We start from the raw sequence: 47,464 nt of genomic DNA, 5'->3' as shown, positions 1-47,464 counted from the left end.
TCTCTGGTTGTGAAAGAGCATGCAGGTTAGACTTGGACATGGCGTATCATTCCTCTGTTGGTTGTGATCGTCGCGGTGATCAACCAACAGGATACGCCACCTCTTCAGCCTGCTTCCATACACCAGAAATCACCATAACTCTCTGTATTGTGCTTTCATTGTTTTTTTGTCTCTCGGTGCTTTCATATACTTTGTTATCGGTTCAAGTAATTACGAAGGATTTAGCTATTTTGTTTAAGTGATTTTATGAGATTTATCAATTAATGACTATAGATATAGTAACTGTAAACTGGAACGCAGGCACCCAGCTCCAGGATTGCCTGGAGTCCATCAACAGGAACGCCAAAGGCGAAGTCTCTCGGATCATTATTGTGGACAATGGCTCTACAGATGGCTCTGCTGATACAGTTGAGGGGTTGCCGAATGTGGAGGTAATCCGCACTGGAAAAAACCTGGGCTTCGGTGCAGCCTGTAATATTGGCGCGAAAGCGGGCCAATCTCCCTACATACTCTTTCTTAATCCAGATACCCGGCTGGAAGCCGATTCCATATCTGTGCCTTTGGCTTTTATGGAACGGCCAGAGAACGGGAAAGTCGGAATTTGCGGCATTCAACTGGTGGACGAGCAGGGCAGGGTCAGTCGAACTTGCGCACGCTACCCGACATTGGGGCGCCTGGTGTCCTCCGCGCTGGGATTGGATAAGTTGCCCGGTTTGACGGGCAGCGGCATTCATATGGCTGACTGGGGGCACGGCGAAACAACTCGTGTCGATCATGTTATGGGGGCGTTCTATCTTATTCGACGCCGGGCTTTTGAGGTAGTCGGTGGGTTTGATGAGCGTTTCTTCGTTTATCTGGAGGACGTTGATCTTTCAAAAGGTGCAAATGAAGCAGGCTGGCCCACGTGGTACTTAACCGAAGCCCAGGCCTTCCACGCCGGTGGCGGTACTTCCCGGCAGGTTAAGGCACATCGTCTTTTTTATTCATTGCGCAGCCGTTTGCTCTACGCGTTCAAGCACTTTCCCCGTTGGCAAGCCTGGTTGCTGCTGGTCGTTACCAATGTTATTGAGCCGTTTACCCGCTCGGCCTGGTGTCTGTTGCGCGGCGATGTTACCGGTGTTAAGCACACCTGGGCAGCGTATCGCATGCTTTGGCGCGCTATGGGCCACATTCTGCGAGGCGAGGGGCGCTATAACCCATGAAAGTCCTGCTGTTATCCCGCTACGGACCGTTGGGCGCCAGTTCCCGTGTTCGCTTCTTGCAGTATTTACCGTATTTCCAGTCAAAAGGCATCGAAGTCACTGTAAAGCCGTTGTTGTCGGATGCTTACGTAAAGGCACTGTACAAAGGCGGTTCCCGCTGGCGCGAAGTGTTGAAAGGCTACGTGGTTCGGATTCTGGCATTACTTTCTGCCCGACGGTTTGATGTCGTCATTATCGAGAAGGAGCTTTTTCCCTTTATGCCGGCTATTGCCGAACGTTTCCTGAAACTCATGCGCGTGCCCTATGTTGTGGATTACGACGATGCCCTGTTTCATCGTTACGATTGCCATACCTATCGTTGGGTGCGGAGGTTGTTGGGGCAAAAAATCGATTCCGTTATGCGCCATGCCAACTGCGTGACTGCCGGTAACCGGTACCTCGCAGATCGGGCCCGGAAGGCCGGCGCAAAAAGAGTCGAAATTATCCCGACGGCGGTAGATGCTGACCGTTACCGGCCCAGGCAAAAAGCGAACTCAGAAGTCCTGACAGTGGGGTGGATAGGCACACCGCAAACCAGTCATTATCTGGAAGTGCTGGTTCCTGTGTTTGAAACGCTCAAGCAAGTGCTGCCTGTGCGCTTTGTCGCCGTTGGGGCTAATCCGGCAGATTTTGAAGGTACCCCGGTGGAGACCTGGCCATGGACGGAAGCTTCTGAAGTGGACTCCGTGCAGCAATTTGATATCGGCGTCATGCCTTTGGTCGACTCGCTGTGGGAGAGAGGAAAGTGTGGCTATAAGTTGATTCAGTACATGGCGTGTGGAGTGCCCGTTGTGGCGTCACCTGTGGGCGTTAACTGCGAGATTGTCGAGGAAGGAAAAACGGGGTATCTCGCAAGTTCCCCGGATGAGTGGCGGAGCACCTTGTTTGATTTGTTGAACGAAGATCCCGCAGTAAGAGCCCGGATGGGAGGCAATGGCAGGGAGCGTGTGTGGCGATGCTATTCTACAGAGACTCAGGGACCACGAATTGTGGACGTTTTGAGGCGTGCCAAGGGAGCGGGCTGCGATGACGGAGTTTAAGAAAATACTCCCACGGCAGCCAAAGTCTTGGTTGATCACAGGCTTTGCCGGCTTTATCGGCTCCAACCTCATCACACTCGACCAAAAAGTAATCAGGAATTCTAATGTGTAAGGCGAGCAAACGTTGGCAGCCAATCCCAAAGTAATACTGTTCGTGGTCAATGCCCCTGAGTTTTTTCTGTCGCATCGGTTGCCGATAGCCGTTGCTGCCAAAGAAGCAGGGTACGTGGTGCATGTCGCCTCGGCTCCTGGGCCTGGCGTTGAGACCATTCGGGCGAAAGGTTTCCTCCATCACCCGATTGGTTTTGCGCGAAGCGGGCAGAATCCGTTAGTGGAACTCAGAACTCTGGTGAGTTTAGCCCGGCTTTTTCAGAAAGCTCAACCAGATCTTGTTCACCTTATAACTATTAAGCCGGTGCTCTATGGTGGCATTGCGGCGCGGTTGGGTCGGGTGCCTGGCGTTGTTTCTGCGGTTTCGGGGCTGGGTACGGTATTTCTGGCAGATTCCGTACTGGCAAAGCTGCGCCGATGGCTGATTGTCAAATTATACTCGGCAGCTTTCAAGCAGAAGCGTTTGGCGGTTATTTTTCAAAATCCGGATGATCGCGATACTTTGATCTCGCTGGGTGCTCTGCATGGTGGTGATGTCCGCTTGATACGAGGTTCCGGCATTTCGCTGGATGACTTTCCCTCTGTGCCTGAGCCGGAGGGGGGTAAGCCGGTGGTGGTGATGGCCGCGCGCCTGTTGAGAGATAAGGGGGTATTTGAGTTCGTTGAAGCGGCCAGACTCCTCTGGAATCGTGGTTTAGAGGTCCGGATGAGGTTGATTGGTTCCGCGGATCCGGGAAATCTTACAAGTGTAACTGAGGCGGAGCTTGATCAGTGGCGTAAGGAGGGAATAGTCGAATTATTGGGATTCCGCTCTGATATTGCAGCGCAGTACACTGCTGCGAATATCGTGTGCCTTCCGTCTCATCGCGAGGGGCTGCCCAAGAGCCTTGTGGAGGCTGCTGCCTGCGGGCGAGCCGTGGTGGCGACGGATGTGCCGGGTTGCCGAGATGCGATAACACCCGGTGAAACCGGGCTTCTGGTTCCTGTTAAGAATCCAGTTGCCTTGGCGAACGCAATTCAAAAGCTGATTGAAAATTCCGGGCTTCGGAAAAGAATGGGGAAAGCCGGTCGCATGCTGGCGGAAGATGCCTTTTCTATTGAGCACATTGTCGCCCAGCACTTGAAAATCTATGACGAGGTTTCGGGGCATGATTAACTACGGATGGTTTAGTTCATGAGAGTTTTACTAACTGGCGCCACTGGATTTATTGGAAGGCGCCTTGCGCACCAGCTTGACCAGTCGGACCGCGTTTCGTTGGCGTGTGCGGTCCGCCAATCTGGCACCGCAGTTTGTGGAAAAGAGTTTGTTGTTGGTGAGCTGAATACGAGCACAGATTGGGTGGCAGCGCTGAATACACAGGATCTGGTCATTCACGCAGCTGCCCGTGCTCATGTTATGCGGGATGAAACCGAAGATCCGCTGGCCGAATACCGCAAAGTTAACGTCGACGGCACGCTCAATCTTGCCCGCCAGGCCGCCAAAGCCGGTGTCCGACGGTTTATATTTATCAGTTCCATCAAGGTGAATGGTGAACACACCCCATTGAATCAACCTTTCAGGCCGGATGATAAACCTGCTCCCGAGGACGCCTACGGCATCTCCAAGATGGAGGCGGAGCAGGCATTGCAGGCTTTAGCTGAGGAAACCGGCATGGAGGTGGTTATCATCCGCCCGCCTCTGGTATATGGCCCCGGTGTAAAGGGTAACTTTGCCACCATGATCAAACTGCTTGAGAAAGGCCTTCCTCTCCCCCTGGGAGCCATCCACAACAAACGCTCTTTGGTGGCTCTGGATAATCTGGTGGACCTTATAATCACCTGCATTGATCACCCCAGGGCCGGTAATCAGGTGTTCCTGGCCGGAGATGGCGAGGACCTTTCTGCTACGGAGTTGTTGCGTGGAATCGGTAAGGCTATGGGTAAACCTGCCCGTTTGATTCCGGTACCTGCAGGGGTATTGATGTTCGGTGCGGGCCTGCTGGGTAAAACGGCAGTTGCGCAGCGCGTGCTGGGTTCTTTGCAGGTAGATATTTCGAAAGCCCGTAACCTACTGGGCTGGGAGCCGCCCTTTTCAGTTGAAGAAGGGCTGCGCCGCTGTTTCGATCCGGAGAATGTATGCTGATTCGTTTGTTTGATTTTTTCTTTTCCCTGCTTGGGCTGGTGTTGGGGGCTCCGATATTGCTGATTCTGCTGGTGGTGGGCCTTTTTGATACCGGCTCGCCGCTGTTCCGGCAACAGCGGGTGGGGCGGAACAAAAAACCGTTTACCCTGGTCAAGTTCCGCACCATGAGGAAAGGCACCGCTTCGGTGGCAAGTCATCTGGCCAGTGCCAACGCGATCACGCCTTTCGGCCGCTTTCTGCGTGGCACCAAGCTGGACGAGCTTCCCCAGCTGTGGAACGTGCTCAAAGGAGAAATGAGCCTCGTTGGCCCCCGGCCTTGTTTGTTCAATCAGGAGGAATTGATTGCCGAAAGGGAACGGCGAGGCGTACTTGGTGCCCGCCCCGGTATAACAGGCCTGGCGCAGGTCAATGATATCGATATGTCTACCCCTCGCCTGCTCGCGGAAACCGACCAGAAGATGCTTCAGAATCTCACCCTGCCTGCGTACTTCAAGTACATTTTCATGACCGTCGCCGGCAAAGGCGCGGGCGACCGTATACCGGGGGAAGGCGGGTAACCAGCCCACCTCGCGGTCCGGCTTTGCCTGAAATCTGGTTAAAATACATGCATTCTGAAAGCTTTAACAATTCTTTACCCGCCTAACTGCCTGAAACCCCGTGTGTCAGCCTTTTTTCCATTTTTCTGTTCCTGCGATTGCAGTAGAATCTGCGCGCATTCACCTAAGAGCATTCACGAACTGACAGGGACGCAGTCGGGAGTTTGTTGTCCCCGCCTTTATTTTGCCTGTCCTTAACTGATATCCATTCTATGACCTCAAAACACTGGGCCCTGGTCGGTGGGGCGGTAGCGTGCCTGATTCCTTTTGCCACCTTCTCGGCACCCTGGGTCAGTCCCGGAGATCTTCGGGCGCGGCACCAAATCCAGAGCCAGGCGGATTCCGGCCAGCTCAACCGGACAGTTACCACCTGGCCGATACAGAAGCAAGCCGTAGACCGCGAGACAAAGCGCGGAGCAAGCAGCCGTATCACTCTGGAAGGCGCCTCGGAGACACCCTTTCTGCGAAGCTTCGCCGGCGAACCCCGTGAACAAGGTGAGCTGGGCCTCGATATTGAGTACCAGGGAGCCTGGTGGGCAGCCGGTGTTAGTCCTTCCGTGGCTGTAAATCCCTCCGATGACGACACGCTCCGGCTGGATGGCTCTTTCATCACCCTCAGTGCCTTTAACTGGCAGTTCGGAGCCGGTGCTATTGACCGCTGGTGGGGCCCTGGCTGGCAATCCAGCCTGATCCTCTCAGACAACGCCAGGCCGGCCCCCGGGATCTGGTTTAACCGAGTGGACCAAGCTCCCTTCGAAACGCCGATCCTTTCCTGGATTGGCCCCTGGCAGTTAACCTTTGCAGCCAGCCAGCTCGAACAAGCGCGTGAAGTACCAGAGCCCTTGTGGGTTGGTGTCAGGGGGACGTTTCGCCCGGTTAAGGGCCTGGATATCGGGCTCACGCGGACCTTTCTGTTCGGCGGAGAGGGGCGTTCTTCAAGCCCGGGTACCTTCTGGGATGCCTTTACCGGCAATGATAACCCCCGGGACAGCTCACAAGACCCGAGCAACCAGCTCGGCGCCGTCGACGTTCGTTACGGGTTTGAGGTTGGAGGCGAGACTGCCGGGGTTTATGGCCAGATGATGGGAGAAGACGAAGCCGGAGGCTTTCCCTCCCGAAAATCCTGGCTCTTCGGTGCAGACGCCACCACGAGCCTCTGGGGCCGGCAACAGCGCTGGTTTGTTGAAGGCGCCGATACCCTTGCGGATAATCTGTTCGGGGATCCGATGCCCGATATCAGTTACGAGCACAGGGTCTACCGCACCGGGTACCGGTATAAGGGGCGGAACATGGCGGCATCGATAGATTCTGATAGTCAGTTGATCACTCTTGGTTATTACGACTTTTTCGAACGAGGCAGCACTCTGGGGGTCTCCCTCAGTTTGCTGGATCTTATGGGAAATCCCGATTCCCGCGTTAGCACACCGGATCCTGAGGTAGAATATACGGTTCCCGCACGCGATCAGCGTGTCTTTGTGGTTTCCGGGTACTACGAGATACCCGTGCGAACTGGCAAGCTGAGCCTTTTTGCACAATTGGCGGAAGACAAAATTGAAGTCCGCTCCGGTGAGCTGGATCAGTGGTCCTTGTCAGCCCGTTGGACCCATTCATTCTGATAAATCTTACTCATTCTGATACCCAAAACTCAGGCCCCGTGCACATGAAGTCAGTATCACCCAGAAAAATTCCCGGCAAATTGCTCCTGTCGTTGGTGTCTTCATTCCTGATGGCAGGCTGCGCCGCGACTGGAGGTGGGCATCAGGCTGCTTCTTCAAAAGGCTATACGTCAGATTGGATGTACACAGGGGACAGCATCACCTACCTTTCAGAAGCGCACTCAAACGAGGTGGAACAGGCTGGGCCCGGTGAAGTGGTGTCTCTGGCCAGGACGCCCTGGGGAGAAAACATCCGAATCGAAATGAAGGCCAGGTACTTCTCCGCTTCCGGAAAACCCTGCTTTTCAACCACCATCATAAGTCAGGGTGTTGCACCTGATGCCGTTAATCTTTGCAAGTACGGCTCGGGGCGCTGGGGTGCCACGCGGGCCTTCTCTCCTGCGGAAACAGACCGCCCGCAGCTGACCGTAGGAGACGCCAAATGAACGAGGTGTCTCTGAAAAAGCTCATCCAGGGGCTATTCTTGCTCCTGGCAGTTTCATTGGCCTTGCCACTCCAGGCCCAAAGCCTGGGCGACATTCCCGCCAGCCAGAGGGAAAGGCTATTACCGCAGCTTGAAGCGGCCACTCAGGCAAGCTCAGCATCCGAAGCGGATGCGGCCGCCAGTGAAGCGCAATCCAATACCAATCGCCAGACGGGCACCTATGGCCCGATTCTGACAGAAGATCAGAAAGCGGAACTGACACCCTTCGGCGCAGGCCTGTTTGAAGGCGGCTTCCGGGGGCTGCGTTCAGATGGCCTGAACCCGGATTACCGGGTACTCCCCGGCGACCAGATAACCCTGAGGCTGTGGGGTGCCATGGAACTGGACCGGGTGCTCCCGGTTGATGCCCAGGGCAATATCTTTATTCCCTCTGTAGGCCCCGTGCAGGTTGAGGGTGTCACTCACGCCCAGCTTGATGCGATTGTAAAATCCGCTGTGCGGAAGGTGTACCCGGATAACGTCAGCGTATACACCAACCTTCAGGGCGTTCAGCCGGTCGCCGTATTTGTAACCGGATTTGTGAACAAGCCTGGCCGTTATGTTGGCGTGCCCAGTGATTCTGTGCTTTACCTTCTGGATCAGGCCTCCGGTATCAACCCGGATCTGGGCAGCTACCGCAACATAACCCTCAGGCGAGATGGCAAGGTGATCGCCGAGCTGGATCTGTACGACTTTATCCTCAAGGGCGACTTGCAGCATCCGCAACTGCAGGATGGCGATACCGTTTTCGTAGAGCGCCGCGGCCCGGCGATCACCGTGCTGGGCGACGTAGGCCAATTCCATGTCTTCGAGCTGAAAGATGGCCCCTTGATGGGTGCCAGGCTCACTGAAATGGCGCCACTGCTGCCTGGGGTTTCCCATGCTTTGATACGCGGAAAACGTGGCGTAGAGCCCTATTCCGGGTACCTCCGGCTTGCGCAATTCAAGGCCACGGCACTGGCCGATGGCGACGAAGTGATTTTCCTGGCAGACCAGCGTGCCGACAGCCTGGTAGTGCAACTTGAAGGCGCCTACCTCGGCCGCTCCTATTACGTGGTTCCCAAAGGCACCTCCTTGCATGAACTGCTTAACGAAGTGGCGGTAAACCCTGAAGAAACCGCCTACGAGAGCATCTCCATCCGCCGGAAAAGCGTTGCCGAGCGCCAGAAAGAAGCGCTCGATGAAAGCCTGCGCCGCCTGGAAACCACCTACCTCGGCGCTTCCTCCTCTACGGCTGAAGAATCCGCCATCCGGGCCAGAGAAGCTGAATTGATCTCCCAGTTTGTGCGCGAAGCCCGCCAGGTAGAACCCAACGGCCGCCTGGTGGTGGCCCATCAGGGCAAACTGGTGGACATCCGCCTGCAGGATGGCGACGTGATCACCTTGCCCCAGCGCACGGATTCCATTCTGGTCAGCGGAGAAGTCTATATTCCGCAATCCCTGGTCTACGTACCGGGCCGAGCTGTCAGCGACTACATCGAAGCGGCAGGCGGATTCAGCCAGCACGCAGACGATGATCATATTCTCATCGCCCGCCAGAACGGCGAAGTTAGGGATGCCGGCGAAGTGCCATTGCGCCCGGGCGACCAGATTCTGGTCTTGCCAAAGGTTGAAACCAAGAATCTGCAGATCGCATCAACGGTCACCCAGATTCTATACCAGATTGCTGTTGCAACCAGGGTAGCCCTTGATCTCTGATGGCTGAAGCGATTGTTCGAAGCCCCTGGCGGGTAACCATCCACGTCTGGCATGCGCTGTTTATGCGTGAGGCACTGGCCCGCGTTACCGCGGACCGGGTTGCCTGGTTCTGGTTGATGGCAGAGCCGGTTGCTCATGTGTTGCTGCTGGTCTGGGTGCGGACGCTCATCGGGCATGCCCGAATCATTCCCGGTGCGGATTTCGTGCCCTGGCTGGTTGTTGGTGTAACAACCTTTATTCTGTTCCGCAATCAGATGAACCGTGGGATGAACGCCATTTCGGCTAACCGGGCACTGTTTGCATACCGGCAGGTCCATCCGGCAGACACCCTGTTTGTTCGTTCCGGCCTTGAGGGCGTGCTCAGCACCATTGTAATGCTGGTTCTGGTGCTCGTGTTTACCCTTCTGGGCCAGCACATGGTGCCGCATGACCCCTTATATGTAATCGGTATCTGGTGCCTGGTGTGGCTTTTCGGCCTCGGGGCTGGCCTTGTTTTCTCGGTAGTCATCACCGTACTTCCAGAACTGCAAAAATTTGTGACTATGATTATGTTCCCGTTGTATTTTCTCTCGGGCATCATCATTCCGGTACAGTATTTCCCCCAGGACATCCGTTATTATCTTCTATTCAACCCGGTACTCCACCTCATCGAGAATATCCGTTATGGATTTTTTGAGGGCTATCGGCTGATAGATGGAGTCAGCCTGCTGTATCCCGCCTGGTGGGTTCTCGGTGCCCTGTTACTGGGCTTGCTCTTGCAGGTGCGTTACAAGGTCAGGCTATTGGCCCAATGATCGAAGTGCGAGACGTATACAAACGCTACCACGGCCCTTTTGGCGGCGATTGGGTGCTCAAAGGTGTTGATTTCACGATCCCGAAAAACACCAGCGTGGGCATTGTCGGCCGCAACGGTGCAGGTAAGTCCACCCTGCTGCGTTTGATTGGTGGCATGGATGCGCCGGACAAAGGCAAAATCACCCACCACTGCCGGGTATCCTGGCCAATCGGTCTTGGCGGAGGGTTCCAGGGCTCTATGACCGGCCGCCAGAACGTCAAGTTTGTTGCCAGGATTCACGGCGGTAACAGCCGTATTCCGGAGCTGATCCAGAAAGTCCAGGATTTCGCGGAAATCGGCAAAGCCTTTGACCAACCCGTAAAAACCTACTCATCCGGTATGCGCAGCCGCCTCGCCTTTGGCCTGTCGCTGGCGTTCGATTTCGACGTGTACCTCTCAGACGAAGCCACAGCCGTAGGCGACAAAGCCTTCAAGGAAAAAGCCACCAAAGCCTTCCATGACAGGGTAGGGCAAGCAAGCATTATCATGGTTTCCCACCAGGAAGGCATGCTCAAAGATTTATGCCAGGCCGGCGTTCTTCTGGAAAAGGGCAATGCCACCTGGTTCGACAACATCCACGATGCCATCAAGCAATACCACGAGAGCCTCGGTAAATGACCCGATTTCTGAAGAAAAACCCGTTCTGGCTGCTGGCCCTGGTCGCTGTTCTGCTGGCGATAGTCTATTGGGGCCTGCTGGCAACAGACCGGTATGTATCGAGGGCCCACATAGTCCTGCAGTCCCCCGAGATCAACCCGGCCAGCCTGAACGTTTCTTCTCTGCTTTCCGGAACCAGCGGCTCCGGAGATCTGCTTTTGCTGAAAGACCACCTTGAGTCCGTCAACATGATTCGCAAGCTGGATGAAAAGCTGAAACTGCGAAGCCATTACACTCAGCCCAGCATTGACTGGTTGTCCAGACTTGAAAGCAAAGACGTACCCATCGAAACCTTCTACGAGTACATGCAAGGCATGATCAAGGTGCACTTTGACGATTATGCCCAGTTGCTGCAGGTTCAGGTTCAGGCCTACACCCCGGAGATGGCTCAGGCCATAACCCAGGCACTGCTTGAGGAAGGTGAACAGCACATGAACCTGATGGGCCAGCGCCTTGCGCAGGAGCAGGTTGAGTTTATTGACCAACAAGCCCAGCAGTTGGAGCAGAGGTTGTTCGAGGCGCGCGATGCCATCCTGAAATACCAGAATGAGAACGGACTGGTCGCCCCCACCCAAACCGTGGAAGCTATCTTTACAACCGTGTCTCATCTCCAGGCTGAGTTAGCCTTACTGGAAGCCCGGATCAAATCCCAGAAAAGCTTCCAGAGCGAAAGCTCTCCGGAGGTCCGTAAGTTGCGTAACGAAGCCCAGGCCCTTGAACAACAAATCGAAATCGAAAGAAACAAGCTGGCTCGCGAGAGTGGTGAATCCCTGAACCGGGTTTCTGCCGAATACGAAACCCTGGAAATGCGCGCCAAATTTGCCCTGGAGCTCTACTCCAATGCCCTTGTTGCGCTGGAATCAACCCGGGTGGAAGCCTCCAGAAAACTCAAGCAGATCTCCGTTCTGGAATACCCGACGCTTCCGGAATTTCCCACCCGGCCCGAACGGTTATACAACATCACCGTGTTCGCCATTATGGTGCTGTTGATCGCCGCCATTTTTCACCTGATTGCATCTGTCGTCAGGGACCATCGGGACTAACCAGATAGATGGCGCCGAACCGGCCTGACACTCCCAATAACTGGCAGCAGTTTGCCCACGAGCATGGCATCGAGGGGAGACCGGTTGTCGCTTTTGGTTTCAATCCCCACTGGCGGCCGGCGCTGGCGAGTTTTGTTCAGGGAGTGAAGATTCGCCACGTAAGACATCCGGGCAGGATCCCCGGGGGAGCCGTGGTGCTTGTCTGGGGAAGCCGGAAGATAGCGGGACTTCCCGACGGCAGCATAACCATCCGACTGGAAGATGGATTCCTCAGGTCCGTTGGCCTGGGCGCCGAATTTGCCCGGCCGCTGTCCTGGGTGGCAGACTTCGACCACCTTTATTTCGATGCCGAGGGGCCTTCCCGCCTTGAAAACCTCCTGAACACCCACGTGTTTAACGAACAGGAGCAAGAGCGGGCACAGAACCTGCTAGATAAAATTCAGGAAGCCGGCATCACCAAATACAACACCGGGTATTCCGGTTGGCAGCGTCCTGAGGGGAAAGAGCGAGTCATTTTGGTGCCAGGCCAGGTGGAGAGTGATGCCTCCATACGATTCGGGTCGCCGGAAATCAGAACGAATATGGCTCTTTTGAGCCAGGTCAGGGAAGCCAATCCCGACGCATGGATAATCTACAAACCCCACCCGGATGTGGTGGCCGGTGCCCGCAAAGCGGGAGAAAAGGAAGCAAGCGCACCGGCCTGGTGCGATGAAGTGGTCACCGAGGCGGCAATGGATGCACTCCTCGCCCAGGTGGACGAAGTGCATACCATGACCTCACTGACCGGGTTTGAAGCACTGATCCGTAACAAACGTGTCATCTGTTACGGGCTACCCTTTTATGCGGGTTGGGGCCTGACAACAGACAAACTGGCGTGCGAACGCCGGCAACGCGTTCTGAGCTTGACAGAACTGGCGCATGCAACCCTGATCCAGTACCCGTTTTATGTAAGCCGGCAAACGGGGAACTATGTATCGCCGGAACAGATCCTGGATGTACTGCAACAATGGCGAGGAAGTCCGTCCTCATGGCGAGCAGTGATAAAAAAACAGACACGCAAGGCAATCAACGTGGTCTGGGGCAAAACGTAGTAACACTAGGTGCCGAATCCCAAGGTTCCTCAGAGCACATCGCGATAGTCGGCACCCTGGTGGATACCATGTTGGGCTTCCGGGGTGAACTCATTCGAGACATGGTCGCAGCAGGCCATCAAGTCTATGCCTTCGCTACCGATTATTGCCCGGAAACCGAACAGGCCATTCGCGATATGGGGGCGCATCCGGTGCACTACCGCATGAGCCAGCTTGGCACCAACCCCGTCAGCGACCTGATGGCCGTCTGGCATTTGCGTAAACTGTTTGTCCGCCATCGGATTTCACTGAGCTATTGTTACTTTTCCAAACCGGCCATCTACGGCACCCTGGCCGCTCGTATGGCGGGTGTGCCCAGGCGAATCGCCAAGATTGAGGGCCTTGGCCGGATATTCACGGTGAGCCCGAGAGGAGACAGGCTGCGAAAGCGCCTGATTCGCAGAGTGATGGCAGGACTGTTCCGTTTCAGCTTGCCTATGGCCCACAAGCTGTATGTGCTGAACGAGGGCGACAAAGAAGACCTGCAAAGTTTTGGCGTAATCCGGCCGGAACCGGAAGTGTTGGGCGGTATTGGCGTTTGCCTTGAACGCTACTACTTCTGCCCGCCGGTCACCGAGACCATTCGCTTCATCTTTGTTGCCCGCCTGCTGCATGAAAAAGGCGTACGCTATTTTGTGGATGCCGCCAAAGCCCTTGGCAAGCGATACCCTCAGGCTGAATTCATTCTGTTGGGTGCGCCCGATGCCAAGCCGGGGGCGGTTGATAAAGCCGAGTTAAAAGAGCTGGTCAGCGAGGGCGTAGTCCGCTACCCGGGCGCAGTAAAGGATGTAACCCCCTGGCTTGCCGCGAGCAGTGTGTTTGTTCTGCCCAGCTACTATCGTGAGGGCGTACCGCGCAGCACCCAGGAAGCTCTCGCCATGGGCCGCCCGGTGATCACAACCGATGTACCGGGCTGCCGAAGAACTGTTAAAGATGGTGTGAATGGTTTCCTGGTGCCTCCTCACGATCAGGAGGCCCTGGAAGAAGCCATGCTGAAGTTCCTGAGGGAGCCCGAACTCGTTCGTTCCATGGGCCTGGCAAGTTTCAACTTCGCCCAGGACCACTTTGACGTACGCAAGATCAACCGCCGCATTCTCCGTGATATTGGCATTGCCATTCGCGAAGCGGGCGTTGAACACAGCGAACCAGAGCCTGTTAACGGGCGCCTCCAGGCAGACTCCTGGCGATAGAATCCAATCTCTTCACCACCAAGACTGACAACAGACCCATGCCTAAAACCTTCCTGATTACCGGCGGTGCCGGTTTCATCGGCTCTGCCGTTGTTCGTGAACTTCTCGAGAACACCGATCACAATGTAGTGAACGTGGACAAGCTCACCTATGCCGGCAACCTGGAATCTCTGGCCAGTGTTGCAGATAGCCCTCGCTACCACTTCATCCAGGCGGATATCTGTGATGCCGAGGCCATGGCAGGAGCGTTCAACCTCCATAAACCAGACATCGTGATGCACCTGGCTGCCGAAAGCCACGTAGACCGCTCCATCGATGGCCCCGCCGCCTTCATGGAAACCAACATCATCGGCACCTATACACTGCTGGAAGCTGCGCGCGGTTATTGGAAAGCCCTGCAAGAAACCAATCCGGAAAAATCTAAAAGCTTCCGTTTCCACCACATAAGCACCGATGAAGTTTACGGCGATCTCGAGAATACTGACGAGCTCTTTACTGAAACCACCTCGTACGCCCCAAGCAGCCCCTACAGCGCCAGCAAAGCCAGCTCTGATCACCTTGTAAGAGCCTGGCAGCGCACCTACGGCATGCCAACGCTGGTTACCAATTGCAGCAACAACTACGGCCCCTATCACTTCCCGGAAAAACTGATTCCCTTGGTGATCCTCAACGCCTTGGCGGGTAAACCACTCCCCGTATATGGCGATGGCAGCCAGATCCGAGACTGGCTCTACGTAGAGGACCACGCCCGCGCGTTGATACTGGTGGCCCAGCAAGGCGGAATTGGCGAGACCTACAACATTGGCGGCCACAACGAAAAGAAAAACCTGGAAGTGGTAGAAACCATCTGCGACATCCTCCAGGAACTGGTGCCCAAAGATACCAGCTACCGTGACCAGATCACCTTCGTAAAAGACCGCCCGGGCCACGACCTGCGCTACGCCATAGACGCGAGCAAAATCGAAAACGACCTGGGTTGGACGCCCCAGGAAACCTTCAAAACCGGCCTACGCAAAACCATCCAGTGGTATCTGGACAATGAAACCTGGTGGAAACGAGTGCAAGATGGCAGTTACCAGGGTGAGCGTCTGGGGGTAACTGCTTAAAGACGTTTTGGCCACCGACACTCACGGATGTTCACGGACGAAAGAGAGACAAATGATCAAGGAAGAAGACCTCACCTACAGGATACGTGGGGCGATTTTTGAAGTTAATAAAGTTCTGGGTCCTGGTTTTCTTGAGGGCGTATATCAGAGGGCACTCGAGCTTGAGTTACAGCAACGGGGGCTGGAGGTTCAAACTGAGGTGCCGGTCAACATAACTTATAAAGGCCAGCTGGTAGGCGAGCATCGGCTGGATTTGTTGGTGAATAACACGGTGATTCTCGAGCTAAAAGCACAACAACGGCTGCCCCTGTCGGCCGAGCCCCAGCTCATCAACTATTTGAGAGCAACCGGAAAATCCGTAGGCATACTTGTTAACTTCACATACCCGAAAGCGTTCATAAAAAGAATTGTTGTTTAGCCACGGACACTCTCGGACTTACACGGACAAAGACCAAGAAGGCTTTTGAAAAACATATCTATTCATTAATTCGTATTGTGTCCGTGTGAGTCCGTGTGAGTCCGTGAGCGTCCGTGGCCCCAAAAAAGGTGTTTTAGATTGAAAATCCTCCTCCTAGGCAAAACCGGCCAGGTGGGGTTCGAACTCCACCGAACCCTGGCCCCACTGGGCTCCATCACAGCACCGACAAGAGCGGAAGTGGACCTGATGAACCCGCAGGCAGTTGCCGATTACCTCGAGCAACATCAACCAGACCTCATCGTCAACGCCGCCGCCTGGACCGCAGTAGATGCCGCCGAAGAACATCAGGAAGAAGCTTACCGCCTAAATGCGGGCCTGCCCGAGCAGTTGGCCAGGTTTGCCGTTGAGCAGGGTGCTTTCCTGGTGCACTACAGCTCCGATTACGTCTACCCGGGCAACGGCACAGAACCCTGGCAGGAAACCAGCGAAACCGGACCCCTGAGCGTGTATGGCCAAACCAAACTTGAAGGGGATCAGGCCATCCAGCGTAGCGGCGCTGAACATTTCATCTTCCGCACCAGCTGGGTCTACAGTGCCCGCGGCAACAACTTTATGAAAACCATGTTGCGGCTGGCCAAGAGCAAAACCGAACTGACCATAGTGGCAGACCAGATCGGCGCGCCCACACCGGCAAGGCTGATTGCTCAGATAACTTCCATAGCTGTCCACAGCAACATACCAGCGGGGCTCTACCATCTTGCCCCGGCGGGTGAAACCAGCTGGCAAGGCTTCGCGCAAGAAATCTTCCACTTGGCCAAAGCGCACGGTGAACAACTCACCATGGGCCCGGAAAATGCGCGCGCGATCCCCACAAGCGACTACCCAACGCCGGCCAAACGCCCGCTGAACTCCAGAATGGAACTCTCTAAACTGGAAATCGCCCTCAACATCCAGATGCCAGACTGGCAGAGTCAGTTGCAGTTAACACTCGGCGAATATCTGGAAGAAGCGTAATCAAGTCTCGGAGTAACATCAGCATGACAGTAACATTAGGCGTAAGCCCGCACAGCAATTGGCAAACTCATGGACAAAGAGCTTAGAAAAGCAGAAGAACAGATACAACTCTTCATGGAGCTCATGGGAGAAGACGGTGTATCTTCGCCCTCAAAGTAGCCTAAAATGGGGATAGTCTAACTGAGACAGCCATTCAACGGTCCAGAAAGGCACCACGAGACTATGAAACAGCCTGGCCTTTCTCATATACCAGAGCCTGAAGCAGAGCGGTGGCAGCAAGATGCCCTGCAATTCTGGCGAGTACAGATCGAGCGCGATCCATTCTTTGCGCCGGTACTGACCAGTGCCGCATTTCAACGGCTGCAAGATATCTCATTCCTGGGCGCACTGGACTACGCTGCCCGCAGCCCAAAACAACGCACAGGCAGTAGGGCAGACCACTCGCTGAATGTCGCGGCACTGGCTAACTTCGTTGCGGTTAAGCGGGGATATAGCCGCGAGCTAAGCAGGCACCTGATCCTTGCCGGGCTGCTCCATGACATTGGGCACCCGCCACTGTCACACAGTGCCGAGCCATTTATCAAAAAACACATTGGCTACGGCCACCACCTGGCCGGAGAAAAAATTCTGAAAGGCCAGAATGAACTGGGCGAAACCTTACATAACTGGCTGGAAGTACATTCTGATATTCCTTTCTTGATTTCTCTGATCGACCAGCGGGCCCGATATGTAGATGGCGGCGATCTGTTTGCGAGCCCTATCAACATAGATACCATTGAGGGCATCACACGAACCTACCGCCTGATTGAGCCCGGCATCGCGGTTCATCTTAACCGCCAACGAGTTAGGTTAGCCGAAGCATCGTTTCTTTCAGGCATGAACACAGGCCTGAAAGACCTGGATTATTTCTGGACCATGAAGCATCGGGTTTATACCAACCTGATCACCAGCACCCAAGGCCTGCTGGCCGACAAACTCTCTCAGCTTTACTTTGAACAAGAGCGCGCAGAGTTTGCGGAAAAAGACATGTTCAGCTCAGAAAACCTCTGGCGAAAGCAGTATGCCGGGTTGTTTGAAAATCTAAAAAAAATTAACAGAAAATCGCTGAAAGTAAGTTGGCTGTCGGGCCGGCAAGTTCGGTACACCACACGCTCCTACTACCTCGATATCGAAAAGCGTGGCTTGGCAAGATACCGTTGTGCCAAGCAGGGAGCTTCCGTAACGCTGCCAGCAATACAAAAGCTCGAAGAATGGCCGATTCAGATTTCTCTCGTTGAATAACAAGCACGGACGCCAATGGCATACGAAAAAATCCTTACCGATTACCCAAAACTTAAAGCCGCCAGAGCTTATACCGCAGAACGGCTTGAATTAATCAGAAAAGCTCTGGCTGACAAGCTGGAGCCCAGTGACTACAAAGGCAAGATCACCATAGTAGCAGTGGGCTCTTATGGGCGAGGAGAGGCCTCCAGCGCTTCGGACCTGGACCTCTACATCCTCTTCGATTCTGATCGCGATGCGGAAGATGCCATACCGGCGGAACTCGTCGCAGTGGAGAAGGTGGTTGATCAATATGTACCAAACAGCACGGGCGAAACTGGCACTTTCGGCAGTAGGGCATGTGTAAGATTTGCAGATATTCTTAGCAAGATAGGCGGAACGGAAGACACCAATTACCACATTACCCGCAGGCTGCTGTTCCTGCTTGAGGGTACCTGGCTTTATGGTGAAGGGCGCTTTCAGCAGTACCGCAGGGAATTACTGAATTGCTACATCAAAGAAACGGATACAGACGGGCGGCTCTCGCGTTTTCTGTTAAACGACATCATCCGCTACTATCGCACCATAACCACAGATTTCGAGCACAAAGTCAGTGCCCAGCAGCAAGGGTGGGGGCTAAGGCAGGTAAAACTGAGATTCTCCCGCAAGATTCTCTATTTCGGCGGCATTGTCGCGGTAGCCGAAACCACCGGCCTGCCTATTACCGACAAACTGGAAAAAATCGGTGACTGGTTTGATTGCCAGGGCCTGGAACGGATCTATCAGGCTGCCCCAAACCAACCAGAAACCAGGCAAGTGTTGGAACTGTATGAGTACTTTCTTGCCGTAATATCAGAACCGCGAACCAGGGAACAGCTAAAAGTGCTGCAAAAAGAAAATCGGGCCCAGTGCCAAAGGTATAACGAGCTTCGTGAAAAGGGCATCGAACTTTCGGAAACCCTGGCGGGTTGGCTTAAATCAAAGTATACGGCCGACCACGAAATACACCACGCCCTGATTTTCTGAGGGCAGCGATCAAACCATGATCTACTTCTTGAGACATGGCGAAACGGACTACAACAGACATAGCCTTTGGATGGGGCGGCTGGATCAGCCCCTCAATGCCGCAGGAGTCGCCCAGGCACAACAAACCGCTGAAAGGCTTGCCCAAATGTCTCTGGGCCAAATTATCACCAGCCCGCTCAGCAGGGCACAGGATACAGCCACCATAATCGCCAACCGTCATCCAGACAACCCGCCCGTCAAGGTGGCGGATTGGCTGATAGAACGAGATTACGGCCGCTTCGAAGGCCTGAAAAAAACACCGGCGAATAGAGCTGCGATTGAAACCGACCTGACCACAGAGACCATGGCCGAACTCTTTACCCGATTAGCACCTATACGCCATATTGACGAAACGAAGAGTGACACGCTGATCATCTCCCACTCCGGCATATACCGGTGCTTGGTCAGCAGCTACGGCTACACCCCAGATCCGGACAAATCAACACTCAGCAACGCAGAATTCGTAACCATTACCCCCCCCCAACTGACCCAAAATCAGCAAAACCACTAAAAATCGCATCTTATTTCTTTTTTCGTGTCCTTTAGTGGATTTAGTGGCAAAAAAGGTATTAAACGAATGAAAGGCATCATCCTCGCCGGCGGCTCCGGCACCCGGCTGCACCCCATCACCCATGGCGTATCCAAGCAACTCCTGCCGATTTACGACAAGCCAATGATCTATTATCCCATTTCCGTGCTAATGCTTGCGGGAATCAGGGATATATTGATCATCACCACACCCGAAGAGCAACAGCTATACAAAACCCAATATGGCCAATACCTGATCGAGCTACTGGCGTGAGCTCTTCGATGCATCCTTACCACAAACCGGTCGATATAAACTTTAATCTCCCGACCCGGATATATGGCGGCATGCTGGCCATTTGGTTACTGCGCCCCAATCTTCAAAAAAAGTTTCCACTCCATAATAATCAGAGAACAGACTATCTCGCGTTCCTGGCCTGGTGCACCGCAATCGGGCGCCGAGAGTGTCGAATTCTGACAGAAATCGAAGAGTGGAACCGTGAGCTACAAAGGCCTGTCAGCCTGCCATCCAGCAAGGATGATAACTGGCAGGGAGCTTACACTGTGGGAATGTATCTGGCCGGTCTTCATAGGGGCAAATATTGGGATGCTCAAATCCAGGCGAACGGCAAGCTCAGACATCGCGCTGCCCGATGGTACTTCCGGGAGGGGCGCCAGCTTCTGAGCCTGGGAAATGTGCAGAACTGGCAGATCAAGGCGCTGGAATCCAATTTCGCGAATTTCGAGGCGTTTAAAGATCACATCAGCCTTCCTGATGACGATCAGCTAAGCCTCAAAACCATAGAGGAAAACTGCAAGGACATCGAAGCAGCCTGGGGGAACCACCAACCCGAAAGTTGCCCCGATTCGGTGGCGGTGGAAAAGCCCGGCATGCTTATTCAGTACCTGGCTTCTTTGTTGCCGGTAAGCAGTAACCGGTTGCTGAGTGTCATCCGGAAGAAGTCCGCACCACCGGGTACCGCACAGGTAACGAAAGTTGCAAAGAAGATTAATGAAAAGGCGGCGCAACACAAAAGTGTTAAATCAGTAACCGGGCCATTTGGCGTCAATCTTTATGGCTATGCAAAGGGCGAGCTGGGCATTGGCGAGGATGTGCGCATGCTTGCACTGGCGCTGCAATCCGCAGATATTCCGTTCTGTATCATTAACATCGAGCTGGGCAAAGATGTAAGTCAGAAAGATACCAGCGTTGATGGTTGGGTCGTTTCCGAGCCAAAGTACAGTTTTAATGTTTTCTGCATGACCGGCATCGAAATGTGCCGTTATATCTGTGAGAGGGGCAGCCACGTTCTTGCTCACCACTACACTATTGGCCTCTGGCCCTGGGAGCTGCCGGCATGGCCAGAGGCATGGCACCACACTTGGTCCCTGGTTGATGAACTTTGGGGCGTTAGCCATTACACCGCTGACGCATACGCTAAAGCGCCGGTGCCGGTTGTGCCGATTCGGCTCCCGGTCGTCGTTGGAGAAGTGGCGCAGTTACCCCGCAGCCATTGGGGCTTGCCGGATGATGCATATCTATTCGTCTTCTCATTCGATATGAACTCCCGCCCAACAAGAAAAAACCCGCACGCGGTTATCAAGGCCTTCAAGCTTGCTGCAGAAGGCAAAGATGCTGAAGAGGCAGGGCTCGTACTAAAAATCAGCCACCTCAAGCCCCAGAGCCCAGAGTGGGTAGAGCTGGGAGAGCTGATCGACAATGATCCACGCATCCATCTGGTGACCACCGAATTAAGGCGGCCTGAGGTATTGGCCTTATATCGGAACTGTGACTGCTATGTTTCGCTGCACCGCAGCGAAGGCTTTGGAAGAGGGCTGGCAGAAGCGCAGTTGCTGGGTTTACCGCTCATTGCCACGGGTTATTCCGGCAATATGGAGTTTTGTCAGCCACCGACTCAATGTGTCGATTTTTCGTTAATTGAGCTTGGCAAGAACGATTACTTCTACGGCGAAGGTCAGCACTGGGCTGAGCCAGACACAGAACAGGCTGCACAGTTAATGAAAAATCAATTAAGTAAGGGGCGGTCTGAAATACCTGTTCGATACGATACCGATCGCTTTTCTCCCGAGAGTTGCGGAGAAATATTTAAACAAAGGCTGCAGGCTATTGCGCAGCCAGTGCCAGAAAAAGGAGAGTTTTCTAAATGATCAACAGTTCTATTCATCCGGTGATCTTGTCAGGTGGGTCTGGTAGCCGTTTATGGCCAATGTCGCGTGCGGGGTTTCCCAAGCAATTCCTGGCGCTGCACGGTGACGACGGCATAACGATGCTCCAGGCTACCGCCAAGCGTGTTCAGCGGAAAAGTTTCTCGAATCCACTGTTGGTCTGTAACGAAGAGCACCGATTCATTCTTGCCGAACAGCTGCGGCAAGTTGCGATCGAGCCGGACGGCATCATTCTTGAACCGGTTGCGCGTAACACAGCGCCCGCGGTTGCAGCAGCAGCTCTCAGACTGAGCGAGAAGCAAGCGGATGCTTTGATGCTGGTTATGCCATCAGACCACGTTATTCTTGATGAGGTAAGCTTTCACGAGGCAGTTCAGGCAGCCGCAGAAGCAGCCGCTGGAGGCGCTCTGGTAACCTTTGGTATCACCCCGACCCAACCGGAAACCGGCTACGGCTATATCCAGAGAGGGCAGCCATGGTCAAGTGATGTAAACGGTGTTTTTGAGGTAACACGCTTTGTTGAAAAGCCGGACCTGAAAACAGCAGAGCAGTACCTTGAATCTGGCGACTATGCCTGGAACAGCGGCATATTCCTCTTCAGGGCAGACACCTACATCAATGCGCTGGAAGCGTTCCAGCCTGAAATGCTGGCTGCTGCACGCGCCGCTTTGGAAAACAGCCATGAGGATTTAAACTTTTGCCGCCTGGATGAAGCCGCCTTTTCCGCATCGCCATCGGACTCGATAGATTACGCGGTAATGGAGCAGACGGATAATGCAGCGGTGGTCCCCGTCGATATGGGCTGGAGCGATCTTGGTGCCTGGTCTGCGCTGTGGGATATCGAAGAGAAGGATGAGCAAGGCAACGTCGCCACTGGTGACGTGCTATTGCACAATACCCGTAACAGCTATGTGCATGCAGACCACGCCATGGTCGCCGTTTCCGGGCTTGATGATGTAATTGTGGTGGCTACCGATGACGCTGTCCTGGTGGTTGATCGTCATAATGCACAGGGGGTGAAAGATCTTGTTGATCAACTCAAGCGGGAAGGCCGTGGCGAACACCACCTGCATACCACCGTTCACCGTCCCTGGGGTTCTTACCGTGGCATCGACATGGGTGAGCGCCACCAGGTCAAGCGCATCACGGTAAAGCCGGGCGAGAAACTCTCATTGCAGATGCACTATCACCGTGCCGAGCACTGGATTGTCGCCAGCGGCACCGCGCTGGTTACGTGCGGTGAAAAAGAGTTTCTTCTCAGAGAGAATGAATCCACCTTCATCCCGATGGGAGAAACGCACCGTTTGGAGAACCCTGGCAAGGTGCCGCTGGATATCATTGAGGTGCAATCCGGGAGCTATCTCGGCGAGGATGACATTGTCCGATTTGAAGACGGGTATGGGCGAGCGAAATAAGCTCCAAACCAGCCAATATACTTTACGTTTCCTCCACTCTATGCATCACTTTTATCTACAGACCCGCTTATGACAACCCTCTGTATTACCGGTACCCCTGGGCGTGATTTCGAAAGTGCCAGCAAGCTCCTGTTTCAGGGAGGCCTTGCATCGGCAAAACCGATTGAGCGCGAGACAACCATCAGCCTGGAAGATTGGCATGCACGCGTCGGCCCTTTGCTGAGGAAGCAGCAAGCCCCTGGTCGCTTATGGGAGCAGTTGGCTGGTGACCTCCTGTTGGCTAATTTTCAGCAGCCGCAATGGGGCTGGTCAGATCCTGCGACTCTCGATGCGCTCGAGTTCTGGGCTGAACTCGAGTCCGGGATGTGTTTCCTGCTTCTGACCTCCGACCCCCAGGAATACCTTGCGCATCACCTGTTGGAGGGAAGCGGAGAGAGTGGTGAAGAGGTAGATGAGAAAGCCTGCCTCCAGGAATGGCGGTACCAGCATGAGCTTATGCTGACGTTCTATCTGGATAATCCGGAGCGATGCTTGCTGGTCAATGCCCGGCAAGCCCGCGCCAACCCTTCAGCCTTTGTGGAAAAGCTTGAGGAGCGGTGGGGATTAGAACTGAACTTGTCTTCAAGCTATGTTCCGGTGCTTGCCGGTCATTCCCGGCAAGAGGCTCCCATTACGCTCGCCCAATACATTGCCGAGAAAAGCCTGATCGACCATGGGAAAGGTCTCATGCCCCTGCGTGAAGAGCTACAGGCCGCCCAATTCCCACTGGCCGAGCCAGCAGCGCAATCCGATATAGACGGCAATATTCTGGGTTCTGCCAATCTCTCTCTCGTGTCCATCCTGAGGGACTACCAGCAACGCTGTGCCCGGGATCTTTCAGACAGCGATCGTAAGGCTCTTGAGACACTCCGGAGGGAGAATGAGCAGCTCCTGACCAAGCTTCGCTACGTACAGGAGCAGCTGGATGCAACAACTGAAAACCAGCTGCAACTGGAAAAACAGCTTGCGGAGGCCAAAGCGCTGCCATCTGTCACGCCTGAGGAGTTGGCGAACCTTGAGGAACAGCGACTTGCTGAGAACGAGATCCTCCTTCTCCAGCTTAACCAAGTACAGGAGGAGCTGGAAGCAACCTTCAACAAGCAAAAAGATAGTGAAGCAGCGAATGTGGCCAGTAATGAAGCCGCTGAACGGGCCCGTATCGATCGTGATAACTTGGCCCAAGAGCTCAAGCAGTTGACTCAACAGTCTGAAGAAACAAAGCAGGAAAACGAACTTCTTCTTCTGCAATTGAATCAGGTGCAGGATGAGCTGGAAGCCACTTTCAACAAGCACCAAGATAGTGAAGCAGCGAGCGTGGCCAGTAATGAAGCCGCTGAACGGGCCCGTGTCGAACGCGATAACTTGGCTCAAGAGCTCAAGCAGTTGAATCACCGGCTTGAAGAAGCAAAGCAAGAAAATGAGCTCTTGCTTTTGCAGCTACATCAGGTTCAGGAAGAGTTGGAATACTATTTCCACAACCATCAGGAGATCAGCGGCGAATTCGTAAATCTTAAAACGGAGAATCAACAGCTCAAGCAACGGTTACGGGAAGTATCTCAGCAAGCGGATGAGCGCCGGGGATGGCTTGCCAGGTTGGGTAGCAAACCTAAGCCAACCAACCACAAGCTCGCTTTCGAGGGAGTGAATTTGCGACACGAGCAGGTCAATCCGGATTACGAACATCTCTGGATAACGTTGAAGGACGTCAGTTTCGGTGGACGTTACGCGCCTGAATGGCAGTTCCGACTTTCCTGCGCAGGTGTTAAACCGAATGAGTTTGGTCTGCAGCCCAAGCTGGAAATTCCCGATCAACAGGAGCAGCTGCTCGAACACTGGTTTGCGGAAAGTGAGAGTGAGCACGGACAAAAGCTGGAGTTGCGTTTTTCGCTCCCGAACTCGATGGATTCCGGAGTATGGAAACAGATACCCGATCCAGACCAAGTATTGATTCGATCACTGATCCACCAACTCCCTGACATACTTGTGAACCTCAAGGATACGGGTAGGAGACTGTCGAGGGACTGGGATGAATGGCAAGAGTTGGCTGCCAATATGCTTCGCATTCACAAAGCCAAAGATAGAAAATAATCTATGAAGCCCCTGGTCTCCGTTGTGATGCCCTCTTTAAATCAGGCGCGCTTTATTGAGCGCGCAGTTAGCAGTGTGCTTTCGCAAAGCTGGCAAAGGGTTGAGTTGATCGTGCAAGACGGAATTTCAACTGATGGCACCCAAGCAATTCTGGAACGCATAAGCAACCGAGATGCTAGGTTGAGATGGCAGTCAACGCCAGATACCGGACCCGCTGAGGCTGTCAACAGCGCATTGCAGCGTGTACGAGGCACCTACATTGGCTGGCTCAATGCGGATGATGAGTACACGCCCGGTGCCATCGAGCGGGCGGTAACTTCGATGCAGCAGCACCCCCATTGGATATTGTGCTATGGTCAGGGGGAGCATATTGATGAGAAGGGAAAAGTCACCGGCTATTATCCAACGCTGCCAGAAGCAGGCGATCCAAATCCCAAAGTGCCAGACAGCTTGGCATTTCAGCAGGGGTGTTTCATTTGCCAACCCACCGTGTTCTTCAAAGGCGTAATGCCAAGATTGATTGGTTATCTTGATAAGACTCTCTGTGCCAGTTTTGACTTCGAGTATTGGTTACGCGTCTTTACCGCCTTCCCGGGGCGCGTGGGCTATGTTAATCACGTGCAGGCGCAAAGCAGATTGCATAGCAGTACCATTACATATCGGCAGCGACGCAGTGTCGCGATTGAAGGTATGCAGGTGCTGGCCCGCCATCACGGCAGTGCCCCGGGGCACTGGTTGCTGACCTATCTGGAAGAACAGCGCCAGAGTGACGTAAGTGAACAGGATATTCAGTCTGAGTTAACAGTGCTGTTACCAAAAGTTAAATCGCTCATGAGCCCTGGTGATTGGCAGACACTCAAGCGCTTGATATCGAATAACGAGTCCCGAGATGCCTGACGAAATGTTACCCACGAATTTCCACACGCTGATCCACCTTGGCTGTGGCGCTTCCCCCCATCTGGATGAGTACCAAGAACTAGCTGAACACGTTTGGCTAATTGATGCCGATACTGAAGTTATTTCAATCTTGAGGGAAATTACCCAAGAGTTGGAACATGTCCATACTCAACACGCTTTGGTCGATACGAAACAAACTTCTGGTATTTTTTACCGTTATAGTCAAGCTTGGGCCAATGGTTTGACCCCGCTTGACGAAGACCTTCATCGGATCTATCCCGGTCTGCATTGCATAGGCACCAGCAAGTACCAAACGACTCCGATCGATTCATTGCTCTCGCATTGCCTGCCCGAAGAAAAAGACGACACTCCGTATTTGCTCCTGCTGGATGTGGGTCGTGACAACGCCGAGTTGCTGCCGGCTCTGGAGCGCAGCGGTATACTTGGTCGAATGTCCACGGTAATTGTGCTGCCTGCGCACCGTCGTGCCCAGGCAGTGGCAGTTCCACCAAGCTTGCACGCAGTCAAAAGACCGCCAGAAGGGCTGACCTTACCCGAAAATTGCCAGGTACTAACATCTCATCCCCTGTTGAGTACTTTGCAGCAGCATAAAAAACAGATTGTCGAATTAGAAACGCTCCTGAATAAACGGACAACGCAGATTGATGAAATTACCCATGACTTGCGAAAGGTAGGAGTTCAACTTGAACAAAGTGAGCTAGAGCGCAACCGTTTGGAGAATCGAATCAACGACGAAGTTGAAATAAGAGATAAGGCTCAGCGAGACGTCAAGAAATTCGAGGAAAAAAAAGATGAGCTTACAAACCAGCTAGAGGCACTTACTAAAAAATATGAGCAGGCTCTAAAGCAAGCGGAGCAGCGATCTAAAGAGCTTGAAGAAAATCAATATAAATTAGCCGAAACAAGGCAAGGATTAGATTCACTGACTGCTGATTTTGAAAAACTCAAAATAGAACTGGCTAATGCAGAATTAAGCCTTAAAGAAACCAATGGTAAGCTTGAGCATGCGACAGTAGCGGAAGAATTGGCGCTACGAGACGCCATGAATTTAAGAAGAATGCTAGCAAAATATCATGAGTGACGAAGATAATAAGCCCACGATCAGAACAGTCCACCATTTTGCTTGCTCTGGCGGCACACTTATAAGCAAGTGTATTGCTTCGATGCCGAACGTCTTACTTTTAAGCGAGCTAGATCCGCTGAGCCCCCTAAGCCCGCTGCAAGAAAAGCATCAGAAACCAGAGTTCTCTCCAAGCGACCCAATAAGGTTATTAAAACATAACTTACAGGATCTTGGGGATGAAGTTCTCGTTAGCATGTTTGTAGCATCTATTCTGGATCTTAGTAAACATTGTAAGCGCCTATCCTACGATTTAGTGCTGCGCGATCATACTCATAGCCACTATTGTTGCGGCGCAGAATTGAGTGATCGAGCATCTTTTTTACGAATGCTTACTGCCGATTTCCGAGTGAAGTCGATTGTTACTGTAAGGCACCCCTTGGATTCCTATATATCTTTGTCGGATAATGGGTGGCTTCATTTTACGCCCACTTCATTAGATGAATACTCCAGGCGATATAATTTATTTCTTGACGAATATGAAGGGGTGGAGATCTTTAAATACGAAGATTTCACCAAAACTCCGGAGGCGGTGCTGTTAAACATTTGTGAGACTCTAAGTATTGAGTTTGATCCCGGTTTCCAAAAGTACATTTCGGCAATTAGACTTACTGGAGATAGTGGAAGATCTTCAAATGTGATTCAGGAGCGGCCACGAAAGCCGAAGACAGAAGAGTTAAGCAGGCAAATTGCTGAGTCGGAAAATTACCGAACTCTGTGTGCACGGTTGTTTTATGACGCTTAATCTTGAGAAATCATACTTAAGTTTGTTTGATTGGCGAGAATCTTTAACGCGACATGAGTATTTGCTGAGGCTAATCCCAATTTTTCTGGCGGACCAAGAAAACACATTTTTATTTAATGTGATAAGGAATGAGTTAAAAAAAAGCATAAAGCTCGAAGAAAATCGATTTGAAGTCTGGGTGCTAAAAAGGTTTGGCGTCAGCGAAATTTGGAAAACTCCGAAAAGAAAGCTGGCTTTTGTGGATCACTCTTTTCATTGTAAGACCGCGTCATCAATGTTCTTTGTCAGAGAGTTAGAGAAGTACTACGACGTCGATATTTTTTGGAGTTCCAGATGGAAGGGAATTCCTGATGATTATCTTAAAGATTTACACTTATATTATTCTAGGGCAATTTATTGGCAGGCTCTACCTGATCCGCATTGTTTCCAGCCTGCTCATACGGTAATCGTTCCAATGTGGGACGCCGTATGCAATGAGGATGAAGCTTTTTATAAAAGATATCAAGAGTTTCCTGTTTTATCATTTTCTCAAGCTCTGCATGACGTTTGTCGTAAAAACAATTTGAGTTCAAGATATATAAGAGTTAACCCCAAGATTTCAGGCAGAGTTTTGAGGAAATCAAAAAGGCGAGAGAGTAATAATAGTAATGAGCCTGTGATTTACTTTTGGCAAAGGACTAATAATTTTACGTGGCGTGAGCTCAAAAGAATAATTTCAAATAATGTCATAGGCAGTGTCTTGATATGCGATGCAGTAGATCCGGGAGCCAGCTTTGTTACACCATCTGCATCAGATATTTCTCAATATAATATTGAGATTGTCTCTTGGAGCGACAGCAAAAACGATATACTTGAGGTTCTCGAAAACGTCGATATTTACGTAGCGCCAAGGATGGAAGAGGGAATAGGTTTCTCGTTCCTTGAAGCAATTGAGTGCGGTTGTACGATAATATGTAACAATGCTAGCACCATGGATGAATATATTGATGACCGTAACGGCTATGTCATCGATTATAGGAACCTTATGCCCGTCGATCTCTCGGACTGGAAGGTGAAGAAAGAGAATATGCGTAATCGATATGCGGAAATGCCTGACGTAGGGGAAGGGTTTTCGGAAAATATAGCCAGCGCTTTGGAGGAAATGATTGGATGTTAAAGGTTGGAGTGGATTGCTGGGCGTTGAGAATAAACGGTGCAGGGGCGAGATATGTCTTTGAGTCTATCTTTTCTGTAATAGAAAAGAATGAAAAATACAAGTTTATACTGTTTTTGCACCCCGAGGCAGAGGTCTGTATACGCGAATTACAAAACCACGTTGGTGTTCTAAAAAACACCATCAAAATAAAAATTAAATCTCCTGGTGAGATTCTGAAATACGAGAAATTTGTCGATGTTTTTTATAGCCCCTTCAACAATATCTCCTTCCGATATTTCGGTAAGCCTGTAGTATCTGTGCTTCATGACGTTCAAGAGCGCCATCTTCCTGAAATGTTCTCTCCCGAAGAACTGGAGGGCCGACATGAAGACTACGACGACATTGTAAGGTCATCTACGAGAACAATTACAATCTCGAACTTTTGTAAGCAATCTATTATTGAGCATTGTGGTGCTGATCGAAATAAAATCGATGTTATATATAATGCACCTCAGCGATCCCTTCAGAAGTACGTGAATTCTGAAGAGATCAAGCAACAACGGGTATGGTCGGACATTCACGCGGGTCAGTTTATATTTTGTCCTGCAAACTTTTACCCGCACAAAAATCACATCAGGCTGCTCGAAGCTTATGCGCGGTGCCTAAAAGTCAATCACGATATGCCTCTGCTTGTCTTGATGGGCATGCTTTCCGAAGGCTCCGACATTGAGAGAAAGATTAATGCCCTTTCTCTCCAGGACAAGGTAAAAGTTGTCTCGCGAGTTCCTGGTGAGGCATTGGCTTGGCTCTACAGACATTGTCGTTATGTGGTTATTCCAACACTGTTTGAAGGCTTTTGTTTGCCTGCAGCTGAGGCGCTGATGTTCAATAAGCCCCTTTTGTGTTCGGATCTCGACATCTTGAGGGAGGTGACTATTGGGAACGCGTCCTTCTTTAGGCCTGACGATATTCAGGAAATGTCCGAGAAAATGCTTTTGGGCTTAAAGGCAGAGCAAGCTCAACCAGTTTCGATAGAAGATCATTACAACTGGGAAAAGGCGGGGCACAATACCCTAAAGGCCATTGACAGAGCATTTTCGGAGTATTACCGAGAACCTGTCACATTGAAAAAGCTTTCAGAAAGCAGCTTTTGTATTTATCTTGATGGCGACCTTGCATCGTTGTCTGATATTGAGAACACGATAAGCTCGATCGAAACGGCGGCGCGTAACTCTGCTGCTGTCGATGTTTGGCTTTCAATCAAAGAGAGTAGTAAGCAAGAAATTTTTGATCAGATTTTATCTGGCCGGCGCTTTTCTCAAGCGGTGACCTTGAATCTTGTAAAAGAGGATACCGCCTTTCATCGGCTCAAGAATGATTATTTTTCCTATGTAGTGGCCGGAAATAAGGTATCGACAAATTATTTTCTGGATATAGTAAAAAGTTCGGGAGACGATAGTTCTGACCTAATCGTTGGAGAGCTCCATCAGATTCATGAGGACGTTGCCGGGACTTTTGAAACATCCGTATATTTTAGGTTGAATAGGGGTAACCTGATTCTGAACGGTTCTTTCTATCCGGAAATGTTTGTCTCTCGTTCTCCAAGCTACATCCAGTCTTTAAGAAAAGATAAGAGCAGCTTGGCTACCTATGTAAAACCAATTATTGCATCCGGAAAATCAAAAGTTGCGAGGATAAATCTTGGAGCAGTTCTTTTTAAAAACTCTACATCCTTCGAGAGAATTGTTAAGAGGCACTCAAGGCTCGGATTTACGCCGGTAGATTTCCTTGCAAACCCCGAGTCAGTGAATGTGAACAAGCTACTTCAAGATCAGGAATTTATTGATTTTGTGCACCACGATGTTGCGAAAAAGTTAGGCAAGGAACTTCCACCGGTTGTTGAAGAAGCGAAAAGGCAGATTAAGCTTGCGGAGAATTCAGAGGAGTTAGTATGACCAAGCTGCCCGCCATATGGTGCGTTGTTCCGTGTTTCAATCGTTCTGCAAACACATTGAGATTTCTTTCCAATTTTTTTCGCCAGGATTACCCGAACAAGCATGTCGTTATCGTGGACGATAAGTGCTCTGATAATACCGGGTTTAATGTCGAGATAAATTATCCTGACGCCCATGTTGTCTATGGTGAAGGTGACCTCTGGTGGTCCGGTGGTACCAATCTCGCCATCCACTATGCGCTTGAAAAGGGGGCCGATTATATCCTGACGATCAATGATGACTCTCAATTTTCGGATAATCTGATGTCAACTCTTTATGAAGCTGCTAGGAAGAATCCGAAGTATATTGTGGGTTCTGTCTTGGTAGAAGAGGGCAATGAGGACATTATCTGGTCTGTTGGTTCTTGCCATGATTTTACCGAGCAGCGAATGATGCGGTTGAACTTTGCCGGCGAGGATATTTCGATTTTATCTGAACTTCAAGATCCGTACCCCGTTGAAATGATGCCCGGAAATGGCGATTTAATTCCTCGTGAAGTTTTTGAGAAAGTTGGTTATTACGACGAGGTTTGTTTTCCACAATATCACGCTGACAGTGAGTTTATTAAGCGTGCTGCCAGTGCAGGCTTTGAACCGGTGATAGCATTGAATGCCAAGGTCGTGAACCAAATTTTAAGAGTTCCGTTGGTGAATAATGTGAAAGATCTTCTGTTCTTCAAGAAGTCTGATCTTTACTGGCCTGCCATGGCTACGTTTTTTCTGCGGTTTTATCCGGAAAAAGATGTTAAGGAGATTTTTGATAGAATATATTCCGATTTTTTGCCGGCTAGTCATTAAGGGTATAGTGTATGATTTTGAAATCATCTTTTAACTATGACACCGATGTTTTGGTTTTTACGCATATTCCAAAATGCGGTGGTACATCAGTTCATGGCATGTTGTCAGATTTGCTGGGAGGGCTATATGTCCATTTTTTTCCGGGCTCATGGGAGAATCTGAAGTTAGAAAAGTATTTGGGCGGGGGAGGTCATCAGAAATTCGGATCCAACCCTCTTTGTAGGACTGGTAGAAATGTTGTTAATGTCACCGTTTTGAGGGATCCTGTTTCCCGCTTTTTTTCGTTCTATAGTCATGTTGCAAATCATCCGGAACATCATTTGCATAATACCGTGTTGCAGACCGATAGTCCTTACGAGTTTGCACTTGAATGTTACGAGAATAACAATTTCGAAATATCGAATATTCAAACTAAAATGCTCGCCGGGCGCGATGATGCCTCTTGGCAGAATGCGGCGGCTGTTTTAGAAACTGAATTCTCTGTTGTTGGGTGCGTAGAGGATTTAGAGTCCTTTGCGCATGAGGTTGCTTCTTTGCTTAGGTCAAAATTCACTGGAATGAAAACGTTGAATAAAGGTTTTCATAAAAGTGTTAATGATGTCCAAAGAAACGCTGCTATTGATTTTGTATTAAAGATAAATCAAGAAGACATGAAACTCTACAATCACTTTTTTGGTTAAATTTTTATGAAAAAGGCTTTGATTACCGGCGTTACTGGCCAAGATGGTTCTTATCTTGCCGAATTGCTCCTTGAAAAAGGATATCAGGTCCACGGTATAAAACGTCGTGGTTCACTTTTTAACACTCAAAGAATAGATCACATTTATGAAGACCCACATGTTGAGAATCAACATTTTGTTCTTCATTACGGGGATTTGTCAGACTCCACGAACCTGATCCGGATCATTCAGGAGGTTCAGCCAGATGAGGTGTATAATTTGGGGGCTCAATCGCACGTAGCGGTTTCATTTGAGTCACCAGAATATACCGCAGATGTAGATGCGATGGGCACACTCCGAATTCTGGAAGCAATTCGCATATGCGGTCTGGAGCAGAAGACTCGTTTTTATCAGGCTTCCACATCCGAATTGTACGGCCTTGTGCAAGAGATTCCTCAGAAGGAAACGACGCCGTTTTATCCGCGCTCGCCTTATGCTGTGGCGAAGCTCTATGCCTACTGGATCACGGTGAATTACCGTGAGGCCTATGGCATGTACGCCTGTAATGGCGTCCTTTTCAATCATGAAAGTCCCCGGCGTGGCGAGACTTTTGTTACTCGTAAGATCACCCGTGGGTTGGCAAATATTGCTCAGGGGCTACAGGATTGCCTCTACATGGGCAATATGGATGCCCTGAGGGATTGGGGCCATGCCAAAGACTACGTTCGAATGCAATGGATGATGCTGCAGCAAGAAAAGCCGCAGGATTTTGTGATTGCGACAGGCAAACAGTATTCAGTTCGTCAATTTATCGAATGGTCTGCTGCAGAGCTGGGTATTAATCTTCGCTTTGAGGGTAAAGGTGTAGACGAAATTGCGATTGTAGCCTCAGTGGTGGGTGATAATGCTCCCGGTGTGAAAGTTGGCGATATTCTGGTGCGCGTTGATCCGAGGTACTTCCGCCCCGCTGAAGTGGAAACGCTGTTGGGTGATCCTTCTTACGCCAAGGAGCAGCTGGGTTGGGAACCGGAAATAACGACGCAAGAGATGTGTGCCGAAATGGTTGCGGAAGATTTGAAGGTGGCTAAGCGTCATGCCTTTCTGAAGGCTCATGGTCATCATGTTTCGCTTTCCGTGGAGAATTGATATGCCAACGAAGCGAATTTTTGTGGCGGGCCATCGTGGGATGGTTGGCTCGGCTATTGTGCGCCAGCTTGAAACCCTGCCGGATGTTGAGCTGATAACCGCAAGCAGGCATGAGCTTGATCTCAAAGATCAATCGGCGGTGCTTGCGTGGTTTCAGGACCAAGAAGTGGATCAGGTTTACCTTGCGGCCGCAAAGGTAGGTGGTATTCATGCCAATAATGAGTACCCAGCCGAATTTATTTACGAAAACCTGATGATTGAAGCAAATATCATCCATGCAGCGCACAAGTCTGGTGTGCAAAAGCTGTTATTCCTCGGCTCGTCTTGCATTTACCCCAAACTTGCTACGCAACCTATGCGGGAAGACGCACTTCTGACCGGTACCCTGGAACCGACTAATGAACCCTATGCGATTGCCAAAATCGCCGGTATTAAGCTCTGTGAAAGTTACAATCGGCAATACGGTCGGGACTTTCGCTCTGTAATGCCCACCAACCTTTATGGTCCGAACGATAACTTCCATCCGGAGAACAGCCACGTTATTCCGGCGCTCTTGCGGCGGTTTCACGAGGCCAAGGAAGCGGGCGCAGGCGAGGTGGTTGCCTGGGGGACTGGCTCTCCAATGCGGGAGTTTTTGCATGTAGACGACATGGCTGCCGCCAGTGTGCATGTTATGCAACTTGATGAAGCCGTTTATCACGCGAATACTCAGCCAATGCTCAGTCATATAAATGTTGGCACGGGTATTGACTGCACCATTAAGGAACTGACGGAAACGGTGGCTAAAGTAGTGGGATTTGGTGGAGATATCGTATGGGATACCAGTAAACCCGACGGCACCCCACGAAAGCTTATGGATGTTTCCAGGCTCAGGGCATTAGGTTGGGAGGCGTCAATATCTCTGGAGGAAGGGCTGCGTAATGCTTATCAGTGGTTCCTCGCGCATCAGAATGACTTTCGTGGATAGGTCACGGAGGTCGTTGCACCTTATTTCTGAGATAGGTAAGAGAGCTGCTCGTGGTAAATCGTAGTTCCCGAGAATTAATGCAAGAAAGCGGGGTCGTTTTTGGCACAAGCGGTGCCCGGGGTTTGGTGGAACAATTCACTGATGAGGTCTGTGCTGCCTTTTCCTTCGCCTTTCTGAGCGTAATGCAGGAGCATGGCGGCGTCGCTCAGGTAGCGATAGGCATGGACCGCCGGCCCAGCAGCCCCGCTATGGCTTCGGCTTGCAGTTCAGCGGCTCGAGCCATGGGCATCAAGGTGGTCGATTATGGCATTCTTCCCACCCCAGCGCTGGCTTTACAGGCCATGACGGACGGGGTTCCGGCCATTATGGTTACCGGCAGCCATATTCCTTTTGATCGCAATGGCATCAAGTTTTATCGGCCGGATGGGGAGATCTCCAAGGCGGATGAGAAAGCAATCATGAGCGTGGATGCGCCGGTGCCAGAGCTCGGCGCTATTCAGCGGGAGCCGGAAAGTATGGCCGCGAACCAGCGGTACCTGGCCCGGTACGCGGAGTGGTTTCCCGGCCAACCATTAAGTGGAAAACGGGTCGGTCTCTACCTGCACTCTGCCGCGGGGCGTGATCTCAACGTCCAGGTGTTGGAAGCGCTGGGCGCTGAGGTGGTGGCCCTGGGCCGAAGCGAGCAGTTTGTTCCGGTCGATACCGAAGCCGTGAGCGATGAGGATCGTGCGCTCGGCCGCAAGTGGGTGGTTGAGCATCGGCTTGATGCGCTTTTGACCACGGACGGGGATGGTGATCGCCCGTTGCTGGCCGATGAACATGGTGAGTGGCTGCGTGGTGATATCGTGGGATTGCTCTGTGCCCGTGAGCTGGGCATTCAGGGCCTCGCGGTTCCGGTTAGCTGCAATACAGCCATTGAAGCCTGTGGTGCATTCGAGAGAGTCCAGCGAACTCGCATTGGCTCCCCTTATGTATTAGAAGCGATGGCGGAGCTTGCCCAGCGATATGAGCGTGTTGCGGGGTTTGAGGCGAACGGTGGCTTTATGTTGGGCACGGCTATTGAGTGGAATGGCCGCTACCTGGCTGCCTTGCCCACGCGAGATGCCTTGCTGCCGGCATTAACATTGATGGTGGCGGCCGCAAAGCGCAATGGGCCCCTGTCGTCCCTGGTTAATGGTTTGCCTGGCCGGTTTACGGCCAGTGATCGCCTGAAAGACATTCCAACCGAGACCAGCCGGGCCTATCTTGCTCGGTGGGAAGCAACGCCCGCCAGGCTTCAGGAAGATTTGAGTATGCCAGCGAGTATTGCTGTAACAGACACTACCGATGGCTTACGGGCCACACTGGCTAATGGGGATATTGTGCACCTTCGGCCCTCCGGTAATGCACCCGAACTGCGCTGCTACGTAGAGTCCTCAACGGCTGAGGGTGCTGAGCGGCTTTTAAAGAATTCCATGAGGGCTCTGCAGAAGCTATGAGCCGCCGGTTTCGTTTTATCTTGCATATCGGCACTGAAAAAACTGGTACCACAACCTTGCAGGGCTACCTCCACGGCGCACAGAGCGAACTGAATGAGCAGGGTGTAGCCTACTACGCATCACCGGGGCGAGTGGAATCCAGGGCGCTGGCGGCCTCGGCCGTTGGCGACCAGGCGCCGGACGATTTTTTGAAGCAATTGAGCGTTCAGTCACCAGAGCAGCGCCACGTGTTTCGGGAACAGACAAAACAGCATTTTCACGCTGCCATGACGGCCCTGGATGAACGCATTCACACTGTGGTTATCTCCAGTGAACATTTCCATTCCCGGCTTCGCCATCCCTGGCAGGTAAAATGGCTGCATGATCTGATCACGCCCTGGGCGAATGACGTCCAGGTGGTGGTATACCTTCGGCCACAAACCGATGTGTTGTCATCTTTTTACTCAACCGCCTTGAAAAATGGCGAAGTGCGTAACTTGGAAGCGCTGGGCAGGAAGATATGCCATGCGGGTAACCATTTTTATAACTACCAGAGCCTGCTGGAGTTGTGGGCAAAGATATTTGGTAAAAAGGCCTTAATACCGAGACTTTTTACTGCCGATGAGTTGAAACAGGGGGATATTGTTGCGGACTTTGCGGAAGTAATCGGATTGTCTCCGTCTCACGCAACTTCTGCGAACCTGCCTCGGCAAAATGAATCCATCAACCCGGTTGGTCAGGCATTACTGAGGGGCCTTAACAGAGCGCGTAAACGGGAAGAGTGCGCGTTGACAAAGGTTGAATATCAACCTCTTGCGAGAAGAGTCATGAACGTGTTTTCTGGCTCGGGAGAGAGATTGTCGTCTGCTGTCGAAGTGGAATTGCAGTCTTTGTTCGAGGTATCCAATCGCTGGGTTTGCGATCAGTTCTTCAATGAGCGAGAGGCTTTGTTTCCATCGGCTAAGAATCAACCCCATAAAGGGCCATTGGTGCTTTCGAAGGAGCAACTGGCCCTGGTGCAAATGGTGATGTCGCGTCTGGAGCGATCTAACGTTAATGGGCTGCCGGAAATTGATAGTTGTGCCTGCTACCTCCGGGATAGGGCTGTCGCACTCGAATCAAAGGATATTGTTATGGCCCGAAAAATGATGGCTATGGCTCACCATATTCGCCCTCACGGCCCGTTTATCGCTAAGAAACTGAAGGAATACGAGGCCAGGAGTGGCCTTTGGAACAGAGCGATTAATTGGCTTGCACAGCGCCGGCCATGACGATGCGGAACAGGATCTCTTGATGATAAAAGTTAAGAGGTTGGATTGCTCTCCGGGCGGCTGGTACCAATGTTTGGCTCGGGTTCCCAATTGTTCGCGTTATGCGGTGCTTGAGATCATCCCAGAGAGCGCTTCTGGTGATGTGGTTGGTGAGTCAGCGCACATTCCGATCAGGCCGGGTAGAACCGGCCAGCGCGTTGTCCATACACCCGAAGATTGTGAAAGCCTTCGCATTCGCTGGTTGACCCCTGAAGATCAGGGGCACCCTGAGACAGATGTCGATGTAAGCTTGATGCCGTTGGCTCGATGGCGAGCAGTTTGGCGAATGCTCAGGCGTGTGAAGCAATTCTCTGATATTCATTTGCTGCGTATCGGGGAGGAATTTCTGAGGGCACTGCTTGTATCCCCAATTAAGCTTTATGCGCGCTATGAGGAAACCCTGCACTACCGGCCACGATCGTCACTGCAGCCGCAGCCCGTTCGTGAGGCATCTGAAATTGTATGGCCAGCTCTGCGCTGGTTAACGATAGATGAACTTCGGGTTGCACCCTTATTTGATGCAGAAAGCTGGGTGGTGATTCGCAGCCGGGCCGACCAATGGCTGGTTGGGGGAGTGGAGGCACTCAGGGATTGGCAAGCGTCGCATCCTGAAGCGAAGGTGATCACGTTCGATGAGCAGCGGGTTGACGAGGAAAGTGGGGCGATCGAGCCCTGGCTAAAGCCTCAGTGGAATTTGGATCTCTTCCTGTCCTGTGCCTATGTGGGGCACGGTGTTGCCATCCGTGGCGACGTTTTTACTGAATCCCTTGCCGGGCTTCCCCTGCATTGTTTCGATTCAGTCGATCAATTAGCTGATGCATTGTTGTTGGCTGTGGTGGCAAACAATCCACGGAATTGCCTGAAATGGGTTACCCATTGTCCTGCACTGGCGTTGCAGGTAACGACTTCGCTGACGGATGAAGCTTTGCGCGAGCGCTGGTTTAAATCTCGCCAGCAACGGCTTTTGAAACTGCTGGAGGGGGATTCAACACCCTGCACCTTTGAGCGTGGTCGGTTGCCTCTTAGTTGGCGGGTGCGTTGGCACCTGCCTGAACCTTCGCCATTGGTTAGCCTCTGCATTCCCACTCGCAACGGCTTGCCCGTTCTGAAACCGTGTTTAGACACCATTTTGCAGCGTACGAAGTATCCGAATTTCGAAGTGCTGGTGGTCGATAACCAGAGCGACTGTTCCGCTACCCTGGCTTACCTCGCGCAATTGCAAAAACGGGACACTCGGGTAAGAGTGCTTCGTTACAATGCTCCGTTCAATTTTTCAGCTATTAATAATTTCGCAGTTGCCCATGCACGAGGGCAGGTTATAGGTCTGATCAATAATGATGTAGAGCCCCGCCAACCTGAATGGCTCGAGGAAATGGTAGCTCAGGCCATGCGCCCGGACATCGGCTGTGTCGGTGCGAAGCTGTTTTATCCGGATGGTTCTATTCAGCATGCTGGTGTCGTGTTGGGCATAGGCGGGGTCGCAGGTCACGCATTCCGGTTCGATCCTGGCTCTGCAGAAGGCTATCAGGGGCGCCTCCAGCTAGTGCAGAACTACTCAGCGGTTACAGCTGCCTGCCTTTTGGTGCGCAAATCGGTTTATCTGGATGCCGGAGGGCTGGATGAGCATCTTGCGGTTAACTACAACGATGTCGACTTTTGCCTGAAAGTGCGGGCGCTAGGGTACCGTAATCTGTGGACCCCCTACGCAGAGCTTATACACCATGAGTCCGCCACTCGGGGTGGAAGTCAGAGTCGCCGACAGCGCAGACAGGCCGCGAAGGAGTTCCAATTGATGCGGAGAAGGTGGGGGCAAATGCTGGATGCTGATCCAGCTTATCATCCCGCGCTCACGCGGGTGCACGAGGACTTTTCGTTGGCTTCGGAGCCTGAACGAGGATTGGTATGAAATATACAAAACTCGGCATCCCGGATCTTGTGCTGATGGCCCCAACAGTTTTCGGGGATGAACGAGGTTTTTTTATGGAAACCTTCCGCCAGGGAGAATTTGAGACGCATTGCGGCAATTACACGTTCGTTCAGGACAATCACAGCAAATCCGCCAAAGGTACTTTGCGCGGTCTGCACTACCAGCTGGAAAATCCGCAAGGCAAGCTGGTTCGGGTTACCCGTGGCGAGGTGTTTGATGTGGCTGTGGATCTGCGCAAGGGGTCTCCCACCTTTGGGCAGTGGGCAGGGGCTATGCTCAGCGAAGAGAACAAGCAGATGCTGTGGGTTCCACCCGGTTTTGCACATGCGTTCTACGTAACCAGCGATGAAGCGGAATTCCAGTACAAATGCACGGATTACTATGCGCCCGGAGACGAGTACTCCATTCGCTGGGATGACCCTGATCTGGCCATTGACTGGCCTCTGAAGGGCGAGGCGCCCAGGGTGTCTGAGAAGGATGGTAATGGGTTGTTGTTTCGGGATGCGCCGGTATTTGAATGATTTCTTGCAGCGCTCAGCTTGTTTATATTGGATAGTCCTGTATCCTTTTTTGATAAAATATCTGCGTAATGGATATGGGGACATCTAATGATTGAGCTTGTGTCGGGGTGGGATGTTCAGGCAGCCTTGGCAGGCTATGTGCAACAGCGCCGGAAGGCCCTTAAATGGTCTCGGGCGGCGTTGGCTGAGCGTAGCACGGTGCCAGCGCCGACAATCAAGAGATTTGAAACCACTGGGGAGATCTCACTCAGGCAGTTTTTGTTGTTGTGGCAGTGCGTAGATGATCTTCGGCGCGTTCAAAGCCTGACCGAGGGCCCCGAAAAGCCGCTGCCACGTACACTGGATGAGGTGCTCGCTCAGTGAATTTTACGCCTGTTCGCAAGCTTACAGTCTGGCGTACGTTCAGTGATGGCCGGCAAGCCCGGGTAGGTGGGCTGGCACAGAACCGGCAGGGTGTGTTTTTTCAGTACGATGCAGACTACCTTACGCAATTCAGCCCGCTTTCGCCTTTTACTCTGAAGTGGGATACGAGTGTGCAGCAGGCCCCGCGAGACCCGCACGGCGGTTTGCCCGGGGTTTTCGCAGACTCCCTGCCGGATGGCTGGGGGGTGTTGCTGATGGACAGGGTGTTTCGCCAGGAGGGCGTGTTACCGGCACAGGTAACGCCGATGGACCGGCTGGCATTTGTGGGTTCCAGCGGCAGTGGCTCGTTGAGTTATGCGCCGGTGGCCGATTTTGCGCCTGCAACAGACGATAAGCCGGTCAACATAGCTGAGTTGGGGCTCCACGCGCAGGCTATGTTTGATGGGCAAACCACCGACGTGCTCGCGGAACTGGTTGCTGCGGGCAGTTCGGCGGGCGCCCGGCCAAAGGCGCAGTTGTATTTTTCCGCAGGTAGTTATGGGGTTTGCCGTACCCGTGCAAAGCCCGGTGATGAGGCCTGGTTGGTGAAGTTTACTTCGGCCAACTTGCCCCTGGGGCACGAAGAAGGGTTGTGTGAAGCGGTTTACTTGTCGCTGGCGGAGCGTGCGGGTTTGCAGCCTCCTCGTTGGCAGTTGCTCTCCGCTCCGGGTGAATCCGGCGCCAAAGCCTGGCTGGCGGTTGAGCGGTTTGACCGGGTATGGCGCGCCGATGATGTGCCGGGTTGCGTGCATTTGCACAGCGCCTGTGGCTTGCTGGATGCCGATTTCCGCATGCCCAGTCTGGATTATGAGGACTTGATCAAAGCCAGCGGCCAGTTGTGCCGTGGCGCCAGGGCTGCACAGTTACAGTTTTTACGGGCAGTGTTTAATCTGTTTGCCTTGAACCAGGATGATCACAGCAAAAACTGGGCGTTTTTGCAGAGTGATGATGGCAACTGGCAGCCTGCGCCGTTTTACGATGTCACTTTCAGCCCGGGCCGTTTTGGTGAGCACGCCACGGCTTTTGGGGGTTATGGTAAAAATCCCCCACTAAAAGCGTTACAGAAGCTGGCCGCTGAAGCGGGTTATGCCAATTGGCCGCAGGCTCGCCAGGAAATGCAGCGCGTGCTGGATGCTCTGGCCGGGTTCTCTGCAATGGCAACAGAGTTTGGGGTGAGCGCCGAGACCACCCGGTTAATACAGCAACAGCTTGACCAAACCTATCAGCAAAACAGTGGGCTTTTGGTTTCCTCCCCAGAATGACAAATTCGGCAGCGCAACATCACAGTGGTTTTAGTGGCCAAAAAATTACTTAAGTAACAGGCGGCCTATGCCCCGAATAAAGATCGTTCACCAAAACCCTAACCCCTCTACGGAGTTTTTTATCCGGCCTTTTTGGGCAGAGGCACGCGCGGCGGTAGACTATTACAGGTTTGATGAGCTGCCGGCGCCCTCTGAGTTGTCTGGGGCTGTGGTGGTGTTCGTGCGGTATGTGCCGCCGGCCTGGAAGGCCGTGTTAAAACGTCATCCGGCTCAGCAGGTGGTGTTCTTTATGGACGACGATCTGTTCGACTGGCGGGCATTTCAGGGCATGCCCTGGCATTATCAGCGCAAGTTGTTTGGTCTCGCGTGGCGGCATCAGCGCTGGTTAAGGGAGATTGGCGCCGAGCTTTGGGTATCGTCGCTCTGGCTTGCGGATAAGTACGCCAGCTGGAACCCGGAGATTCTGGAACCCGGAAACCCCCATGGTGCGGCTGCAGAGTTTTCAGACCCGGCGATAAAAACCATTTTTTACCACGGCTCTGCCTCGCACCGTGGTGAACTGGAGTGGCTGATGCCGGTGGTGGAGCAGGTGTTGGCCGCCCGTGCCGATGTATGCTTTGAGGTCATTGGCGATAGAAAAGTGCGCGACCGCTTTGCGCATTTGCATGGGGTGCACGTAGTTCACCCAATGAGCTGGCCGGCCTATAAAGCCTTTATCCAGCGGCCCGGCCGAACCATTGGCCTGGCGCCTTTGCGAGACACCGCTTTCAACGCCGCCCGGGCGCCCACCAAATTTTACGACATCACTGCCGCGGGCGCGGTGGGCCTCTATGCGGACACGCCGGTTTACCGGCGGCTGGTGGCGCATGGGAAGAACGGGTTATTGCTGCCGATGGACTCGCCGCAGGTCTGGGTGGAGGCGGCACTGGATTTGCTGGATGATCGTGAAAAGAGGAAAGCGCTTGTTTGCCACGAAATCCATGAAACCCGCTAAAAGACACTAAAAAACTAATTGGCCACGGATACTCACAGCCTCTCACGGACAAGAGAATAAAGTAGTTGTCCGTGTATTTCCGTGAGTGTCCGTAGCAAAATCATTAAAACCAACGCAGACCACTGTGCCAGATAACGCTTGCCACCTGACAACATCCCCCGCCTTGCACGCTCTTAAGCACCTGGAGGCGATCACTGGTGCTCCGGTGAAGCGCCACCGCCGGGGCCTGTCCGCAAAGGGAGCGAAGGCCATGTTGGCCTGGGGCCGTAAGCCCTCGGCTGCGAAGGCAGAGGCGGTTGCACGGAAATTGGGGTTGCCCGTGGTGCGCCTGGAAGATGGCTTTTTGCGTTCGGTGGAGCCCGGTGCGGAGCCGCCGGTGTCGTTGGTGTGGGACGACCAGGGTATTTATTACGATGCCAGCCTACCCTGCCGGCTGGATACGTTGCTGGCTCAGCCTTCGGATCTGGATGAAAAGGCTCGGGCTCGTGAGTTGATTCGCCGTTGGCGCGCGGGGCGGGTTTCCAAGTACAACCATGCCCGCGAGCTAAATTATCAGCACCTGAAGCCCTATGTTCTGGTGGTGGACCAAACTTTTGGCGATGCATCGGTGAAGTATGGCCAGGCTGATCCGAGTAGCTTCGAGGCCATGCTGAAGGCCGCGCTGGAACGGTTTCCGAGGCATCGCATTGTGCTTAAAACCCATCCGGATGTGGTCGCTGGCAGGAAGCAGGGGTACTTCAGCCAATCCGCAGAGGCGCAGTCTGAGCGGGTAGAGTGGCTGGGCGAAAATGTTCATGCCCCGGCGTTGCTGGAGCATGCCGATGCGGTGTTTTGCGTAACCTCGCAAATGGGGTTTGAGGCACTGCTGTGGGGCAAGGAAACGCACGTGTTTGGCATGCCCTTCTACGCCGGCCGCGGGCTGACGGAAGATGCTTTGCCGGCGCCGGAATTTCGCGAGCCGGTGAGCCTGGAGGCTCTTGTTTATGCTGCGCTTGTAGACTACCCGCGGTATGTAGATCCGGAGACAGGCCTTCGCTGTGAGCCGGAGCGGATTCTCGATTGGCTGGCCCTGCAGAGGGAACAGCGTGAACGCTTTCCGGCACAGCTTTATTCACCCCGTGTGCCGCTGTGGAAGCGCAAGGCGTTGTCCCGTTTTCTTGCCGGCAGTGATGTGATGGATGAGCGTAAGCAGCCTGCGCCAGATGGTTCTACTCGGGTTGTGTGGGGGTTGGCAGAATCTTGCGTGCCGGTGATTCGGGTGGAAGACGGCTTTATCCGTTCGGTGGGCCTTGGTGCAGACCTTGTTCAGCCCCAGTCCTGGGTGATGGATGATATCGGCATGTATTACGACGCTACGCGGCCATCCCGCCTGGAGCAGCTGCTTGAGGAGGCAGAGTTTAAACCAGGCCTGTTGAAGCGGGCTGCCGGTTTGATTGAAAGCCTGAAGGTATCGGGTACCACCAAGTACAACACGGGTGCCCGGGACTGGCAGCGTCCCCCTGGCACTGAGCGAGTGCTGCTGGTGTCGGGGCAGGTGGAAAGTGATGCGTCGATCAAATTTGGGTCACCGGTTGTTAAAACCAACCTGGAGCTGCTGAAAGCAGTACGTGAGCAGAACCCGAGTGCCTGGGTGGTTTATAAGCCCCACCCGGATGTGGTGGCTGGCTTGCGAACACGCGGGGGGGGCGAAGAGCAGGGCGAACGCTGGTGTGATGAGCTCATACTTGATCAGGATATGGGCCATTTGCTGGGCCAGGTAGATGAAGTGCATACGATCACCTCGCTGACTGGTTTCGAGGCCTTGGTCCGGGGCCTGAAGGTTACCTGCTACGGGCAGCCGTTTTACAGCGGATGGGGGCTGGCCACGGATATTCACCCTTGCCCGCGCCGAACCCGAAAACGCACCCTGGAGGAACTGGTGGCGGCTGCGCTCATTCTGTACCCCACCTACATCAGCCAGGTAACCGAGAAGTTCACCACGGTTGAAACGGTACTCCGCGAGATTGAAGTGCAAAGGAAGAGCTCAGCGCCGGAAGTTGGTACACTCCTCCGCGTTTCACGGGCCCTGCGGCGGGCGTGGCGATTTTAACCTTTGGTTGTGAGCAGTATTTATTTTGCCACTAAATCCACGAAACCCAATAAATTTAGCAAATAACGCTACTTGTTCCTCAAGTGATTCACCTTTGTTCGTGGATTTGGTGGATTTCGTGGCAAAAATTTCCCGGATCTTCAAAGAGAACCTATGCAAACCTACGACATATTCAACGGTGATGCAGATGGCATCTGCGCCCTGATTCAGCTTCGCCTGGCCCGGCCCTGCGATTCCACGCTGATTACCGGTGTGAAGCGCGATATTGCGCTTGCCCGGAATGTGCCGGTTGATTCGCCAGCCCGGGTCAACATTCTGGACATCAGTCTCGACAAAAACCGCGAAGCCGTAGATGGCCTGCTGGCCGCGGGCTGTTCCGTGTTTTATGTGGACCACCATTTCCCCGGTGATACGCTTCCGGACCACCCCGGGTTTACCGCGCTGATTGATACCCAGCCCACCACTTGTACCAGCCTGCTGGTGGACCAGCACCTGAATGGTCAGTTCCATAACTGGGCCATTGCGGCCGCGTTCGGGGATAACCTGAATGCGGTGGCTTACGAACTGGCGGGAAAGGCTGGCCTGAGTGATGAACAGGCGGATGCGCTAAAAACTCTGGGTGTTTGTATCAATTACAATGGCTACGGCGCCACGGTGGAGGACTTGCACTTTCACCCGGCGGATGTATACCGGGCGTTTGTGAAGTTTGAAGACCCGTTGGATTTAATTGCTTCGGAGCCGGCTGAATGGCAGCAGCTTCGGGATGGTTATGCTGAGGATATGGCCAAAGGCCTGGCTGCGCCGGTACTGAGTGAGACTGCAACGTCGCTGGTTGTGAAGTTGCCCGATGAAGCCTGGGCCCGGCGAGTGAGCGGCGTGCTCGGCAACGAACTGGCCAACCGCCATCCGGACAAAGCCTGTGCGATTGTGACCGATACGACCACCGATAGTTATCTGGTGAGTATTCGTGCACCGCTGAACAACCGCACCGGGGCTGATGAAGTGGCGCGGCAGTTTCCGACTGGTGGCGGCCGGAAGGCAGCGGCCGGGATTAATGATTTGCCGGCAGAGCAGCTGGATGCGTTTGTTGGCGTGATGGCCAGCTTTTGGGATCAGTGATTTTTTTGCCACGGACACTCACGGGCGCTCACGGACAAAGAAATGAATAGTTTTTGTTTTTCGTCCGTGTGGGTCCGTGAGTGTCCGTGGCCAAACAAATAAATGGAAGAGTAATGACTTTAACTCCCCCGAAGAAAACCCACCTCAAGCAGCTTGAGGCAGAGTCGATTCACATCATCCGTGAAGTGGCGGCTGAGTTTGATAACCCGGTGATGCTGTATTCCATCGGTAAAGATTCTGCCGTCATGCTGCACCTGGCCATGAAGGCCTTTGCGCCTGGCAAGCCACCGTTTCCGCTGATGCACGTGGACACCACCTGGAAGTTCCGCGAGATGATCAAATTCCGGGACGAACTGACACAGCGCCTGGGGCTGAGGCTGATTGTGCACACCAATCAGGAAGGTGTGGCCCAGGGCATCGGACCCTTCACCCATGGCAGTGCCAAGCATACCGATGTGATGAAAACCCAGGCCCTCAAGCAGGCGCTGGACCAGTACGGCTTTGATGCCGCCTTCGGCGGGGCCCGCCGGGATGAGGAGAAATCCCGCGCCAAGGAGCGGGTGTACTCGTTCCGCGACAAGTTCCACCGTTGGGACCCGAAAAACCAGCGCCCGGAACTTTGGAACCTCTATAACGGTAAGGTGAATAAAGGCGAAAGCATTCGTGTATTCCCGCTTTCCAACTGGACGGAGCTGGATATCTGGCAATACATCTACCTGGAAAACATCGACATTGTGCCACTGTATTACGCCGCCGAACGTCCGGTGGTTGAGCGCGATGGCACCCTGATTATGGTGGATGATGATCGCATGCCGCTGGAGCCCGGCGAAAAGCCGGAAATGAAGATGGTGCGCTTCCGTACTTTGGGGTGTTATCCACTGACCGGTGCCGTGGAGTCTGAGGCCGCCACATTGCCGGAGATTATCCAGGAGATGCTGTTGACCAAGACATCCGAAAGGCAGGGGCGGGTTATTGATCATGATTCTGCTGCTTCTATGGAGCAGAAGAAGCGTGAAGGGTATTTCTGAAATTGGGGTCAGATGAAAGCGTTCATCTGACCCCGTAAATGCCATGAAGTTGGGGTCAGAAGAAAACTTCTTCTGACCCCGTGTTCACTCCAGACTCTCAAGTTGAATTTACAATGTCTCACGCATCTACATTGATTGAATCCGATATCCTCGCGTACCTGGACCAGCATGAGAACAAGGACCTGCTGCGCTTTCTGACCTGTGGCAGCGTTGATGATGGCAAATCCACCCTGATTGGCCGCCTGCTGTTTGATTCCAAGCTGATTTTTGAGGATCATCTGGCGGCCCTGCACAAAGACAGTGAGCGACAGGGCAATGCCGGTGAGTCGCTGGATCTGGCTTTGCTGGTGGACGGCCTGGCATCCGAACGGGAGCAGGGCATTACCATTGATGTGGCTTACCGGTATTTCTCCACGGATAAGCGCAAGTTCATCATTGCCGACTGCCCGGGCCATGAGCAATACACTCGCAACATGGCCACCGGTGCCTCTACCTGTGATCTGGCGGTGGTGATGATTGATGCCCGCAAAGGCGTGCTCACCCAGTCCCGCCGGCACAGCTTTATTGTTAGCCTTCTGGGCCTGAAGCATGTGGTGGTGGCGATCAACAAGATGGATCTGGTGGACTTCTCGGAGGAGGTGTTCAACAACATCCGCGAGGAATACCAGAAACTGGCGACCCAGCTTGGCCTGGAAGATGTTTACTACGTGCCGATCTCCGCTCTGGATGGCGATAACGTGGTGAACCGCAGCGAACAGACGCCCTGGTACCATGGTGAAACCCTGATGAACATTCTGGAGCAGGTGGAGGTTCTGGAAGACCAGAACGTGACCGACCTGCGTTTTCCGGTGCAGTATGTAAACCGGCCCAACCTGGACTTCCGGGGCTATTGCGGTACGCTGGCCAGTGGCGTGGTGCACAAGGGCGATGAGGTGGCGGTGCTGCCTTCTGGAAA

Annotated in this window: 42 protein-coding genes and 1 pseudogene (1 of these 43 running past the window's edge); all 43 read left to right on the top strand. The window is 52.9% G+C overall.

Annotated features, from left to right (window positions below; genetic code table 11):
* Nucleotides 1-242: hypothetical protein (locus AC13C0_RS12905; protein WP_482954516.1), on the top strand; the 242-nt coding region annotated here is incomplete at its 5' end.
* Between the two features lie 21 nt (nt 243-263).
* Complete coding sequence (locus AC13C0_RS12900; protein ID WP_482954515.1) at nt 264-1,202, top strand: glycosyltransferase family 2 protein; 939 nt, start codon at nt 264-266, stop codon at nt 1,200-1,202.
* Complete coding sequence (locus tag AC13C0_RS12895; protein ID WP_341582331.1) at nt 1,199-2,281, top strand: glycosyltransferase family 4 protein; 1,083 nt, start codon at nt 1,199-1,201, stop codon at nt 2,279-2,281. Before AC13C0_RS12900 ends, AC13C0_RS12895 begins: the two co-directional genes overlap by 4 nt.
* A 124-nt stretch (nt 2,282-2,405) precedes the next feature.
* Complete coding sequence (locus AC13C0_RS12890; protein ID WP_482954514.1) at nt 2,406-3,548, top strand: glycosyltransferase family 4 protein; 1,143 nt, start codon at nt 2,406-2,408, stop codon at nt 3,546-3,548.
* 18 nt (nt 3,549-3,566) lie between these two features.
* The gene (locus tag AC13C0_RS12885; protein ID WP_341582329.1) at nt 3,567-4,514 is read left to right on the top strand and encodes a UDP-glucose 4-epimerase family protein; all 948 of its coding nucleotides are present in this window, start codon (nt 3,567-3,569) and stop codon (nt 4,512-4,514) included.
* Nucleotides 4,511-5,071 carry a sugar transferase gene (locus AC13C0_RS12880; RefSeq protein ID WP_341582774.1) on the top strand — a complete coding sequence of 187 codons (561 nt, stop codon included), beginning with the start codon at nt 4,511-4,513 and terminating at the stop codon, nt 5,069-5,071. The genes AC13C0_RS12885 and AC13C0_RS12880 overlap by 4 nt, the downstream gene beginning before the upstream one ends.
* A 251-nt stretch (nt 5,072-5,322) precedes the next feature.
* The gene (locus tag AC13C0_RS12875; RefSeq protein WP_341582328.1) at nt 5,323-6,726 is read left to right on the top strand and encodes a capsule assembly Wzi family protein; all 1,404 of its coding nucleotides are present in this window, start codon (nt 5,323-5,325) and stop codon (nt 6,724-6,726) included.
* 179 nt (nt 6,727-6,905) lie between these two features.
* Nucleotides 6,906-7,211, top strand: a complete 306-nt coding sequence (locus AC13C0_RS12870; protein WP_341582327.1) for a DVU3141 family protein — start codon at nt 6,906-6,908, stop codon at nt 7,209-7,211.
* Entirely contained in the window at nt 7,208-8,947 is a 1,740-nt protein-coding gene (locus tag AC13C0_RS12865) for a polysaccharide biosynthesis/export family protein (protein WP_341582326.1), read from the top strand. The genes AC13C0_RS12870 and AC13C0_RS12865 overlap by 4 nt, the downstream gene beginning before the upstream one ends.
* Nucleotides 8,947-9,741: an ABC transporter permease gene (locus AC13C0_RS12860; protein WP_341582325.1), complete on the top strand. Its 795-nt coding sequence runs from the start codon at nt 8,947-8,949 to the stop codon at nt 9,739-9,741. The genes AC13C0_RS12865 and AC13C0_RS12860 overlap by 1 nt, the downstream gene beginning before the upstream one ends.
* On the top strand, nt 9,738-10,400 hold the full coding sequence (locus AC13C0_RS12855; RefSeq protein ID WP_341582324.1) for an ABC transporter ATP-binding protein: 663 nt from the start codon (nt 9,738-9,740) through the stop codon (nt 10,398-10,400). The genes AC13C0_RS12860 and AC13C0_RS12855 overlap by 4 nt, the downstream gene beginning before the upstream one ends.
* Nucleotides 10,397-11,482: a KpsE/RkpR family capsule polysaccharide export protein gene (locus tag AC13C0_RS12850; RefSeq protein ID WP_482954513.1), complete on the top strand. Its 1,086-nt coding sequence runs from the start codon at nt 10,397-10,399 to the stop codon at nt 11,480-11,482. The genes AC13C0_RS12855 and AC13C0_RS12850 overlap by 4 nt, the downstream gene beginning before the upstream one ends.
* 8 nt (nt 11,483-11,490) lie before the next feature.
* Nucleotides 11,491-12,573 carry a capsular polysaccharide export protein, LipB/KpsS family gene (locus tag AC13C0_RS12845; RefSeq protein WP_482954512.1) on the top strand — a complete coding sequence of 361 codons (1,083 nt, stop codon included), beginning with the start codon at nt 11,491-11,493 and terminating at the stop codon, nt 12,571-12,573.
* On the top strand, nt 12,510-13,802 hold the full coding sequence (locus AC13C0_RS12840; protein ID WP_341582321.1) for a glycosyltransferase family 4 protein: 1,293 nt from the start codon (nt 12,510-12,512) through the stop codon (nt 13,800-13,802). Before AC13C0_RS12845 ends, AC13C0_RS12840 begins: the two co-directional genes overlap by 64 nt.
* A gap of 38 nt (nt 13,803-13,840) precedes the next feature.
* On the top strand, nt 13,841-14,908 hold the full coding sequence (rfbB, locus tag AC13C0_RS12835; RefSeq protein ID WP_482954511.1) for a dTDP-glucose 4,6-dehydratase: 1,068 nt from the start codon (nt 13,841-13,843) through the stop codon (nt 14,906-14,908).
* A gap of 52 nt (nt 14,909-14,960) precedes the next feature.
* Complete coding sequence (locus AC13C0_RS12830) at nt 14,961-15,326, top strand: GxxExxY protein (protein WP_341582319.1); 366 nt, start codon at nt 14,961-14,963, stop codon at nt 15,324-15,326.
* Between the two features lie 138 nt (nt 15,327-15,464).
* Nucleotides 15,465-16,340, top strand: a complete 876-nt coding sequence (gene rfbD, locus AC13C0_RS12825; RefSeq protein ID WP_482954510.1) for a dTDP-4-dehydrorhamnose reductase — start codon at nt 15,465-15,467, stop codon at nt 16,338-16,340.
* Nucleotides 16,341-16,562: 222 nt separating this feature from the next.
* Complete coding sequence (locus AC13C0_RS12820) at nt 16,563-17,621, top strand: HD domain-containing protein (RefSeq protein ID WP_341582317.1); 1,059 nt, start codon at nt 16,563-16,565, stop codon at nt 17,619-17,621.
* Nucleotides 17,622-17,636: 15 nt separating this feature from the next.
* Entirely contained in the window at nt 17,637-18,626 is a 990-nt protein-coding gene (locus AC13C0_RS12815; protein ID WP_341582316.1) for a nucleotidyltransferase domain-containing protein, read from the top strand.
* A gap of 16 nt (nt 18,627-18,642) precedes the next feature.
* Nucleotides 18,643-19,176, top strand: coding sequence for a histidine phosphatase family protein (locus AC13C0_RS12810; RefSeq protein WP_482954509.1), 534 nt, complete (start codon nt 18,643-18,645; stop codon nt 19,174-19,176).
* Between the two features lie 66 nt (nt 19,177-19,242).
* Nucleotides 19,243-19,440 (top strand): annotated as a pseudogene (locus AC13C0_RS12805) (sugar phosphate nucleotidyltransferase); the annotation flags it as partial.
* Nucleotides 19,441-19,538: 98 nt separating this feature from the next.
* A complete protein-coding gene (locus tag AC13C0_RS12800; protein WP_482954508.1) occupies nt 19,539-21,359 on the top strand; it encodes a glycosyltransferase in 1,821 nt (606 codons plus the stop codon).
* On the top strand, nt 21,356-22,792 hold the full coding sequence (locus AC13C0_RS12795) for a mannose-1-phosphate guanylyltransferase/mannose-6-phosphate isomerase (RefSeq protein WP_482954507.1): 1,437 nt from the start codon (nt 21,356-21,358) through the stop codon (nt 22,790-22,792). The genes AC13C0_RS12800 and AC13C0_RS12795 overlap by 4 nt, the downstream gene beginning before the upstream one ends.
* A 69-nt stretch (nt 22,793-22,861) precedes the next feature.
* Nucleotides 22,862-24,919: a hypothetical protein gene (locus tag AC13C0_RS12790; protein ID WP_482954506.1), complete on the top strand. Its 2,058-nt coding sequence runs from the start codon at nt 22,862-22,864 to the stop codon at nt 24,917-24,919.
* Nucleotides 24,920-24,922: 3 nt separating this feature from the next.
* Nucleotides 24,923-25,816, top strand: a complete 894-nt coding sequence (locus AC13C0_RS12785) for a glycosyltransferase (protein WP_482954505.1) — start codon at nt 24,923-24,925, stop codon at nt 25,814-25,816.
* On the top strand, nt 25,809-26,918 hold the full coding sequence (locus AC13C0_RS12780) for a hypothetical protein (RefSeq protein ID WP_482954504.1): 1,110 nt from the start codon (nt 25,809-25,811) through the stop codon (nt 26,916-26,918). Before AC13C0_RS12785 ends, AC13C0_RS12780 begins: the two co-directional genes overlap by 8 nt.
* A complete protein-coding gene (locus tag AC13C0_RS12775; RefSeq protein ID WP_482954503.1) occupies nt 26,911-27,702 on the top strand; it encodes a hypothetical protein in 792 nt (263 codons plus the stop codon). Before AC13C0_RS12780 ends, AC13C0_RS12775 begins: the two co-directional genes overlap by 8 nt.
* On the top strand, nt 27,692-28,858 hold the full coding sequence (locus AC13C0_RS12770) for a glycosyltransferase (protein WP_482954502.1): 1,167 nt from the start codon (nt 27,692-27,694) through the stop codon (nt 28,856-28,858). Before AC13C0_RS12775 ends, AC13C0_RS12770 begins: the two co-directional genes overlap by 11 nt.
* Complete coding sequence (locus AC13C0_RS12765) at nt 28,852-30,792, top strand: glycosyltransferase family 4 protein (RefSeq protein ID WP_482954501.1); 1,941 nt, start codon at nt 28,852-28,854, stop codon at nt 30,790-30,792. Before AC13C0_RS12770 ends, AC13C0_RS12765 begins: the two co-directional genes overlap by 7 nt.
* Nucleotides 30,789-31,628 carry a glycosyltransferase family 2 protein gene (locus AC13C0_RS12760; protein ID WP_482954500.1) on the top strand — a complete coding sequence of 280 codons (840 nt, stop codon included), beginning with the start codon at nt 30,789-30,791 and terminating at the stop codon, nt 31,626-31,628. Before AC13C0_RS12765 ends, AC13C0_RS12760 begins: the two co-directional genes overlap by 4 nt.
* A gap of 11 nt (nt 31,629-31,639) precedes the next feature.
* The gene (locus AC13C0_RS12755) at nt 31,640-32,308 is read left to right on the top strand and encodes a sulfotransferase family 2 domain-containing protein (RefSeq protein ID WP_482954499.1); all 669 of its coding nucleotides are present in this window, start codon (nt 31,640-31,642) and stop codon (nt 32,306-32,308) included.
* A 6-nt stretch (nt 32,309-32,314) separates the two neighbouring features.
* Nucleotides 32,315-33,433 (top strand): GDP-mannose 4,6-dehydratase, encoded by a 1,119-nt coding sequence (gene gmd, locus AC13C0_RS12750; protein WP_482954498.1) that lies wholly within the window; start codon nt 32,315-32,317, stop codon nt 33,431-33,433.
* 1 nt (nt 33,434) lies between these two features.
* A complete protein-coding gene (gene fcl / locus AC13C0_RS12745; RefSeq protein WP_482954497.1) occupies nt 33,435-34,400 on the top strand; it encodes a GDP-L-fucose synthase in 966 nt (321 codons plus the stop codon).
* A gap of 77 nt (nt 34,401-34,477) precedes the next feature.
* A complete protein-coding gene (locus tag AC13C0_RS12740) occupies nt 34,478-35,878 on the top strand; it encodes a phosphomannomutase (RefSeq protein WP_482954496.1) in 1,401 nt (466 codons plus the stop codon).
* Nucleotides 35,875-37,128, top strand: a complete 1,254-nt coding sequence (locus AC13C0_RS12735) for a hypothetical protein (protein ID WP_482954495.1) — start codon at nt 35,875-35,877, stop codon at nt 37,126-37,128. Before AC13C0_RS12740 ends, AC13C0_RS12735 begins: the two co-directional genes overlap by 4 nt.
* On the top strand, nt 37,079-39,073 hold the full coding sequence (locus tag AC13C0_RS12730) for a glycosyltransferase family 2 protein (protein WP_482954494.1): 1,995 nt from the start codon (nt 37,079-37,081) through the stop codon (nt 39,071-39,073). Before AC13C0_RS12735 ends, AC13C0_RS12730 begins: the two co-directional genes overlap by 50 nt.
* Entirely contained in the window at nt 39,070-39,615 is a 546-nt protein-coding gene (gene rfbC / locus AC13C0_RS12725) for a dTDP-4-dehydrorhamnose 3,5-epimerase (protein ID WP_482954493.1), read from the top strand. The genes AC13C0_RS12730 and rfbC overlap by 4 nt, the downstream gene beginning before the upstream one ends.
* Before the next feature lie 359 nt (nt 39,616-39,974).
* Nucleotides 39,975-41,279: a type II toxin-antitoxin system HipA family toxin gene (locus tag AC13C0_RS12720; RefSeq protein WP_482954492.1), complete on the top strand. Its 1,305-nt coding sequence runs from the start codon at nt 39,975-39,977 to the stop codon at nt 41,277-41,279.
* 67 nt (nt 41,280-41,346) lie between these two features.
* Entirely contained in the window at nt 41,347-42,273 is a 927-nt protein-coding gene (locus AC13C0_RS12715; RefSeq protein WP_482954491.1) for a glycosyltransferase, read from the top strand.
* Nucleotides 42,274-42,397: 124 nt separating this feature from the next.
* A complete protein-coding gene (locus AC13C0_RS12710; protein ID WP_341582295.1) occupies nt 42,398-44,362 on the top strand; it encodes a capsular polysaccharide biosynthesis protein in 1,965 nt (654 codons plus the stop codon).
* 153 nt (nt 44,363-44,515) lie between these two features.
* On the top strand, nt 44,516-45,481 hold the full coding sequence (locus AC13C0_RS12705) for a DHH family phosphoesterase (protein ID WP_482954490.1): 966 nt from the start codon (nt 44,516-44,518) through the stop codon (nt 45,479-45,481).
* 113 nt (nt 45,482-45,594) lie between these two features.
* Nucleotides 45,595-46,509 (top strand): sulfate adenylyltransferase subunit CysD, encoded by a 915-nt coding sequence (gene cysD / locus AC13C0_RS12700; RefSeq protein ID WP_341582293.1) that lies wholly within the window; start codon nt 45,595-45,597, stop codon nt 46,507-46,509.
* Between the two features lie 113 nt (nt 46,510-46,622).
* Nucleotides 46,623-47,464: the 5' portion of a sulfate adenylyltransferase subunit CysN gene (gene cysN / locus AC13C0_RS12695; protein WP_341582292.1), read on the top strand. The gene runs 571 nt beyond the window's last position; only the first 842 of its 1,413 coding nucleotides appear in the window; the start codon lies at nt 46,623-46,625; its stop codon lies beyond the right edge, outside the window.

The sequence above is a fragment of the Marinobacter sp. B-21 genome, from assembly GCF_056857895.1.
The sequence above is the reverse complement of the archived record's forward strand: the minus strand, read 5'-3'. Positions and strand labels throughout refer to the sequence as shown.

Bases quoted from the DNA above. Each gene is read 5' to 3' on its own strand.
- AC13C0_RS12900 (WP_482954515.1), top strand. From the start codon at position 264: ATGACTATAGATATAGTAACTGTAAACTGGAACGCAGGCACCCAGCTC.
- AC13C0_RS12895 (WP_341582331.1), top strand. From the start codon at position 1,199: ATGAAAGTCCTGCTGTTATCCCGCTACGGACCGTTGGGCGCCAGTTCC.
- AC13C0_RS12885 (WP_341582329.1), top strand. From the start codon at position 3,567: ATGAGAGTTTTACTAACTGGCGCCACTGGATTTATTGGAAGGCGCCTT.
- AC13C0_RS12875 (WP_341582328.1), top strand. From the start codon at position 5,323: ATGACCTCAAAACACTGGGCCCTGGTCGGTGGGGCGGTAGCGTGCCTG.
- AC13C0_RS12870 (WP_341582327.1), top strand. From the start codon at position 6,906: ATGTACACAGGGGACAGCATCACCTACCTTTCAGAAGCGCACTCAAAC.
- AC13C0_RS12865 (WP_341582326.1), top strand. From the start codon at position 7,208: ATGAACGAGGTGTCTCTGAAAAAGCTCATCCAGGGGCTATTCTTGCTC.
- AC13C0_RS12860 (WP_341582325.1), top strand. From the start codon at position 8,947: ATGGCTGAAGCGATTGTTCGAAGCCCCTGGCGGGTAACCATCCACGTC.
- AC13C0_RS12855 (WP_341582324.1), top strand. From the start codon at position 9,738: ATGATCGAAGTGCGAGACGTATACAAACGCTACCACGGCCCTTTTGGC.
- AC13C0_RS12850 (WP_482954513.1), top strand. From the start codon at position 10,397: ATGACCCGATTTCTGAAGAAAAACCCGTTCTGGCTGCTGGCCCTGGTC.
- AC13C0_RS12845 (WP_482954512.1), top strand. From the start codon at position 11,491: ATGGCGCCGAACCGGCCTGACACTCCCAATAACTGGCAGCAGTTTGCC.
- AC13C0_RS12840 (WP_341582321.1), top strand. From the start codon at position 12,510: ATGGCGAGCAGTGATAAAAAAACAGACACGCAAGGCAATCAACGTGGT.
- rfbB (WP_482954511.1), top strand. From the start codon at position 13,841: ATGCCTAAAACCTTCCTGATTACCGGCGGTGCCGGTTTCATCGGCTCT.
- AC13C0_RS12830 (WP_341582319.1), top strand. From the start codon at position 14,961: ATGATCAAGGAAGAAGACCTCACCTACAGGATACGTGGGGCGATTTTT.
- AC13C0_RS12820 (WP_341582317.1), top strand. From the start codon at position 16,563: ATGAAACAGCCTGGCCTTTCTCATATACCAGAGCCTGAAGCAGAGCGG.
- AC13C0_RS12815 (WP_341582316.1), top strand. From the start codon at position 17,637: ATGGCATACGAAAAAATCCTTACCGATTACCCAAAACTTAAAGCCGCC.
- AC13C0_RS12810 (WP_482954509.1), top strand. From the start codon at position 18,643: ATGATCTACTTCTTGAGACATGGCGAAACGGACTACAACAGACATAGC.
- AC13C0_RS12800 (WP_482954508.1), top strand. From the start codon at position 19,539: ATGCTGGCCATTTGGTTACTGCGCCCCAATCTTCAAAAAAAGTTTCCA.
- AC13C0_RS12795 (WP_482954507.1), top strand. From the start codon at position 21,356: ATGATCAACAGTTCTATTCATCCGGTGATCTTGTCAGGTGGGTCTGGT.
- AC13C0_RS12790 (WP_482954506.1), top strand. From the start codon at position 22,862: ATGACAACCCTCTGTATTACCGGTACCCCTGGGCGTGATTTCGAAAGT.
- AC13C0_RS12785 (WP_482954505.1), top strand. From the start codon at position 24,923: ATGAAGCCCCTGGTCTCCGTTGTGATGCCCTCTTTAAATCAGGCGCGC.
- AC13C0_RS12780 (WP_482954504.1), top strand. From the start codon at position 25,809: ATGCCTGACGAAATGTTACCCACGAATTTCCACACGCTGATCCACCTT.
- AC13C0_RS12775 (WP_482954503.1), top strand. From the start codon at position 26,911: ATGAGTGACGAAGATAATAAGCCCACGATCAGAACAGTCCACCATTTT.
- AC13C0_RS12770 (WP_482954502.1), top strand. From the start codon at position 27,692: ATGACGCTTAATCTTGAGAAATCATACTTAAGTTTGTTTGATTGGCGA.
- AC13C0_RS12765 (WP_482954501.1), top strand. From the start codon at position 28,852: ATGTTAAAGGTTGGAGTGGATTGCTGGGCGTTGAGAATAAACGGTGCA.
- AC13C0_RS12760 (WP_482954500.1), top strand. From the start codon at position 30,789: ATGACCAAGCTGCCCGCCATATGGTGCGTTGTTCCGTGTTTCAATCGT.
- AC13C0_RS12755 (WP_482954499.1), top strand. From the start codon at position 31,640: ATGATTTTGAAATCATCTTTTAACTATGACACCGATGTTTTGGTTTTT.
- gmd (WP_482954498.1), top strand. From the start codon at position 32,315: ATGAAAAAGGCTTTGATTACCGGCGTTACTGGCCAAGATGGTTCTTAT.
- fcl (WP_482954497.1), top strand. From the start codon at position 33,435: ATGCCAACGAAGCGAATTTTTGTGGCGGGCCATCGTGGGATGGTTGGC.
- AC13C0_RS12740 (WP_482954496.1), top strand. From the start codon at position 34,478: ATGCAAGAAAGCGGGGTCGTTTTTGGCACAAGCGGTGCCCGGGGTTTG.
- AC13C0_RS12735 (WP_482954495.1), top strand. From the start codon at position 35,875: ATGAGCCGCCGGTTTCGTTTTATCTTGCATATCGGCACTGAAAAAACT.
- rfbC (WP_482954493.1), top strand. From the start codon at position 39,070: ATGAAATATACAAAACTCGGCATCCCGGATCTTGTGCTGATGGCCCCA.
- AC13C0_RS12715 (WP_482954491.1), top strand. From the start codon at position 41,347: ATGCCCCGAATAAAGATCGTTCACCAAAACCCTAACCCCTCTACGGAG.
- AC13C0_RS12705 (WP_482954490.1), top strand. From the start codon at position 44,516: ATGCAAACCTACGACATATTCAACGGTGATGCAGATGGCATCTGCGCC.
- cysD (WP_341582293.1), top strand. From the start codon at position 45,595: ATGACTTTAACTCCCCCGAAGAAAACCCACCTCAAGCAGCTTGAGGCA.